Raw genomic sequence first — 56366 nt, 5'->3', positions numbered from 1 at the left:
GCTACCGTTCATGATCCTGCCGGTGCAGGCGGCGCTGGAGCGACTTCCGCCGTCGCTTCTGCAGGCCTCGGCGGATCTCGGCGCGCGTCCGGCGCAGACCTTCCGCCACGTGGTGCTCCCCCTGGCGATCCCCGGCGTGGCGGCAGGGTCAATCTTCACCTTCTCCCTGACCCTTGGCGACTTTATTGTTCCGCAGCTGGTGGGTCCGCCCGGCTTCTTCATTGGCAACATGGTCTACTCCCAGCAGGGGGCGATTGGCAACATGCCGATGGCGGCGGCGTTTACGCTGGTTCCCATCGTTTTGATTGCCCTCTATCTGGCGCTCGTGAAGCGCCTGGGAGCGTTCGATGCACTCTGATCGCGCACCGCTGCTACTGAAAATAGCCGCCTGGGGCGGGGTGGTTTTTCTTCACTTCCCGCTGCTGATCATCGCTATCTATGCCTTTAATACCGAAGATGCCGCCTTCAGCTTTCCGCCCCAGGGCCTGACGCTGCACTGGTTCACTGTGGCAGCAGTGCGGAGCGATATTCTCGATGCGGTGACACTGTCACTGAAAGTGGCGGCGCTGGCGACCCTGGTGGCGCTGATACTTGGCACGCTTGCTGCTTGTGCTCTCTGGCGCAGCCAGTTTTTTGGCAAGAGTGCTATCTCACTGCTGCTGCTGTTGCCCATCGCGTTGCCGGGCATCGTGACCGGGTTGGCGCTGCTGACCGCATTTAAAACAGTAGGGCTGGAGCCAGGATTTCTGACCATCGTGATTGGCCATGCCACTTTCTGCGTGGTGGTGGTCTTTAATAACGTTATTGCCCGCTTCAGGCGTACCGCCTGGAGCATGGTGGAGGCATCAATGGATCTGGGAGCCAATGGCTGGCAGACCTTTCGCTACGTGGTGCTGCCGAATCTTGGCTCGGCGCTACTGGCGGGCGGGATGCTGGCCTTTGCCCTGTCGTTTGATGAGATCATCGTGACCACCTTTACTGCCGGACACGAGCGCACCCTGCCGCTGTGGCTGCTGAACCAGCTGGGCAGGCCGCGCGAAGTGCCCGTCACCAACGTGGTGGCTCTGCTGGTAATGCTAGTGACAACCCTCCCCATTTTGGGTGCCTGGTGGCTGACCCGCAGAGGCGAGAACGCCTTTGGCAATGAGAAATAATTGACCCTCAAACAGGATATGATTATGCAAGATCAACTGTTAATTAATGGCGAACTGGTAAGCGGCGAAGGTGAAAAGCAGGCGGTCTACAATCCCGCCACCGGTGAGGTGCTGCTGGAGATTGCCGAAGCGTCTGCCGCTCAGGTGGACGCCGCCGTGCAGGCTGCCGATCGTGCCTTTGCCGAGTGGGGCTATGCGACGCCGAAAGTCCGCGCCCAGGCGCTGCTCGATCTCGCCCAGGCAATTGAGGATAACGCCGAGGCGCTGGCCCAGCTGGAGTCCCTCAACTGCGGCAAGCCGCTGCACTGCGTGATTGGGGATGAGATCCCTGCCGTAGTTGACGTCTTCCGCTTCTTTGCCGGGGCGGCGCGCACCCTCAACGGCCTGGCGGCGGGTGAATATCTGGAGGGACACACCTCGATGATCCGCCGCGATCCGGTGGGCGTAGTGGCATCGATTGCGCCCTGGAACTATCCGTTGATGATGGCCGCCTGGAAGCTGGCTCCTGCGCTGGCCGCGGGCAACTGCGTGGTGATTAAGCCGTCGGAAATTACCCCGCTCACCGCCCTGAAGCTGGCGGAGCTGGCGAAGGATATCTTCCCGGCTGGTGTACTCAACGTGCTGTTTGGTCGGGGTAAGACCGTGGGCGATCCGCTCACCGGCCACGAGAAGGTACGGATGGTCTCCCTGACCGGCTCGATTGCCACCGGAGAGCATATCATCGGCCATACCGCATCGTCGGTGAAGCGCACCCATATGGAGCTAGGCGGCAAAGCACCGGTCATTGTCTTTGACGATGCCGACCTCGATGCGGTGGTGGAAGGGGTGCGTACCTTTGGCTACTACAACGCGGGCCAGGACTGTACCGCCGCCTGCCGCATCTATGCTCAGAAGGGTATCTACGATGCGCTGGTAGAGAAGCTGGGCGCGGCGGTGGCAAGCCTGAAGATGGGCGCGCCGGATGATGAGAGCACCGAGCTGGGACCGCTCAGCTCTGCAGCGCATCTGGAGCGGGTCACGCAGGCAGTGGAGGCGGCGAAAGCGCTGGGGCATATCAGCGTCGTGACCGGGGGCGCGAAACGCGACGGCGCGGGCTACTATTTCCAGCCGACGCTGCTGGCAGGGGCCAGGCAGGAGGATGATATCGTCCAGCATGAAGTGTTTGGTCCGGTGGTGAGCGTGACCGCGTTTGATGATGAAGAGCAGGTGCTGGGGTGGGCTAACGACTCCCGGTACGGGCTGGCCTCATCGGTCTGGACCCGCGACGTGGGCCGGGCGCACCGGCTAAGCGCCCGTCTGCAGTACGGCTGCACCTGGGTCAACACCCACTTTATGCTGGTGAGTGAGATGCCGCACGGCGGGCAGAAGATGTCCGGCTACGGCAAGGATATGTCGGTCTACGGCATCGAGGACTACACCGTGATTCGGCATGTGATGATTAAGCACTAGGGTAGGTTTAGGTGGCTGAAACAGCAAGGGATGCCGTTCCAGCCACAGTTTATCTTTTATTCTGGCCGCTAACGGACGACACTGGGCCATAGGCAAGATTAAACTTCGGAGGGTTCAATAAGTTCATACTTTTTAGGTCATTAATCATGAATTTTTGCCGTGGCGAGCAAACCATAGCCGACAACGATATAACCTGTTCAATCAATCTTGAATTGGGCATGTTGTTATTCCCCCTGTGAGAGTAGCTCCACGCTATCACTCTTGTGCGGCAATGTCATCAGCCAAAGATGACATTACGATTATCTCTTTTTGCACCTTGAATCTAAATTCCGTCAACATCTTATCTATTTCTCTAAGATCTTCTGTTAGTTGTACGTTATCCGTAAAGTCCTCTATTTGAAGATTGAGATCGTTTCTAAGCGTATTAATACCTATAAATCGCCCATGTGAATGCCCGCGCCTGTTATCGCTAAGAGCCACTGCGATATCTTCGGCCCTGGCGATTTTATCTTCCTGGGTTACAGGTGCTTGAGTGGTTTCTCGTACGTTCCAGTTACGAAATTTGTATTCAACAAGCCATTTCTTTAACAGATCTTTAGACAGCTCCCTGGCTTGCTCGTAGCGTCTGAGCTGGGCTAAATCTAAGTTATTAAGCATCATTAATTCAGCCTGCGTAACCTGTCCGGTATGCGATTTGTTAATAACTTCCTCGACTTTATCCAGGTATCCAAGAGCAGGTACCCACTTACCGTCAGGTGACTGGACCTGTGGATCAATCGGACCCAGCGAAGAAGCATAATCCATATAAATTTTATCACCAGACATGCACCAAATCGTACCAGCAGACATGGCATAGTTAGGGACAATAAAATAGACCTCCTGATAAAAATGCCTGGTTATTTCAACCATTTTTTCTACAGACTCGACAGAGCCACCGCCAGTAGAAAGTATTATGACAAGAGAGCTTCTCTGTTTCCTTTTTGCTGCCCGGCCAATGCCTTCAAGTACCGGTTGATAGATCTGTTTAGCCCATTCTGTAATTCCTCCATAGTACACAATGACATCTGAGTCTGGAAAGTGAACGTTTTTTAATTCATCAATTTTAAAAGCGATAAAGCCTTCAATTGTGTCATCTATATTGCTCAAAATACTCTCCGCAAATATCATGATTATAAATATTATTTAAATGAATGTGATTGGCAGGCTGAGGTCGCTGGTATTCAGGAGGGTTATATATATTTAGGGCCTCACCCTAACTGCTATGCCGATAATAGGGTTTGTTTAAATTAGCGCAAGTTGATCTTTGTGAACCAGGCACTTGCTCGAGAGTTTCTTTAAAAAATACCCTTTTGCTCGTTAGTGGACCAAAACTGCACCGCCGCCTGCCTGCTTTGCTCTTCTTTTCGCCTTTCGCCCCCGACATAATCGACATGTCCGGTTTCCCTCACTTGCGCAGGGATAAAGCTTGATTTACATCAATAAAAAATGCATATTGCGCGCGTTTTATTCTATTTTGAGCAAATGTCGGCTATGACCCTATACCAAAAAATGCTGGTCTTCTACGCCGTGATGGCGACGATCTGTGCACTCATCACCTGGTTTCTGTCAAAGGATCGCAAGCGGATCCGCTTCCTGTGCGCGTTTCTGATCGGCTCAACCTGGCCGATGAGCTTCCCGGTGGCGCTGCTGATTTCACTGTTCTAAGCGAACAGGTGTAAAGAGATTTCCCCGGCGCGCGCTGCGCCACCGGGGGACAGCTGTCAGGGCAGAAGCGCCCGCAGCGTTTCGCGCTGGGCATCCGTCACGTCAGACGGGTGCTGATAACCAATGTTCTCGTTGCTGCGGGTATAGAGCGCCACCAGCCAGTCATAGACGTAGCGGGTAGCGGCATGAACCGGCTGCTCCCCCAGTCTGGTCAGTCTGCCTTCGGTGTGGGCAGGCGCGTCGGTGCTGAAGATCGCGCTGCCTTTCTGGATGCGGCTGGCCGGACGCTGGCTTACCGCGACGTCGGCATAGCCAAGCCAGGCGATCAGGTTGCCAATGGCCGCATGCAGCTGCGCTGCGCAGGCGTTATCCCGCTGCATCAGCGTTTGCAGCTGCCCGGCAAGATCGAGGCGGTAGCTGGTGGTAATGATGGTGTCTGCCACCTGGCGTAGCGCCGCAGGAGTCATGCCCAGCCGGTTGGCGCTCTCCGCGCTGCGGCTCCACTGGCGCAGGTGGTTTACCCACATGGCATGCGCCTGTTGACCCGCATCCCGCGCAGCGCTGGCGCGCTCCGGCGTCTCCTGCGCATCGGCAAAGAGATCGATCGCCTCGTTAAACAGGCCGCTCACCTTCTCCTCTCGCGGCAGCTGCACCTTCCACAGGGCGTCAAACTGCTTCATCTCCGGCAGCAGACCCTCTAATAGCTCACCGTGGCGTCCGGCCTGACCCTGTAACTCGCGGATGGTCGCCTCAGCGCGTGCGCGGCGGGCATCGGCATCTTCCGTCAGCGGCAAGAGCAGGGGCTGCATCAGATCGCGCAGCGTCTGGTGATGGCGCTCGCGGAGGGCGTTCAGTCGGCTAACGCGCAACGACGGCGCGGTGGCCTGGGAGAGCCACTCAATCAGCCGTTGCAGGCTGCTGGCGTCCAGCGCCTGCAGAGTTCCCCAGCGCTGGCCGGGCTTGCCCAGCAGCTGCTGGACGGTTTCGTCCAGGTTTAGCGAGGTGGTAAACCGCGCATCCTGTGGCGTAATCGCCCATACCAGCCCCGGCAGCGCCGTCTCCTGGCCCGACTGCGTCTCCTGCACCCAGTTCAGCAGAGCTTTGGCCGTCGCGGCGGTTTCACTGCGCTGCGGCGTGGCGTTGCAGATCATCAGTACGTCCGGCTGCAGCTGCTGACGATAGCGCTCCAGCAGCCAGCGGCATTTGCTGTGCCATAGCGGGCGCTCAGGCAGCGCCGCCGGGCAGGGAATATCCACAATATCGACCCCGTCCAGCACGCCTTTATCGATGCAAAGCACCAGCTCGCAGGCCAGCAGCGACAGGGTGGCGAGAGGAATGCTCACCGCGTTTTGCAGCGCGTCTTTTGACAGAGGATGAACCACCACTTCAGCCTGCGCTTCAATGCTCCCTGCCGCCAGCGGGTTTAAAAAGCCCTCGGTCGGCAAGGCAAAGTTATCTACCAGCAGGCTTAGCGGTGCGGCCAGCTCGGCGGCGTTGCCGGTCTGGTGCAGAACGTGCGCCAGAGCCAACCACTGCTGGGTCAGCTCCTGCTGCTCACCCCACAGCAGCGACCAGGCGCTGGCCCGGGCGCGCAGGTCCAGGGAGGGGATCAGAGTGGCGAACTGGTGCCACAGGCCATCATCGATCTGCTGCTTTGCGGCAGGCACGGTGGTACGCCAGAACGCGGCGACAGAGGCCACCTCTTCAGCGGTGATGCCTGCCACCGGGTGCGGCTGACGCAGCCCGCGCCAGCGGTTAAGGCGATCTTCAATCACCGCCCGGTCGACGAGATGACGTTCCTGCTGTCCGGCGGCATGGGCAATAAATACCTGTACCAGCTCGGCCTCGCTAATCAGACGCAGACGCAGGGGAAATGCATCGTCAACGCGCTGATCTTGGGTCGTGAAGCGCAGCGCCATTCCGGTAAGGGCATGGCCAGGATTGATATGGCTCAGGTAGTCGAAGCTCTTCTCTCCGGCCTTAACGTTCACCCGGCCGCTGCCGCTGCTGCACAGGGCGGTAAGCAGGTGGGCCTTTGCCGCCTGGGCGTGGCCGTAGAGGCCTACGGTGCGGGGCTGGTTAGCCGCGCGCGCCAGCACGCTCTCATGAGCGGCCGCCGCGGTCAGGCGCAGCAGCAGGGCGTCGGCATCATCGTTAAGCAGCGGAGCGTGCTGGCGGGTCTCATCTATCCATGCCATTAATGCCTGGGAGGTTTTGCTCAGATCTCTCATTTCAGGTACACGCTCCCGCTGTCAATCCAGTAGTGGCTGCCGCTGTGGCGGCGATCGGCCAGGGTATTCAGTTTAAATGTTAATGCATCGGCAGCTACCGGCGTACCGTCCTGCAGCCAGGCCTCACTCAAGGTGAAGGCTTCCGGCCCAAGCGCTTTGCTGCCGCCGGTCAGGGCCAGCCGCACGTTGAGCACCCCGTCTCCGGCGATGGCTTTCGCCAGCTCCGGCGAGTTGATGCTCAGGGTATAGAGCGGCGTGGCGGGCCAGCGGGCGTTGGCCAGCTGACGGAAGCCCAGCGTGACGTTGCCACGCAGCGGGAAGTGCAGGCGGGCATCCAGCTTCGCCCCTGACCTGTCCAGGTCGATATCCTCGTACCAGACGTTCTCTTCGCGCAGGGTATTGACCACGTTATCGAGCACGCCAAGATAGCGCACGGTGGAGTAGGCCCCGATATCCGCCGCTTTAAAGTTGAAGCGCGGCAGGCGCAGATCCAGCGCCAGGCTGCACAGCATCGCCCCGACGGCGGCGGTAGATTTCGGGTTGCCGATCCGCCCCTGCTGGTTAAAGGGATACCACTCATGCACCCGGTACTTGTCGAGCCACACCATGCGGTTGACCGGCACCGGCTGTAGATGACGGATCAGCGCCTGTACGCCCGGCAGACAGCCCGGACGCCCGGTAACCAGCAGTACGTCACAGGCGTAGTGGGAGATGGCTTCACACACCGCATGGATCGGCGCGGTGAGGGTAAACTGCCCGCCGAGCATCGCCGCCTGCAGATCGCTGAAGTTTACCTGCAACGGCACGGCGAAGAGGTCGAACTCAGCAGAGCCGGCAGGCAGGGCGTGATCGATCGCCTGCTTCAGGTAGCTCATGACGTTGCGCGTCGGCTGCTGGGTAAGCAGTTCGCCAAAGGTGGCGTGCAGCCCCGCCAGCGGATCGTTGATGTCGCTGCGCTCCCAGGCCGACAGGATCGCATGCCCAATTGGCATAAAGAGCTGGAGCGTCGTCTGCTGGCGCAGTACTGCCTGGGTGTCGATGCGGCCGGAATCGCCGAACAGCGTCGCCATCAGCGCGGCGGCGTCGGCAATGCCCGATTTTTGCAGCTGGGTTTGCAGAGCGGGCAGCACGCAGCGCTGGATAACATCCAGAAGAATGTCGTCGCCTGCCACCTTAAACCCTTCCCGGAACAGCAGGTGTGGGGTGATCTTGACGTTGCTGCCGGTGCCGTCATCCAGCTGGTAGTGGACAATGGCCATGTCGGTGGTGCCGCCGCCGATATCAATCGACGCGACCCGCAGGGCGCGACCTGGTTTTTCATCCGGTGCGCCGGTGCGGTCCGGGCGGGCGAGGGAGGCAAAAAAGGTCTCCGTCTGCCCGGCGTAGTGGGAGATCGCTTCGTTATAGAGCCAGACCAGCTGGCCGCAGCTGGCCTCGTCCCACTCCATCTGGATCTGCGGGACGGGCACCACGCTCTTATCGCGCTGTTTGCTGCTGGAGAAATCCTCATCCTGCGGGTGCCAGCCCATCGCTTTCCAGACCAGGGCGATGGCTTCAAACATGCGGCGGCGGAAGATCTCCCGCTCCTGCTTCGGCATCGCCGAGGGCAGGGTCAGGATAATGGTACGCAGCTGGCGCGGCGAGGCCGGGAAGCCGAGACGCAGACGCGTCGCCACGCTGTTGATCTGTCCCAGGGCCTGGGCCAGCAGCTCGCACAGCATGTGAGTCATCAGGGTGCTGCGGCTGTACTGAGGAGAGAAGACCGGCAGACGCTCATCCAGCGGCAGGGTGTAGAGCGGCTGGCCGTCATCGTTCATCAGGTTCATCAGCGGGAAAGCGGTCGCTAACGGCTCGCGCTGGGACTTGCTGTTCATCTGGCTAAAGCGCCAGTCCTGTAGTACCGGGGTCTCATCCCACAGGTAGCGGCGCGGGCTGGAGATGCCGCTGTTGCCTTCGGTGCCCAGACGCTGCATCGCCAGCTTGCGGGCCTCGTCGCCGACGCGGACGATTGAGGGCCAGACGAAGGCGTCTTCGCGCCCGCTCTCCACCGAGAAGTGCTGTTTGCCGAAGCGCGCCTCGGAGAACTCCAGCCGGCTGGTGAACATCGGCTCGTTCAAAAACTGCGGCTCGCTCAGGGAGCGCACCTGCAACTCCGCCGTCTGGCGCAGGCCATCGTTAGCATCGCCCTGATCTTCAATAATGACGCCGCAGGTGTGGGTGTTGCCGACGTCGAGGATCAGATCCACCGGAATGGCCGGGGTGCTCAGGGTATGGGTAACGATTTTAACTTCTGGAACGGTCAACTGCTCGCCCAACAGCGTGAGCAGGTTGAGCCAGTGGGCCTGGTACTCAAAGCCGCGCAGGGCCTGAGCAATATCCCGCTCGCTGCGGTTTTCGACGCTGGTGGCGTAGTGCAGGAACGCCTCGCGCAGCCAGCCGTCAATCCAGGTCTGGTCGAGAAAATCAAACACCTCATCGTCGCGCCACGCCAGCGCAAAACGGGTGCCGTTAAGGATGTCATTGGTGGCCGGAGCCAGCGCCGCAGGAGAGAGATCGTTGATTTGGCTGTCCAGCGCCAGGGTAACGCGGTGGGTGTTGCCTGCGCTGTCCGGCTCGGCCAGCTTGCGGATCTGTACCCTGGCCCAGTTATCCGGACCTTCCACGAAGGTACGCGGTGGGTTAAAGCGCAAGAAAGGTATCGGTAGCCAGACGCCGTCCAGTACCGCCAGCGACTCCAGCAGCGGCAGGGTGCTCTCCGGCTTAACCACCTCGGGCTGGCCGCCGTCGCGCCCAGGCAGCGTATAGCGGTTGTTAATCAGATCGTAATCGAGGCGCAGCAGCGGACCGTTAGCCGTTTTGCGGACAAAGCGTCCGCTCTGTAACGAGGCCTGCGGCGTCAGGCCAAAGTCGAGGAACTGCACGCCGCTGTTGGCAATCAGCGTGACGCTCTGTTTGTAATCGCAAAGATTAACCAGCATAAGATCAGGAACCTGTTTTTCTGAACGTCAACGGGACAATGGTTTTGGCATCATACCGGGCTGTGCACTGAGCAACGTCGCTGGTGCCTGCGGTGCAGGCGATCTCCGGCATTGGGTAGCGGGAGCCATCGCTGCAGCGCGCGTGACCGCGGCTTTTAATCATCAATACGCCGGTGTCGTGCAGGCCGGAGAAGAGCTCGGCCCGGCAGACAATATTTTTCCCCTGCACCAAGCGGGCGGTGCCTTTGTTATTCTGGATCTGGAAGCGCAGCGTAGGCGGCTTACCGGTGACTTCATCTTTAATATCCAGCATCACGCGCCAGCTGCCGTTGAGAAAACGGGTGCTGCCCGCTTTGACCTGGTTGGCATCCATCACCAGCGCGTCTTTGGGAATAGCGGTAATAGTCGGCTCGCTGGATTTCTCCACCACCGGCGCGGGCGGTGCTTTGGCCGCAACTACCTCAGCCTGATGCAGCGGCAGCGACGCGGTCAGCACCGGCGCAGGCTCTACGCTGAGAGGGGCGGGCGCGATGGCCTGCGGAGCAGCGGGTTTCGCGGCGGCTGTGTTTGCGACTGGAGTAGGTTCACTCCCCGCAGGCTTCTGCGGCCAGAGCAGCGGGGCGGCAACGGCGGCGACCACCACGGCGGCTACCGGCAGCGCCCACAGGCCATAGCGGCGCTTGTTAGTTGCTGGGGTAGCCTCAACGGCAGCAGCGGGAGCAACCGATACAGGCTGGGGTTCAGGCTGCGGCGGTCCGGGAGGCTGTTGGGTGGTTATCTCCGGCACGGCGACCAGCAGCGGCTCATCGGCTCTGCTGAAGGTTGCCACGGCCGGCGCGTCCTCTTCCTCGTCGCGCTCTTCCGGCATAACGATAGCCGGGGCGGGCGGCTCCTCTTCCCGCAGGCAGGCAAGAACGTCCTCGCGTGCGCTCTCATTGAGATCAACAAAGCCCCAGAAGGTAATCACCGGCTTGCCATCCACCAGGAAGACGTGGTTCACGCCGGGAAACTGCAGCGCTTTCGCCAGCAGGGAGCCAAACAGCTGCTGGGCCGTTTTCGGCGACTGCAGGCTTTTCCGGCTTAGGGCCGCGGCGCTGTCGAGTGTGCTCTCCAGAAAGCGCAGGGCACGGAAGCGAGACTCGTCGTCTGCCGCTTTCCAGCTTACCGCCCGGCCCTCAACGGGGGAGTACCAGTCCACCCGATCGCCGTCGTCGTTGATCTGCGGTATGGCGAGGCAGTCCACCATCGCCTGCTGTTTACGCAGACGCAACGCTTCACGAATTTGCAATGCCGAATCAAAGACGGCCTGGCCGCCGCCGCCAACGGCCTGAAAATCATCCAGATCGCCGCTGCGCAAGAGAGTTTTTGCCACGTTTTCATCCCATAGACTTCTTCACGCCTCTACTTTACGAAATGTAATAGCAAGCAAACGGTGGAAGAGAGGCTAAAAGCGGTGAATTCTCGTGGCATTGCACAGACGCTTTTCGCTTGACGTTTCAGGAATGACTTAAGGCAAACTAAACGGTGGGGAAAGGCGAAGAAATCAGCAAATTCAGCTGCTTTGGCATAACCTGATAGTGATTCGTTATTTGCCTCTCTTTGGCTGCTATGCTGAGATCACGTTTCAATAAAATAATAAGGTTTTAATTATGTTTTCAGGAAATCTGTCTACCGGCAAAACGCTGCTCGCGCTGGCGCTCAGCACGCTTATACCCACCAGCGCGGCCTGGGCGGCGGCAAAAGATACCATCATTTACTGCTCCGAAGCCTCTCCGGAATCCTTTAACCCGCAGATCGCCAGCTCTGGCCCCAGCTTTGTCGCCAGCTCGCAGACGCTCTACAACCGTCTGATCAACTTCGACCCGGTAAAGAATACGCCGGTGCCGTCGCTGGCCACCAGCTGGACGATCTCCCCGGACGGTAAAACCTATACCTTCACTCTGCGCCAGGGCGTTAAATTTAACAGCAATAAATTTTTCAAGCCGACCCGCGACTTTAACGCCGATGACGTGATCTTCTCGGTGCTGCGTCAGAAAGATGCTAACCATCCCTATCACAACGTCTCTCAGGGTAACTACGAATACTTCAACGATGTCGGCCTCGACAAGCTGATCAAAGAGGTGAAGAAGGTCGATGACTACCACGTCCAGTTTGTGCTGAACGAACCGAACGCTGCATTCCTTGCCGACTGGGGCATGGACTTCGCCTCGATCCTCTCTGCGGAATACGCTGACGCAATGCTGAAAAAGGGCACGCCGGAGAATGTCGATACCTGGCCAATCGGTACCGGTCCGTATGCGCTCCAGCAGTATAATCGTGACGCGCTGATCCGCTATATCGCGAACCCGAACTACTGGGACGGTGAGGTCCCGACGAAGCATCTGATCTTCTCTATCACGCCAAACGTTGAGACGCGGCTGGCGAAGCTGCAAACCAACGAGTGCCAGATCATTCCTGCGCCGTCTCCGGTTCAGTTCGACGTGATCAAAAAGAACAAGGATCTGGCTCTGCACTCGGTGGATGCGTTGAACGTCGGCTATCTGGCATTCAACACCGAGAAAAAACCGTTCGATAACGTGCTGGTGCGCCAGGCGCTGAACTATGCCACCGATAAAAACGCTATTGTTAACGCCGTCTTCTTAGGCTCCGGCACGGTAGCAAAATCGCCGCTGCCGCCGAACATGCTTGGCTTTAATAAAGACCTTAAGGATTACCCCTACGATCCAGAGAAGGCCAAAGCGCTGCTGAAACAGGCGGGTCTGGAGCAGGGCGCGGAGGTCACGCTGTGGTCAATGCCGGTCCAGCGTCCCTATAACCCGAACTCGAAGCGTATTGCCGAGATGATCCAGAGCGACTGGGCGAAGGTAGGCGTAAAGGCCAAAATCGTCTCCTACGAGTGGGGCGAATACCTCTCCGGGATGCGCAAAGGCGAGCATGACTCGGCGCTGTTTGGCTGGATGTCCGACAACGGCGATCCGGACAACTTTGCCGACGTGCTGCTGGGCTGCGACAGCATTGAAACCGGCTCCAACGCCGCACGCTGGTGTGATAAAACCTATGATGGGCTAGTGAAAAAAGCGAAGCTGACCTCCGTGCCGGAGGATCGCGCTAAGCTCTACTCTCAGGCGCAAGAGGTGTTCTATCAGCAGGCGCCGTGGATCGCCCTGGCAAACGGTAAAACCTTCTATGCCACCCGCAGCAACGTATCCGGGTATAGTGTTAGCCTGATGGGCAGTGATTTCTCAAAAGCCAAAATCAACTAACAGACACAGGAGAGGATATGTCGCATTTGGAAGAGGTTGTCGCACGCGTAGATGCCGTTATCAAGGAGAGCGTGATTGCGCATATGAACGAGCTGCTGGTCGCGCTCAGCGATGACGCAGCGCTGAGCCGGGACGATCGCTACGCCCAGCAACAGCGCCTGCGCAACGCCATCGCCCACCACGGACGGCACCACAAGGAAGAGCTGGAGGCGCGCCGGGAGCAGCTCACCAAAGATGGCGTTATTCTCTAACCGTAAACGCCGGGCGGCGCAGACGCTTGCCCGGCCTACGCCACTACGCAATTACCACTGGCGTCTGGCCACTAACCACGCGCCAATCACCAGCAATACCGCTCCGCATACCGGGCCGATCAGCGCCCTAAGCGGTACGCCGTGGCTTTTCACCAGATCCATCACCAGACCGCCAATCAGCTGGCTAGCGACCAGCACCGCAATAGTCGTGGCCGCCCCCACATACTGATAGCCGCTAATGCTGGCAAAAACAAAAAATGAACCGAGCAGGCCGGGGATCAGCGTCCACCAGCGCACCGTTGCCGCCAGCTCGCTAAACCCGGCCAGGCCATATTTCATCAGCAGAATTGAGACAAAGAGGACAATACCCACCAGCGAGTTGAGCAGCATCGCAATCAACACGGTGGAGGAGGACTGGGTGATGCGCACCATCAGCGTGTTTTGTACTACCAGCCCGATACCCGCTGCGGCCAGGAACAGCAGGGTCAACGACGAGTTCATGCGATAGCGTCCGGTTCGCTGCGATCGTCCAGCTGCAGCTGCATAAAGGTGAGATCAAGCCAGCGACCAAACTTGGTGCCGACCTGCGGCATCTGGGCGGTGGTCACAAAGCCCAGCTTCTCATGCAGATGAATAGAGGCCGCGTTCTGCGATTCGATCCCGGCAACCATCACGTGCTTACCGATGCGTTTTGCCTCCTCAATCAGGCGGACCATCAGCGCCTGGCCCAGACCTTTCCCCTGATGATCCGGGTGAACATAGACCGAGTGCTCTACCGTGTGGCGGAAGCCGTCGAAGGCGCGCCAGTCGCCGAAGGCCGCGTAACCAGTGATCTCACCGTTCTCTTCGCTGACCAGTACCGGGTAGCCCATGAGGGTACGGGCCTCAAACCAGGCGATACGGTTGTCAGCGTCAACGGTCTGGTCGTTCCAGATAGCGGCAGTGTGGAGAACGGCGTGATTGTAGATAGCAGCGATAGCGGCGCAGTCGTCTTTGTCCGCGTAGCGAATGGTCATGCTTAAAACCTCAGAGAATATGCACGGAATAGTCTGTTATGAATACTATTACATGACGCAGAATGTCAAAGCAAAGAGAGACGTAAGACGCTACGCTGAAAGGATGTTTAACCGTCGAAGGAGACTACCGTGAGTCAAGAACAACAGCGTAACCGCCAGTGGCTACTGGCTTCCCGCCCGCATGGCGCGCCGGTTGCTGAAAACTTTCGCCTCGAAGAGAGCGATATTCCCACGCCAAAATCCGGCCAGCTGCTGCTGCGCACCGTCTATCTCTCCCTCGATCCCTACATGCGCGGACGCATGAGCGATGAGCCCTCCTACGCCGATCCGGTTAACATTGGCGACGTGATGTGCGGCGGGACGGTGAGCCAGGTGGTCACTTCTGAGCATCCGGATTATGCCGAAGGGGAGTGGGTTTTAGGCTACGACGGCTGGCAGGCGTATGCCATATCGAACGGCGAGGGGCTGGTCAAGCTGGACAAGAGCCTTGAGCACCCCTCCTGGGCGTTGGGCGTGCTGGGGATGCCCGGCTTTACCGCCTACATGGGTCTGCTGGACATTGGTCAGCCTAAATCAGGTGAGACGCTGGTCGTTGCGGCGGCAACCGGTCCGGTCGGCGCGACGGTTGGGCAGATTGGCAAGATCAAAGGCCTGCGGGTGGTGGGCGTCGCGGGCGGCGAAGAGAAGTGCCGTCACGCCGTCGAGACGCTGGGCTTCGACGCCTGTATCGATCATCACGCCGATGACTTTGCCGAACAGCTAAAAAACGCCTGCCCGCAGGGAATCGATGTCTATTATGAAAACGTCGGGGGCAAGGTGTTTGATGCGGTGCTCCCGCTGCTGAATACCGCTGCCCGGGTGCCGGTCTGTGGTCTGGTTAGCGGCTATAACGCCACCGATCTGCCGCCGGGACCGGATCGCCTGCCGCTGCTGATGGGCACGATTTTGAAGAAGCGTATCCGGATGCAGGGATTTATCATTACCCAGGATTACGGCGACCGTATCGACGAGTTTCAGCAAGAGATGGGTAAATGGGTTCAGGAGGGCAAAATTCACTATCGTGAGCAGATCGTTGATGGTCTGGAAAATGCGCCGGAAGCATTTATCGGTCTGCTGGAGGGTAAGAACTTCGGCAAGGTGGTCATTCGTGTAGCCAGCGACAAATAAGGTTAAGCAGCACTAAAATGCTTAATAAAAAATCAGGCAATTTTATCAATTATTGTCTTTAATTAAGCATAGCTACATCAGCGAAGCGTAAGTTTCGCTGATGTATATTAATATGCATAATTAATAACTTTTAGTTCTAACGTTTTGCGTTAATCCAATACCAGGCATCTCTATACCTACTATATCTTATGGTTCGTGTGCGAATAATCACACGATTGGGTGAAAAGTAATAAGTATTCGACAGGACATGAATATGCTTGATTTGGAAAAAGCGCAGCGTCTGAGCCTCACTCAGCAGGTTGAAGTTAGTTTAAAAAATGCATTAATCGTCGGTGCGCTCAAGCCAGGCGCACGGCTGATTACAAAAGAAATTGCTGACCAGCTCGGAACCAGTATTACCCCCGTGCGCGAGGCGTTATTACGTTTAGTCTCCTCGGGCGCGCTGCATGCCACTCCAGCGCAGGCTTTTTTGGTTCCGGAAGTGAGCCAGCAGACCCACCGTGAGATAACCGAAATACGTAAGCAGCTTGAATCAATGGCCGTCAGTGCTGCCTGCAGTAAAATGACCGATGAGAAACTTGGACAGCTGCGGCTGCTGGCTAATACCTTTAACGAAGCCAGACTGGGTGGGAACGTGGAACAGGCGTTGCAGGCCAATCGAAGCTTTCGCTTTCGCCTTTACGAATATGCTGAGATGCCGACGCTGCTATCGCTGATCGAGCAACTGTGGGTGCGCATTGGGCCTTGCTTTAATCACCTCTATCCGGTCTCTGAAGAGTTGGCTCACGGTCATCATGATTATGTTGATCTGCTGGATGCCCTGGAGAGGGGCGATAGCGATGCCAGCCAGAAGTCTATTCTTTGCGTCATTGATATGGGCGTGAACATTGTGCAACCGCAATTTAAAGGGGCACCTTAGCTCCTTTGGTAAGATTGCTTGTAACGGCTTCCCTGAGTAGTTTGCATCAGGGAAGCATCACCGTCACATTTTCACTATTCTCTCTGCCGATCGCGTTAATTACCCTCCGCCATTGCCGATAACCCTTTTATGCGCAGTTGGGCGCTAACATTTGCTTGGGCAAGGAGAGGGTATGTTTTTAAACCGGCGATTACGCGATATTACCATCAGCAAAAAACTGTCGGTGGGGTTTGGTCTGGTCCTGCTGCTGGTGGCAATGGCCACGATCCTTAGCGTTATGCGTTTTAAAGAGATCCGCAGCGTTTATGATAAAACTAACCTTATATATAATATTAATATTGAAGTATTTCAGGCCAAGATAAATCGGCTGAAATATTTTTATAGCGGCGATGAAAAATCGGGTCAGGCGCTGGCAAGCTATGTTAACCACGCCGCTGAGCTTACCGCCTCCGCGAAAGATCTTGCCTGGACCGAGGCTGAAACAGCGCTGCTCCATAGCCTTGAGACGCATCTTGGCGACTTCCAGACCAGCGTAAGCGCTATGCAGAGCGCCACCAACGCGCTCAATCCGCTGCGTGCCGCTGGAACCCAGGCGGGCAGCGTAGAGATGCAGCAGCTACAGGCCGCTGAGGATCGAGTCAAAGTTGCCGGGGATAACAGCAGCGCCGATATCAAACTCATTATCGCCTCCGTTAAGGCCCATAACGATGAGCTGGCCTACAGCTCCAGCACCGTGACCGCCGTGATTGGCGGTGTAGCCATTCTGATCGGCATTATTGTCTCATGGTGGGTGATCCGTCAGATTACCCGGCCGGTGCAGCACAACCTGAGACTGGCGGAGCGCATTGCCAGCGGCGATCTCAGCTCGGTAATAGAGGTTCAGGGCGGCGACGAACTGGGTAAACTCACCGGGGCGATGGCGAAGATGAATCTCCGCCTGCGGGAGATGATCCACGAGGTGCGCAGCAGCGTCGCCCAGGTCTCCCACGCGGCCAGCGAGATAGCCGATGGCAATACCGATCTCTCCTCCCGTACCGAGCAGCAGGCGGCGGCGGTGGTGCAGACTGCCGCCAGCATGGAGGAGCTAACGGCGACGGTCAGGAACAATGCCGATAACGCCCGCCATGCCAGCAAACTGGCCGCCGAGGCCTCCAGCACCGCCAGCCAGGGCGGCAGCGTCATGCGCGACGTGGTCAATACCATGGGCGACATTCACGCCAGCTCGCAAAAAATTGCTGATATTACCGCGGTGATCAACAGCATTGCCTTCCAGACCAATATCCTGGCGCTGAACGCGGCGGTGGAAGCTGCGCGGGCGGGTGAACAAGGGCGGGGCTTTGCGGTGGTGGCCAGCGAGGTGCGCAGCCTCTCCCAGCGCAGCTCCCAGGCGGCAAAAGATATTGAACAGCTGATTGGCGAGTCGGTATCCCGCATCAGCACCGGCAGCGAGCTGGTGGCGAAGGCGGGGCAGACCATGGAGCAGGTGGTCGATGCGGTGACCCGGGTAAACGATATTATGGGTGAGATCTCCTCCGCGTCGGAAGAGCAGAGCCGGGGTATTGAGCAAATTGCCCGCGCGGTAGGCGAGCTGGACAGCACCACCCAGCAGAATGCCACCCTGGTCAGCGCCTCGTCGCTGGCGGCGGGATCGCTCGAAGAGCAGGCCCAGCTGCTGGCCCAGCTGGTGGCGGCGTTCCGTCTGGATCGGCCGGTAACAGCCTAAAAAAATGCCCGGCAGCGTTTAGGCTACCGGGCATCAGCAGAGACTAATAAGCGTTATTCGAAGCGGTACGCCACGGAGAGACCAACGCCGTAGTTACGACCCGGAGCCGGTTCGTAGTAGCGGCCGTTGGATTCGTTAACGATCACCGAACCGACATACTCTTTGTCGAACAGGTTATCAACGCGGCCAAACACGTCCAGCATCCAGTTGTTGTAGTTGAACTTATACCCGGTATTCAGACCCACGGTGGTGTAGGACGGCGCTTTCGCCGTGTTCTCATCGTTGGCTTCGATGTCGCTCATGTAGCGCATATCAGCCCCGGCGTACCAGCCGCTCTCCGGCACGTAGCCAAGGGAGGCAAAGCCCATGTTGCGGGCGATGCCCGGCATCCGGTTACCGTTGCAGTTGTCATCCCCGCAGACGTTGGTGCGGTAGGTGGCATCCAGATAGGTCCACGCCATCTTCACCCGCCAGTCGCCGGCAAACTGCTGGTCAAGGGAGAGCTCAGCACCCTGACGACGGGTTTTGCCGGCGTTTTTATAGGTGGTGCGTCCGCCGCTGCTGGTATCGGTCACGATCTCGTCATTGGTCATGGTCTGGAACAGCGCTGCGGTGAACAGGCCGTTGCCGACGCGAGTCTTACTGCCGATCTCATAGGTGTCGTTGGTCGACGGCTTGAGGTTGAAGTTCAGACCGCTCTGGTTGTTCGAGCGGTAGGAGAGCTCGTTGATGGTTGGCGTCTCGAAGCCACGGCCTGCGGCGGCGTAGACGTTCCAGGCATCGGTCACGGCATACTTCAGCGCACCGGCCGGGAGCCACTCATGGTAGCTCGCTTCGCCACTGTCGTCGCCGTTACCAGCGGTGATGTAGCGATCGTTGGAGTCAAACCACACCGAGCTGTAGCGTACCCCGGCATCCAGCGAGAGCTTATCAGTCAGCTGCCAGCGGGACTGCATATAGGGATCGGCGTTCCACATCAGGTTACGCTCGTTACGGCGCAGGTTACCCTTTTGACCATACGCCGGCGTGCTGCCATCCATCACGAAGTTTTCATAACCTTTACGATCTTCGCTCATGTTTTCGTAGTTCAGGCCGGTGGTAATGGTCACCGGCACCAGCAGCTCGCCACGGTGGGTCCAACGGGTATCGATCCCCTGATAGTGTCGACTTAGGTCGATAACCCCGCCCGCATGGGTCGGATTGAGCTGCGGCGCGCGCGGAATCGACTGGTACTGGGTGGTTTCGCGCTCGCCAGCGTACATCATCACGCTCAGGTCATCCTGCTCGCTCAGCTGACGCTCGTAGCGCAGGCCAGCCTGGGTCTGCTTGATGGTTTTACGGGTGTTGTACTGGTCGGCACGTGGAGCCTGGTGCGGATCCTGCTTCCACTCCTGCTCGGTCAGGCCGCCCGGATCGTCCGCTTTGATATCGACGCTGTTAAAGATCAGGCTCAGCTTGCTGACGTCATCGATACGCACGCCCAGTTTGGCGTTAGCGAGGTTCTTACGCGCGCCGCTGTGGTCGCGGTAGCCGCTGGTGATAAAACGGGTAGAGGAGACGGTGTAGTCCACGTCGCCTGCCTGGGTACCGTCTCCGGTCGCACCGGTGGCCTTCAGGCCGTAGCGCCAGCTGCCGTAGCTGCCGTAGTAGCTGCTGGCTTCAATAGTTGTGGGCTGCTGGCCGGTTTCGGTGGTGACGTTAACCACGCCGCCGGAGGCGTTACCGTACAGGGCGGAGAAGGGGCCGCGCAGAACTTCAACGCTCTCGACGCTATTGAGATCGATATTAGAGGTCTGACCCTGGCCGTCCGGCATGGTTGCCGGGATGCCATCGACATACATGCGAATGCCGCGCACGCCATAGGTGGAGCGGGAGCCAAAGCCACGCATAGAGAGCTGGAGATCCTGAGCGTAGTTCTGACGGTTCTGGATCTGCAACCCAGGCACGCCGGTAAGCGACTCGGAGAGGTTAACGCGTGGAGCAGCATGACGCATCTCTTCCCCGTTAACCACGCTGACGGCAGCGGGCGTATCCAGTTCGGATACGGTTTGCGGCGTGGCGCTGACGATCAGGGTCTGCTCTTCTGCGGCGAAAGCGTAGCCGCAGGCGGCTGGCAGCAGCAAAATGGGGAGTGTAGCGCGTGTAATAGCAGTGATTTTCATTAAAGGAACCGGTTAAATAAAACGAACCAAATGGAACATGTGTGCACATGTTACTGTTTTTGTAAAAATTATGAAAACGATAACGGCACGTAGTGTTAAGTGATGTATCAGGGTGTGTATGGAGAAATTATGGAGATTATGGCCAGGCTGGCAAGAAAGACTCTACATTTAATAAAATAATGATTATTATTCGCATTTGTAACATACGAATGGGTAAGTTAATCAAAGGGAGTCGTCATGTTTTTACGTCAATTAAGCTCGCCGCGCCTGCGTGGTTCACTGTTCCTCGGGTCACTGCTGCTGGCAGGGACGTTTAACGCCAGCGCGGCGGAGGAGATGCTGCGTAAGCCGGTGGGTAAGGGCGCATACGAAATGGCTTTCAGCCAGCAGGAGAATGCACTGTGGGTTGCGACCACCCAGAGTCGTAAGATGGATAAGGGCGGGGTTATCTACCGTCTCGATCCCGCTACGCTGAATATCACCCAGGCCATCCACAACGATCTGAAGCCGTTTGGCGCGACCATCAATAATCAAACCCAGACGCTGTGGTTCGGCAACACCACTAACAGCGCGGTGACGGCCGTCGACGCGAAAACTGGCGAGGTAAAAGGCCGTCTGGTGCTGGACGATCGCAAACGATCTGAGACGGTGCGCCCATTGCAGCCGCGTGAGCTGACGGTGGATGAGACCACCAATACCGTTTACATCACCGGCATTGGCAAGGAGAGCGTGATTTGGGCCGTGGATGGCGAAACGCTGAAGCTGAAAAACACGATCGCCGGTACGGGCACCTTTAGCACCGGGCTGGCGATTGATGCCGCGGCGAAACGCCTCTACACCACCAACGGCGACGGCGAGCTGATTACCATCGATACCGCCAGCAACAAGATCCTCTCCCGCCAGAAGGTGCTTGACGATGGCAAAGAGCACTTCTATCTCAACCTGAGCCTCGACACCGCCGGTCAGCGCGCGTTCATTACCGACTCGAAGCAGGCTGAGGTGCTGGTGGTCAATTTGCGCGATGGCAAAGTGCTGGCGAAGGTTGCCGCGCCGGAGTCTCTGGCCGTGCTGTTTAACCCGGCCCGCAACGAAGCTTACGTCACCCACCGTAAAGCGGGTAAGGTGAGCGTTATCGATGCGAAAAGCTATAAGGTAGTGAAGAGCTTTGATACGCCGACCTACCCGAACAGCTTGGCGCTCTCTGCCGATGGCAAAACGCTGTACGTGAGCGTGAAGCAGGCCTCAACCCGTGAGAAAGAGGCGACCGATCCAGATGATGTGATCCGTATAACGCTGTAAGTAAGAGGCAATATGTCACTTTAGGGCATGTGTTCCGTTCACCTTATGCCGGACAGAACATATAACTCGCGTCACACGTGAACGGGATAAGGGGGCCACCGCGGCCCCCTTATCAATCCCCGCGGCCCCGCAGGGAAACCGGTGCTTCGCACTGCGCTCACCTCCCGCCCGGCTGACCGACGGCCGGCTCGACTCGACGTCCTGTCTCGTTTCGCCTCTGGCCGCCCTCCCTGGCGTCCAGACCTTGTCACCCGGTCTCCGGTTCGCCGGTTTCAGCGGGGACTCAACACCCGCGCTGTTAGACAGGAACCCGTAGCGACAAAGACGTTGCTGTAACTGCGATATCAAAGCGAGGTGTTGGGTCCGGCTGAAAATCGCCGAGGCGTTCACTTCTGGCCGGGGCAGCCCGCATGGATGCGGGCTGAGGGCGTGACTTACAGGGACGTTGCATCTCGCCCGACCCGGAAGCCGGAAGGGATAAGCCGAGGACAAAATTGCCGGGAGCAATTTTGGACAGCGCTTGCGCTGGCCCCGAAGGGGTGAGCCCCGGGATGGGGCGAGCAATCCGCGCAGCGGCGATTTTCCCTGCCGGGAGCCCGGGTCGCCAGGGTGGTGGTGGCGAGCCACCCTGGCACGTTCACGTGTGCAGAGTTTTCAGATAGGCAGAATGTGTGGAGTGAACGGAAACAAAACCGGACTTGCATATTCTCCATGCCCTTCAAATAAAAAAGCCAGTCTAACCGACTGGCTTTGATTAATTAGCTGGACGTTTTCTCAACCAGCACGGCGCTCTCCGCCGTCTCTTCCACATGCACCGGCGCGGTGCTGTGGATCTCATGCACCCGCTTGCGCACGGCATACCAGCCCACGACCAGCAGCACCGCAATCACTGGAAGTGACGCAATGGTGTAGGTCCCGTTCGGATAGTCAAACGCCATCAGCACCAGCACGCTCAGCAAGAACAGCAGCGTCAGCCAGGAGGTCACCGGCGCACCCGGCAGCTTGAAGCTGACATCAGCGGCTTTGCCCTCTTTAATGGCTTTACGCAGGCGCATCTGGCACACCACGATGAAGGCCCACGAGGCGATAATGCCCAGCGCGGCGACGTTCAATACGATCTCGAATACGCTGGCCGGAACCAGATAGTTCAGCACTACGCCAAAGACGTAGATCGCCAGCGTTGCCAGGATGCCCGCGTAGGGCACATGCTGCTTGCTCATTTTGGACATGAACTTCGGCGCAGAGCCACCCATCGACATGGAGCGCAGAATACGGCCCGTGGAGTAGAGGCCCGAGTTCAGGCTGGAGAGCGCGGCGGTCAGCACCACCATGTTCATCACGTCACCAATATACGGCACACCCAGCTTGCTGAAGAAGGTCACAAACGGGCTTTGCCCAGCCTGATAGGCGTTCCACGGCAGCAGCAGCACCAGCAGGACCACAGAGCCAACGTAGAACAGGCCGATACGCCAGATCACGCTGTTGATCGCTTTTGGTACCATGGTCTGCGGATCTTTACACTCGCCCGCCGCCGTACCCACCAGTTCAATAGAGGCGAAGGCGAAGACTACGCCCTGCACCAGCACCAGCGCGGGCAGCAGGCCGTGCGGGAAGAAGCCGCCGTTATCGGTAATCAGGTGGAAACCGGTCGTGCCGCCGTCCAGCGGTTTGCCGGTGCCGAGGAAGATGGTGCCCACGACCAGGAAGACCACGATCGCCAGCACCTTAACCAGCGCAAACCAGAACTCCATCTCGGCGAACCACTTCACGCCAATCATGTTCATGGTGCCAACGATCGCCAGCGCACCGAGGGCAAATACCCACTGCGGCACGTCGCCAAACGCGCCCCAGTAGTGCATATAGAGCGCAACGGCGGTGATATCGACGATGCCGGTCATCGCCCAGTTGATAAAGTACATCCAGCCGGCGACGAACGCGGCTTTCTCACCGAGGAACTCACGGGCGTAAGAGACGAAGCTGCCGCTGGAGGGGCGATGCAGTACCAGCTCGCCCAGCGCGCGCAGAATAAAGAAAGAGAAGATGCCGCACACCAGATAGACGATAGCGAGGGAGGGACCTGCCATCTGCAGGCGTGCGCCCGCCCCGAGAAATAACCCGGTACCAATCGCGCCACCGATAGCGATCATCTGCACCTGGCGGTTACCCATCGCCTGCTTGTAACCCTCTTCATGAGAGTTAAGCCAGCGGCGTTTTGCAGCCTGATGCTCTGCTGCGCTGTTGTTGCTGTTTTTCATTGCGTTACCTGTTGACCTGTCTGAATCATCGAGGATGTTTTCATCCGGCCAGGGCGAAACAAACGTTTGCCCTGGCGAATAAATATGCTGTCTTTCCCGCTATTTTGCGCATAGATAAGACGAAACATGGCGCAGCATCCTACCTGCAATTGATTAGCGACGCAAAAGATACCCAGCGAAAAAATGAGAGCTGTCGCGTGAATTTGTGTGGTCAGAGGAGAGGCCGTGTCGATACGATTCAGCGTCGCAGGAATGACTCTTTCAGAGCGCGCGCAGGATGGCCGCGACTTAGCCACTTTTTAGCTAATTAAATGTAAATTAATTGTTTCACAGACGTTTCCTGACCTTTTACTAATAGGGACATGTTTCCTCATCTGAGTGTACGCATGTCATATCGAATTAGTCTGCTGGATAAAAGCCCCATCGCCGATGGCGAAACGGCAATGGAGGCGCTGGCTCGTACTCTGCAGCTGGCGCAACTGGCCGAGGAGTGGGGCTATCACCGCTTCTGGATCGCTGAACACCATAATACTTCTCAACTGGCCAGCCCGTCACCGGAGCTGGTTATCGCGTGGATTATCGGACAGACCCGACGTATCCGCGTCGGCTCCGGCGGCGTCATGCTGCAACACTACAGCCCCTACAAGGTGGCGGAAAACTTTAACCTTCTCGCCACGCTGGCACCGGGACGTATCGATCTCGGGGTAGGCAAAGCGCCTGGCGGCCTGCCGCTCTCAACTCGCGCGCTCCAGCAGGGGTTAGACCCGGAGCGTGCAGGCACCTTTGCCGACAAGCTGGCCCAGCTCGACAACTGGCTCTCCCTCTCGGTTAACGATCGGCAGCAGGAGAGCCTGCTGGCAACGCCGGTGCCGTCCCACCGCGCCGACGGTTTTCTGCTGGGGGCGAGCGTAGAGAGCGCCCGCCTGGCGGCCACCCTTGACTGGAACTTCGTCTTTGCTGCCCACCTGAATGGCGATAAGGCGCTGCTGCGCGACGTGCTCACGGTCTGGCAGGCCCATAGCCAGCGCAGCACAATAGTGGCGGTGCAGGCGATTGTGGCCGACAGCGATGCCGAGGCACAGGCGCTGGCGCAGGAGATTGAGCTGTGGGGCGTGGAGCTGGAGAACGGTCAGCGCGTCACGGTAGCCAGCCAGGAGCAGGCCCAGGCATTTGCCCGCCAGGCGGGCAGCCCAGCGAAGCAGATTGTCCGCCGGGACTCCTCGGCGCTGGTTGGCACGGCAGAGACGGTGCTGGCCGGGCTGAACGCGCTACACCATGCGTGGGGCATTGACGAATTTATTATCGATACGCCCGTTGCCGGGGGCGCGGCGCGGATCAACTCCCTGCGCCTGCTGGCAGAGGCGTGGTCGCAGGAGAAGCGCGTAACGGAGGAGGCAGAATGCATTTTGCACAACAGCTAATAGAGTGGCGGCGGGAGCTGCACCAGTACCCGGAGCTGTCGCTTCAGGAGTTTGAGACTACCCGGCGGATCCGTCAGTGGCTGGAAAACGCCGGGCTGCGGCTGCTGCCTTACGATCTGCCCACCGGAGTGGTGGTGGAGATTGGCTCTGGCGAGAAGGTCATCGCCCTGCGCGGCGACATCGATGCTCTGCCCATCGACGAGGCCAGCGGCGTACCGTTCAGCTCGAAAAACGCCGGGATTATGCACGCCTGCGGCCATGACGTGCACACCACCGTCATGCTTGGTGCGGCGCTGCTGCTCAAGGAGAACGAACACCGGCTGGCGGGCAGGGTACGCATTCTGTTCCAGCCAGCCGAAGAGAACTTTGGCGGTGCGAAACGGCTGATTAGCGCCGGCGTACTGGATGGCGTTAGCGCCATCTTCGGCATGCATAACGAACCCGGCCTGCCGGTGGGCGTCTTTGCCACTCGCGGCGGCCCGTTCTATGCCAACGTCGATCGCTTTGTTATTCGTGTTAAGGGCAAGGGGGCACACGCCGCCCGACCCCATGAAGGCAACGACGCGATCCTGCTGGCGAGCCAGCTGGTTAACGCCCTGCAGAGCGTCGCCAGCCGCAACGTTAATACCCTCGACTCGGTGGTGCTCAGCGTGACGCGGATTGCTGGCGGAAATACCTGGAACGTGCTGCCAGAGACGGTGGAGCTGGAAGGTACCCTGCGTACCCACGACGTAGAGGTTCAGCAGCAGGTGAAGAGGCGTGTTAACGAGATTGCCGCCGGGCTGGGACAGGCATTTGGCGCGGAGATCGCCGTCAGCTGGTACGACGGCCCCACCGCGCTGGTTAACGACGAGCGCTGGGCCGCCTTTGCGCACGACGTAGCCGACCGGTACGGCTATGAGACCCAACACGCCGGGCTGCATATGGGCGGGGAGGATTTTGCTGTCTACCTGCAACACATTCCCGGTGCCTTTGTCAGCATCGGCAGCGCCAGCGAGTTTGGTCTGCATCACCCGGCCTTTAACCCCGCCGAAGAGTCAATTGAAGGCGCGGCGCGCTACTTTGCGCTGCTGGCTGAAGAAGCGTTACTGCAACCCTAAAAGGATGAACTATGGCGACTGAAAAAGTGGCGACGACACGACAGCTACGGCTGGGTACGATTCTGCAGGGCGCATCGGGAAATATGTCTGCCTGGCGTCATCCGGCAGCGGTGGCCGATGCCAGCATCAACTTTGAGTTTGTGAAGGAGACTGCGCGGAAAGCCGAGCAGGGGAAGCTGGACTTCCTGTTCGTGGCCGACGGCCTGTACATCAATGAGAAATCAATTCCGCACTTCTTAAACCGATTCGAGCCGCTGACGGTGCTCTCCGCGTTGGCCAGCCTGACTACCCATCTTGGGCTGGTGGGCACGCTCTCTACCTCCTACAGCGAACCGTTTACCGTCGCACGCCAGTTTGCCAGCCTCGATCATCTCAGCAAGGGTCGGGCGGGGTGGAACGTTGTAACCTCGCCGCTGGAAGGCTCGGCGAAGAACTTTTCCCGGGATAAACATCCCGAGCACGCGCTGCGCTACCGCATCGCCGACGAGTATCTGGAGGTGGTTAAAGGGCTGTGGGACTCCTGGGAAGAGGATGCCTTTGTGCGTAACAAAGAGAGCGGACAGTTTTTTCATCCGCAAAAGCTGCACACCCTCAACCACCGCGGGGAGTTTTTCCAGGTGGCCGGGCCGCTCAATATTGGCCGCACGCCGCAGCATCGTCCCATTATTTTCCAGGCCGGGGCCTCAGACGATGGCAAAAAGCTCGCCGCTCGCCACGCCGACGCCATTTTTACCCACCATGACACCCTGGAGGAGGCCAAAGCCTTCTATCGCGACGTGAAGCATCAGCTGGAGGCTAACCATCGTCATCCTGAGGATCTGAAGATATTCCAGGGGGTCAGCATTATCGTGGGTGACAACGACGCCGACGTTGAAGCCCAGTACCAGACCACTGCCGCGTTGGTCTCGATTAACGACGCCCTGAACTACCTCGGCCGCTACTTTGAGCACCATGACTTTAGTCAGTATCCCCTCGACGAGCCTTTCCCGGACATCGGCGATTTAGGGCAGAACAGTTTTCGCAGCACCACCGATGAGATTAAGCGTAACGCCCGTGAGCGGAATCTGACCCTGCGCCAGGTGGCGCTGGAGAGCGCCTCGCCGCGCCCACGCTTTGCCGGCACCCCGGAGCAGGTGGCCGACGGTCTCCAGCGCTGGTTTGAGGAGCGGGCTGCCGACGGATTTATCATCCAGGGCGGTACGCCGGAGAGCTTTGCCCACGTTGTCGACCGGGTGGTGCCGATCCTCCAGGCGCGAGGCCTGTTCCGCACCGACTATCCCGGCACCACGCTGCGCGAAACGCTGGGTTTATCCGTACCTGACAATCAATTTATAAAATAATAATTTAATAAGGGAATACGCTATGCAGAGATCAACGCTACTCCTGGCCATTTCGCTCGCCTTTGCCCCGCTGGCGTGGGCTGACAGCGTCAACATCAACGGCACTGGCGTTAGCCTTGACGCTAACAAAGTGCCCATCAATACCGCCAAAAATGCCCAGGCGGTGGCGGAGCTGCCTCAGGGCTACCGCTTCGCCCAGCCGGGCAAATTTACCGTGGCGGTGGCCGCGTTAAATTCACCCCCGCTGACGGTCTTCTCCGATGACAACAAGACGTTGATGGGTAGCGAGGTGGATATTGCCCGGCTGGTCGCTGACAGCCTTGGCCTGGAGCTGAACGTGGTGCCAACCTCGTGGGAGGACTGGCCGCTAGGGGTCTCGTCCGGCAAGTATGACGCCGCTATCAGCAATATTACGGTTACCAAAGAGCGCAAAGAGAAGTTCGACTTCGCCACCTACCGCAAAGATTCGTTGGGCTTCTACGTAAAGTCGACCAGCCCGATCAAATCCATTGAGAAAGCCGAAGATATCGCCGGGCTGCGGATCATTGTGGGATCGGGAACCAACCAGGAGGCGATTCTGCTGGCGTGGGACAAGGCTAACCAGCAGAAGGGACTGAAGCCGTTTACCCCGGTATACACCAAGGATGATGCCGCCCAGACGCTGGCGATCCAGTCCGGCCGCGCCGATGCCTTTTTCGGGCCGAACGTGATTGGCGCATGGAAGGCAGCGCTAACGAATAAAACGAAGCTGGTAGGAAGCGTTGACGGCGGCTGGCCGAAGGCGGCACACATTGCGGTAACGCTGAAAAAGGGCAGCGGGCTGGTGGAGCCGGTGCAGACTGCGCTTAACGGCGCGATCAAAAGCGGCGACTACGACAAGGTGCTGGCCCGCTGGGGTGAGGGGGTGGAGCGTATATCCACCTCGGAGATCAACCCGGCTGGCCTGGGCGACTAAGGAGAGAACCATGCGCGAACGTTTTCGTGATCTCCCGATGGATGCCCCCGAGCTGCAACCCATCATTGAGGGACTGTTTGGCGAATACGCCGCCCGCTACGGGGACTACTTCTCCAAAGATGCGGAGGTGGAGCTGAACGAGTGGTATCTGCCGCCGCAGGGGCTGTTTCTGGTACTCGAACGCGATGGGGAGATTATCGCCACCGGGGCCTACAAGCCGTTCGATGAGCAGACGGCGGAGATCAAACGTATCTGGACCCAGCGCACCCTGCGTCAGCAGGGGCTGGCCGGGCGCATGATGCACGCCCTGGAGCAGCGGGCGTCTCTCGCTGGCTATCGGCGGATCTTTCTGACCACCGGCTTTCGCCAGCCGGAGGCGGTAAAGCTCTACCTGAGCCTGGGGTATGAGGCCCACTTCGATCTCCACCGCAACCCCGAGGAGTATAGCCTGCCGCCCTATGACGGACGGTTGCGCTTTACCAAAACGCTGGACGTTGCCCTGCGGCACTCTGCCTGAGGATAAAAGATGACCACACCAGGAACCATTAAAGTGATCCCCGCCCGCTATCCGTTGCGCACCGTGGGCGCGTTCGTGGCGCTGTTCGTGCTGGCGATAGTGGTCCAGTCCGTTGCCTTTAATCCACGCTGGGAGTGGCACGTGTTTGCCCGCTGGTTTTTCGATCCGGCGATCCTCTATGGCGTCGGCCAGACGCTGCTGCTGACCCTGCTGGGAACGGTACTCAGCGTGATTATCGGTGGCCTGCTGGCACTGGCGCGTCTCTCGTCCTCCTGGCTGCTGAGCAGCCTCGCCTGGGGCTACATCTGGCTGTTTCGCTCCCTGCCGCTGATTGTGGTGCTGATCATTCTCTACAACTTCTCCTACCTCTACGACACGCTGACCATTGGCATTCCCTTTACCGCGATTAGCTGGGGCCAGTTCGAGACCATTAACGTGCTGGGGCAGTTCTCAACGGCGGTGGTGGGGCTGACGCTGGTGCAGAGCGCCTATACCGCCGAGATTATCCGCGGCGGATTTTTAGGCGTCGATCACGGCCAGTACGAGGCCGCTGCCGCCCTTGGCTTACCGGCGTGGCGGCGTACCCTGCGCATTATTTTGCCCCAGGCGCTGCGTACCATTCTGCCGTCGGGCTTTAACGAGATCATCAGCCTCGCCAAGGGAACGGCAATGGTTTACGTGCTGGCGATGCCGGAGCTATTCTACACCATCCAGATGATCTACAACCGTACCCAGGAGGTGATCCCCCTGCTGATGGTCGGCGCGGTATGGTATCTGGCGATCACCAGCGTGCTGTCGATTATTCAACACCTTGTAGAGCGCGCTCTGGCCCGCAGCGAGCGCCGTTCGGCTATCAACGCCGCGCCGCGTGCCTCCCGTGTGGCCTCTCCGGCAACCCACGTTAACGCTCAGGAGCCAGTTCATGCCCACCTCTCATAATGGCCATATCTCAATTACCGGCGTCAGCAAATACTTTGGTCGGCATAAGGCGCTGGACGGCGTCTCGCTGGAGCTGCCACCCGGATCGGTAACGGTGATCCTTGGCCCCTCGGGTTCAGGAAAGTCGACGCTGCTGCGCGCCATCAACCATCTGGAGCGGGTGGATGAGGGCTTTATCCAGATCGACGGGGATTACATCGGCTACCGTCGGGAGGGTGACAGGCTCTACGAGCTGAAAGAGAAGGAGATCCTCCGTCAGCGCATCAACGTTGGCTACGTCTTCCAGAACTTCAATCTCTTTCCGCACCTGACGGTGCTGGAAAATTTGATTGAAGCACCCATCGCCCATAAGCAGCTCAGCCGCAAGGCCGCCGTCGAGCGGGCCTACGAACTGCTGGATGTGGTGGGCCTGCGCAACAAGGCCGACGCCTGGTCGCGCCATCTCTCCGGGGGCCAGCAACAGCGAATCGCCATCGCCCGGGCGCTGGCGCTGCGTCCACGCGTCATGCTGTTTGATGAGCCGACCTCGGCCCTCGATCCGGAGCTGGTGGGCGAGGTGCTGGACGTTATCAAAACCCTGGCCCGCTCCGGCACCACTCTGGTGGTGGTCACCCATGAGATTGGCTTTGCCCGGGAAGTGGCGGACAAGGTGGTCTTTATGGTGGATGGCAAGATCGTCGAGCAGGGGAGCAGTGAGGCGATATTGAACCGCCCGCAGCACCCCCGGACGCAGCAGTTTTTGTCGAAGGTGCTGTAAAGAACGTTATGGCCGTTTGCCAAACTCAGCGCTCTGCTGGGTCCAGCGGCGCGCCTGTTCGCTGAGGGTAAAGCCGAGGCCGTGGCGGTCGGAGACGTACATCCGGCCGTCGCGCAGCTCCAGCTGCTCGTTAAACAGCGGGTTTAGCCACTCAAAGTGCTCCAGCCACGGCTCCAGCGGGTAGGCCGCCGCCAGATGCAGGTGCACCTCCATCGCAAAATGCGGGGCCAGCTTGCGCCCGTGCTTCGCCGCCAGATCCATAATCTTCAGAAACGGCGAGATGCCGCCAACCCGTGGCGCATCCGGCTGAACAAAGTCGCTGGCGTTACCGAGGATCAGCTGCTCATGCTCGCGGAAGCTGGTCAGCATTTCGCCGGTAGCGATCGGCGTATCCAGCGCGGCGGCGAGCTGGGCGTGGCCCTCAACGTCATAGGCGTCGAGCGGCTCCTCGATCCAGATCAGGTTGAAGTGCTCCATTTTGCGTCCCATGCGGATTGCAGTTTCGCGATCCCACTGCTGGTTAGCGTCCACCATCAGCGGAAAATCGTCTCCCAGCGCCTCGCGTACGGCGGTCAGGCGGCGAATATCCTCGGCGGTATTGGGCTGACCGACCTTCAGCTTGATGCCGCCAATGCCGTTCTCCCGAGAGATAGTGACGTTTTTTAGCACCTGATCCAGCGGCGTATGCAGGAAGCCGCCGGAGGTGTTGTAGCACTGGACCGAGTCACGATGGGAGCCGAGCAGCTTCGCCAGCGGCAGGCCCGCGCGTTTGGCTTTCATATCCCACAGGGCGATATCGAAAGGGGAGATGGCCTGTACCGCCATGCCGCTGCGGCCCACGGAGGCACCGGCCCACAGCAGCTTGCTGTAGATCTTATCGATATCGTTGGGATCTTCCCCCAGCAGGTTATCGGCGATCTCTTTGGCATGGGCATAAATACCCTGGCCGCCGGCGCGCTTGGAGTAGCTAAAACCCACGCCCTCGAAGCCGTCACGGGAGCGGATCTCCGCCACGATAATCGCCACTTCGGTCAGCGGTTTTTGTCGACCGGTCAGCACTTTGGCATCGCTGACCGGCGTAGCCAGCGGCAGGAAGGCGAGGGAGAGCTTCACCCATTCAATACGATCCCCGCTCTCTGCCGCCGTTTTCACACCCTGCGCGTTGGCATAGGTGACTGAATCAGAATTTGCGCTAAAGGTCATCTTACTCTCCGTAGGTTATAAAATGTTTGCGCTAACATTTATAGTGTAACGGGCAGGCCGTTGCTACAGGGGAGAAGATAATTTGTACAGTCGATCACAGTTTCTTCCCACTCGGGTCACATTGCCCTGTGGATTAAGCGAGCAGCATGATGAATAATGGGTGAAATGCTTTTGAGAACAGGTTGATACTGTGTGACCACGCCTAAAATCCCCCGCCCGCAGCCGCCCAGAGCGCCCACCCTTGATGACGTTGCCCGCGTCGCCGGATTGTCGTCGATGACCGTCAGCCGGGCGATCAATACGCCAGAGCGGGTGCGACCTGAGACGGTGGAGCGGGTAATAAATGCCGTTAAGGCTACCGGCTATATTCCTAACGCGCTGGCGGGCGGGTTGGCTACCCGACGCAGCAAATTGGTTGCCGTTGTAGTGCCGCAGATCAATAACAGCATGTTCGTGGATACTATCCAGTCGCTTAACGATGCGCTGGCGGCGCGGGGCTACCATATGCTGCTCTGTATGTCAGGCTACACGCCGCAGACCGAAGCCGAACTGGTGGCGGCGCTGCTTTCGCGCCGTCCAGATGGCATTGTGTTAACCGGTATTCACCACTCGACGGAGCTGAAAAAGATTGTGCTAAACGCCAGCGTACCGGTGGTGGAGATTTGGGATTCAACCCCAACGCCGCTTGATATGCTCGTTGGATTCTCCCATGAGAAGGTGGGCCAGGCGCTGGGGCATTTTTTACAGCGTAAAGGCTATCGGCGACCGGGGCTGATCTGGGCAGAGGACCGTCGCGCCCAGCAGAGAAAGGCGGGGCTATGTGAAGCGCTAACATTGCACGGTTTTCCCGCGCCTTTACAGGTAGACGTCCCGCTACCCGCCAGGCTGGCGCTGGGTCGGGAAGGGCTGGGAACCCTGCTGGCTCAGGGAGAGTGTGACGTGGTGGTGTGCAGCTCCGATACCCTGGCTCAGGGGGCGATTATGGAGGCCGAAAGCCGCGAGCTGCGCGTGCCGCAGGATCTGGCCGTCATCGGCTTCGGCGATCTCGACTTCGCTGCCTCTAATCGGCCCGCTATTACCACCGTTAGCGTCGATCGCCATGCGATAGGGCTGCGCGCCGCGACGCTGCTTGCCGACCGCATTGAGGGAATCGAACCTGACAATGCTATTCAGGACGTTGGCTTTACGCTTATTGAGCGCGAGTCGGCTTAAACATAAAACCAATACAGACGAGGAGTTTGCTATGCCGCATATCGATATTAAATGTTTCCCCCGCGACCTGACCGACGAGCAGAAAACCGCGCTGGCGGATGATATTACCGCCGCGATTGTTCGCCACCTCAATAGCAAAGAGAGCTCGGTGAGCGTGGCGCTGAGTCAGGTCCAGCCGGAAGACTGGAAGGCGCAGGTGTGGGATACGGAGATCGCCCCGCAGATGGCAGAGCTGATCAAAAAGCCAGGCTACGACATGTAGTTTGCTCTCCCTGCCGTTAGCGGCAGGGAACACTACTACTTATCGTTAACGCTCATCTGCTTACCGCTGGTGACAAAGGTGCCGCCGCCCAGGTGGTGCAGGGTATTGAGCTTGTCATCATCAAACTGCCAGCGGCCGTTGATAAACGCCCGATCGTCGGCCGCAGCGGCAACCACCTCGCCAAACAGGGTATCGTACTTCTCCTGCGCGGCGGTGGCCGGCAGCAGGCGGCACTCCATCCACGCCAGGCAGCGCTCCTCGACCACCGGCAGGCCTAACACCGGGCCGGAGATGACCGGAATACCGTAGCAGTTAAATTTATCCTCATCGCGCCCGGTGATGCTCCCCACCGCGTAGGTCCAGTTTTTGGCAGCGACGCCGGGAACCACGATGCCGAACATGCCGCTGCGCTCAATCAGCTCCCGCGACCAGGCACTTTTGTCGATCACGATGGCAATGCGCGGCGGGGAGAACTCCACCGGCATCGACCAGGCTGCCGCCATGATATTGCGGCGATCGATCTGCTCGTCCCGGCTGGTGATCAAAACGGTGGGGCCGTGGTTAAGCAGGCGGCTGGCGTGCTCCAGCGCAACGGGGCGGAAATGGCTCATTGTGACTCCTTTTAGTGACCTTGCTGCATTAAAGGCTGCATAGCCAATTAAATCAAGCCGTAACGTTTGCGTCATCGCGCCGTAACAAAGCCTGCCTATAGTCGCCAGCAACCAAGTCCCAAAGAGGATAACAATATGTTTGCTCCCCTGTCTTTTGTACAGGTGAGTGCGGCCCGTCATTATCTGACGACGGGGCGTTGTCGGCTTCCTGTAGCAGGAGGGCGATGATGCACGCACTCACGCGTATCCGTCTTGAAGGTGTCTCCTACGCCTTTGCCACCCATACCGTTCTTCATCAGATCGATCTGCATATCGAACCCGGCAGCATTGTGGCTCTGCTCGGGCCGTCCGGCTGCGGTAAAAGTACGCTGCTGCGCCTGCTCGCCGGACTAACGCAGCCTGGGGAAGGGGAGATCTGGTTTGGCGAACGTTTGGTGGCGAAGGCTGGCTGGGCGCTGCCGCCCGAAGCGCGCGATATTGGTATGGTCTTCCAGGACTATGCGCTCTGGCCGCATATGTCCGTGGCGCAAAACGTGGCTTTTCCCCTCAAAATGCGCAACCTGCCGCGCAGCGAACGCGAGGTTCGCGTCGCCGAGGCGCTGGCGCGGGTAGGGCTGACTGACTTTGCCGAGCGCAAACCCTCCGGTCTCTCCGGCGGACAGCAGCAGAGGGTGGCTCTGGCACGGGCCATCGTTGCCCAACCTCGGGTGCTGCTGTTTGATGAGCCGCTCTCCAATCTCGACAGCGAGCTGCGTGAGTCGCTGTGCCTGGAGATGTCGCGCATCCTGCGCCAGTCCGGCACGACGGCAGTCTACGTGACTCACGATCGCCGGGAGGCCGAACTGATTGCCGACCGTATCGTGCACCTGTCTGCGGGGCGCGTGGCGGCATCCGATTTGGATACACCTAAAATAGTTACAACATACAATGGAGCTTTATTATGAAATCAGTGACGTCTGTAATAAAAGGAGTTGCATTAACTATGACATTGTCTGCCATAGGCGTATCCAGCGCACAGGCGCTGACCGTCTACACCGCCGGGCCGGGATCGCTGGCAAAAGGGTTGGCTGCGGGCTATGAGAAGAAAACCGGCGTCAAGGTTGATATTTTCCAGGCGACGACAGGAAAGGTGATGGCGCGTCTGGAGGCCGAGCAGGCCAATCCACAGGCGGATATCCTCATCTCCGCCTCCTGGGATACGGCGGAAGACCTGCATAATCGCGGCTGGCTGCTGCCTTACCAAAGCGCGAACGCTGAAAAGGTGCCTGCTAATCTGAAAACCGATGACTATGTCGCCCAAGGTATCTCGGCGCTGGGTATCGTCTGGAACAGCAAGAGCGGCACGCCTGAGCCAAAAGAGTGGCGTGATCTCACCGCTGCCGACTTCAAAGATAAAGTCACCACGCCCGATCCGGCGCTCTCTGGTGCTTCGCTCGATCTGCTGATCGGCCTGCAAAACGGGATGAGCGATGAGGCCTGGAAATTATTTGAGCAGTTGAAGCAGAACGGCATGGTGGTGAGCGGGCCAAATGCCCAGGCGGTAACGCCGGTGATGCAAGGGGCAAAAGCCGCGGTGTTCGGCGCAGTTGACTATGTCTCTTACGGCAATATCGCTCAAGGCGAATCCCTGAAGGTGATCTTCCCGGCCAGCGGGACGGTGATTGCTCCGCGTCCGATGATGATCCTGAAAACGACCCAGCACGCTGATGACGCAAAAGCCTTTGTGGACTACGTGCTCTCTCCGGAAGGGCAAGCGATGGTCGCCGAGGCCTGGCTGATGCCGGCCCGCACCGACGTTGCCGCTAAGCGCCCGCTGCTTAATGAGCTGAAAATTCTGCCGACCACCAATGACGGCAACAGCGAGCGCAGCGACGTGCTGAAACGCTTTAATACGCTTTTCGCACAGTAATCACCCGGCGGGGGCAACCCCGCTTTCAGGATAGCCGTTGTGAAACAGAAATTTATTACGCTCACTACCGTGGCGCTGCTTGCGATCCTCGTCGCGCTGCCGTTACTGTTTATTACTCTTCAGGCCATCTTCCCGCAGTTTAGCGCTGGCTCTCTGAGCGGGGCGTTTAGCGGCATCGCGCCACAGTTTCAGGACCCGCAGCTGCCCGCCATGCTGGGCGGTACGCTGTGGAACGCCGCTGGCGTCGCGCTGCTCAGCGCCCTGATCGGCCTGCCGCTCGGCGTGATGCGCGGGCTGTTTAATCTTCCCGCCCCCAGGTTGTGGGATCTCATCTTCCTGATCCCGTTTCTGACGCCGCCCTATATTGCCGCGCTCTCGTGGATGCTGGTTTTACAGACCAATGGCTACCTGGATCAGCTGACGGGTATCGACCTTAACGATCTGCTTTTTAGCCGCAGCGGCATTGTGCTGGTCATGACCCTGAATATCTTCCCGGTGGTCTATTTTGCCGTCTCGCGCAGCCTGCTGGCCAGCGGGCTGCGGTTGGCACTCGTTGCCCGAGTGCACGGCGCCACGGCCTGGCGGGCATTCTGGCATATCACGCTGCCGATGCTCGCACCCGCGCTGGCGGCAGGCATGCTGTTGGCATTTACTCTGGCTATCGAGGAGTATGGCGTACCGGCGGCACTGGGTTCTCGCTCTGGAGTAGTGATGATGACGGTGGGCATTGAGAAGAAGCTCGCCGACTGGCCAATCGATCTGCCCGGCGCATCTCTGCTCTCGATGGTGCTGATTACTATTGCCTTAGCGGGGTGGTGGCTCCAGCGTCGCCTGGTAGGGGATAAAGAGGTGACCAGCGTAACTGGGAAGCCTACGGAGAATCAGGGAGCCACGCTTGGCATCGCCGCCGTTCCGGTGGTCGTGGTAATGGCTCTTACCGGTTTGCTGGCGGTAGGGCTGCCGGGTTTATCTATGGCGGTTACCGGCGTGATGTCAACGCTGTCAGGGGGACTGGTATGGAGCAACGTAACGCTTCAGCACTACCAGGCTCTCTTCTCTCAGCAGGGGGATGCGTTGTCAGCGCTGGGCACCAGTCTGTCGCTGGCGCTGGGCGCGGCGCTCATTACCGGGCTGCTTGGCCTACTGATCTCGTGGCTGGTTGTGGTCAGGCAGATTAAAGGCCGCAGCGTGCTGGACGCGCTGTCGTTACTGCCCGCGGCGCTACCGGGTATTGTCGTTGGCGTAGGGCTGATTCTGCTGTGGAACCGCACCTTCTGGCCCGTCTCGCCCTACAATACCTGGGCGATACTGCTGCTCTCGTACTGTTGCCTGCTGATGCCCTGGCCGGTACGCTATATCACCAGCGCGCTGCGCCAGCTCGGCGGGAATCTTGAGCCAGCAGCCCGCGTCCACGGCGCAAGTGCGCTACAGGCGCTGCGGTTTATCGTCATGCCGCTGGTCTTTCCGGCCATGCTGGCCGCGATGCTGATGGTGTTTGCTATCGCCTCACGTGAGCTGGTCACGTCGCTGCTGCTCTCTCCGGCAGGGACCCAGACCGTGGCGGTATTTATCTGGCGGCAGTTTGAGCAGGGATCGGTCGGGCAGGGGATGGCAATGGCCACGTTAACGCTGCTAACCGGTCTGCTGTTGATGCTCACTGCGCTGACGATAATGCAGCGCAAAGGTCGTGGCTGATAACTATTTGTGCATGAGGCGTTTGAATTTTAGCCAATCGAAATGAGAGATATTGCGCAGGCGTAAAATGCTGTCTACGTTTATTCCTGCAATAATTTTCTCTCGATATGTAGAGAGGCCAGTAACTTATAATTGAAGGCATATCGATGCACAGCGCAACAACGGAAGACCACCTAAACACCTACTTCGATCAGGGCATTCAGGCTTTTGAAGCTGAACGCGTGCTTATCAAAGAGCTCGCGCAAAATCTCAAAAGCAACCGAGTCGAGGTGAATAATAAAAATCTGATTCTGGCCCTTATCAGGATGCTCGAAACAGAAGATGATGTTGTCAAACTCGATGTTTATCGCAGCGCTCTTGAGCTGATCGTGCAGAAAACACCGGACGATCTGTAATCATATTAACCACGCCCTGTCTCGGGTTATTTACCGGCAGGGCGTTAGCTTACGCTGGTTTCATTATACGCGTCCGTAGATAAGCCACACAGGCATCCAAAGTGCGTTTTTGCTGCGTATCTTTCACCATGATGCGCCGGGCGCGCAGCACCATCATCAGGTTGTCGGCATTTACAGGCAGATGTGAGTTCATCAGCCATGTCGCGGCCTCGCCAACTACCTCTTGAATATTCTCAAGTCGAACCTGTTCATCGTCGTTCAATTGCACTCTCAATGCTGAAGGGGTTTATCTTCCAGGCTTGTCAGCCAAGATCAAATTCACAGAGAGCATTTAAGGGAACATGCTGAAGGCAAGTCTGATTAGAAGGGCGAATCTAAATGTGGAAAAGAACCTGCTAATCGTATCGATTAAACAGGCATTAATGATCAGTGCTTATACTCAGACTTAGTGTGATACAGGACAGAATCGCGCCTGTTTAACTTAAGCGAGCGGGAAGGGCCTTCCGCTTCATCAGGGAGCGTCCTGAAGTGGTGTACCCCATTGATTGCGGTACGAAATGCTTCGCGTCGACCATAGTCGGTTTCATCATGCAGATTATCCTGCAGTTGACCGATAAGCGCATCAAAAGAGACATTGTCATCGGCTTCAAGAAGCGTCATTACCGCTTCGCCCATAACCTTATCAACCAGCCTGTCTTTATCATTTTTGCTCATTGAGCCTCTCAATAGGTATACGGCGCTGGACTGCTTATCATATTGTCAGTATGCCCACTTACGCCCGGGATTGACAGGTAAATTATGCTTGTCATAACGAATGGTTTCGCAAAATCAGACGCATTACATCGCTAAGATGGGCATGCATAGTCTGATCGGTTGCGGCTTCAATCCTGCCAATCAGCTTAAGGCAGATAGTGCGTCTGCTGATAATTTGGCCGGACCGCAAAAGTGCCATAACGATATCGCCCAGCGTCTCCTCTCGTGAAGGGACACCCTGAATGATGCCGTACGCGCTCTTTTTTAAGTTGCAATCAGGTGTATGTTTCACATCTTTATCGCACATATCTGCCGTTTCCGATCCGGTTAAATAATTTTGATGTTGTTAAGCGCGGGTCAGACACGCCAGCCAACTTATTTTGTTGCCTAATAATATCGATAAGAAATGGTAAATGAAAAGAAAAGAGATATTTTTTTACCTTGCTTAGATCCGGTGTTACTGGTAACCCCTTTATTTGAAAGCGATATATCGCGTCTATCATTGTACATAAACCTTCCTTAAGTAGAACTGCACATCACAATCTGCACCATAGACTATGATTTTATTTACATACGGTCAGGAGAGGTAACACCCCGAACACCGTTTTACACCCTTTCGTCACGTCTGCGTTTATTGAGGTATCTGCATGGAGTCCAGATCTTTTCTTAAAAGCTGGGGGGCCGAGTTCGTGGCCGCCGACACAGTGCGTTTTCGTGTTTGGGCGAGCGGCCAGGAAAGTATCACGCTCAGGCTCTCAGGCAAGGAATTTAAGATGAACCCCGCTGGAGATGGCTGGTTCGAATTTTCCGCAACCGGGATCGCGCCCGGTACGGAATATAACTACATTCTGGCTGATGGTACCGCTCTGCCGGATCCGGCATCCCGTGGGCAAAAGGGGGACGTCAACGGTCCCTCCCTGGTCATAAATCCGGATAGCTATTGCTGGCAAAACACGCAGTGGCAGGGACGTCCCTGGGAAGAGACGGTTTTTTATGAGCTACACGTGGGCACCTTTACTCCCGAGGGGACGTTTAGAGCTGCCATTGAAAAACTGCCTTACCTGGCGGACATCGGTATCACCGCCATTGAGATCCTGCCGGTGTCTCAGTTTGGCGGCAATCGCGGCTGGGGATACGACGGCGTGCTGCTCTATGCGCCGCACTCTGCCTATGGTACGCCAAATGATTTTAAAGCCTTTGTCGATGCCGCTCACGGCTACGGTATGTCGGTTGTGCTCGACATTGTGCTGAATCATTTCGGCCCGGAAGGTAACTATCTGCCGCTGATCTCGCCAGACTTCTTCCACAAAGAGCGCATGACCCCCTGGGGACCCGGCATCGCCTATGATGTTGACGCCGTGCGCCGCTATATTGCCGAAGCACCGCTCTACTGGCTGAAAGAGTACAGCCTCGATGGCCTGCGCTTTGATGCCATTGATCAGATTGAGGATAGCGCTGACAAGCACGTCCTGATTGAGATTGCTGAGCGCATTCGCGCTGAGATTACTGACCGTCCCGTCCACCTGACTACGGAGGACTGCCGGAACGTCATTTTCCTGCATCCGCGTGATGAAGAGGGCGCGGCCCCGCTGTTCAGCGGCGAATGGAACGACGACTTCCACAACGCCGTACACGTTTTCGCTACCGGTGAAACCCACGCCTACTACCAGGATTTTGCGGAAGAGCCGGAAAAACACGTGGCGCGGGCGCTGGCCGAAGGGTTTGCCTATCAGGGAGAAGTCTCTCCCCAGTCTGGCGAGGCACGCGGCGTGAGCAGTACCGGGCAACCACCGGTGGCCTTCGTCGACTTTATCCAGAACCACGACCAGACGGGCAACCGTGCCCAGGGCGAGCGATTGGTCTCCCTGGCGGGCGTCGAGCGTACTAAAGTGCTGCTGGCTGCGCTGCTTCTGTCCCCGCACATCCCGCTGCTGTTTATGGGGGAAGAGTACGGCGAAAGTAATCCTTTCCTGTTCTTTACCGATTTTCATGGCGATCTCGCCAAAGCCGTGCGCGAAGGGCGGGCCAAAGAGTTCGAAGGGCATGATGGCTACGAAGGTGACAGCGTGCCCGATCCCAACGCCGAAAGCACCTTTATGCAGTCTAAGCTGGACTGGAAAAAGCTGGAAGGTCACGAAGGGCGCGCCTGGCTGGAGCTGACCCGGGCGCTGCTGCAGCTGCGCCAGCAGCATATCGTACCGCTGCTGGCTACCGCCGGGGGCAATTCGGGGCGGGTAGTCAACACCGCCGACGGTTTCCTCGCCGTGACCTGGACCTTCCCAAAAGGCACGCTCTCGCTGGCGCTGAATATTGGCGAGCGTAATCAGACCCTGCCGGACCTGCCCGGCGAAACCGTTTTTGCCTGGCCGAATGCGACAGATGAACTGTCGCAGAACTCAATTGTTGTTCGCCTTGCATCAGGAGAAGCAAAGTGAAGATCCCAACCGCGACTTATCGGATTCAATTTCGTAACGGCATGACCTTTGACCGTGCCGCTGGCCTCGTGCCCTACCTGCAGCAGCTTGGCATTAGCCACCTCTACGCCTCGCCAATCTTTACCGCTACGTCTGGCTCCACGCATGGCTACGACGTGACGGATGCCAATGAGATCGAGCCTGCCATCGGCGGCCGTGAGGGCTTTGACCGGATGGTGAAGGCATTGAAAGAGGCGGGTCTCGGTCTGATTCTGGATATTGTGCCGAACCATATGGCCGCTTCGCTGGAGAATCCCTGGTGGCGCGACGTGGTCGAGAACGGTGAAAAGAGCCGCTACGCCCGCTATTTTGATATCGACTGGTCGCGACGCCTGACCCTGCCGTTCCTCGGAGATACCTTTGAGGCCGAGCTGGAGAAGGGTGATATCAGCGTGCAGGCCGATCCGCAGACCGGTAAACCTGCTTTCGTCTATTTTGAAAGCGTTTACCCGCTTTGTCCGGAGAGCTATCAGGGCCGCGAAGAGGAGGTGCTGAAGCTTACCGATAAAGCCGAGCTTATCGCGCTTCACGAGCGCCAGCCCTACCGGCTGATGACGTGGCGGGATGCGCCGCGCGATCTCTCCTACCGCCGCTTCTTTGAAATTACCGGCCTTGCGGGCGTTCGCGTTGAGGACGATGCCGTCTTTGACGATAGCCACCGGCTGATCCTCGATCTGGTGCGCAGCGGGGCGGTAGACGGTTTGCGTGTAGACCACGTAGACGGCCTCGCCGATCCCAAAGGGTATCTTCAGCGTCTGCGCAAAGAGGCGGGATCCGACTGCTACATCACCGTTGAGAAGATCCTTGGTAAGGGCGAGCATCTGCCGGACGACTGGCCCGTGTCCGGCACTACCGGATACGAATTTATTGCTGCGATTTCGGACGCCCTGGTAGACGACGACAGGCTTGCCGCGCTGCGCAAGGCCTATGATAAGACCCTGAGCAAACCGGCTGATATGAAGGCCGAGCTGCGTGCGGCGAAGCTGCTGATGGCCGACAGAAATTTCGAAGGTGAATTTACTACCTTGCTGAAGCTGGCGCTCGGTATTGCTGAATCCGAGGGGATCGCCGCTCAGGAAACCACCGTGCGTGCAGCTTTACGAGAACTTCTGGTCGCCTTCCCGGTCTATCGTACCTACGGTACAGAGGCAGGGCTGCCACCAACCGATGCCGAACTGCTGCAAAAAGTGGTAGCGAAGGTCAAAGCCAGCGCGAACGCGCCGGATCCGGAGGCGCTCGATTTTATCACCGATATTCTCGCTGGCTCCCTCTCTGATGCTGTCTCTGCGAAAGCAGCGCTTTTCCGCACCCGTTTCCAGCAGCTCACCGGGCCGCTGATGGCTAAGTCGGTAGAGGATACGCTCTTCTTCCGTCAAAACATGGGTCTGGCGCTCAATGAAGTGGGGGCCGAGCCGCTGCGGCGCGCGTTCTCTCTCGATCGTTTCCACGCTGAGATGAAAACCCGGCTGGAGAAGCAGCCCGACGCGCTGTCTGGTACCTCGACCCACGATACCAAACGCGGCGAGGATACGCGGGCGCGGCTCTACACCCTGACGGAAGCCCCGGCGCGCTGGGCGGTATGCGTTGCCCGCTGGCAGGAGATCAACCAGCATAAGGTGGTCGAGCTTGAGGATGGCCCGGCACCAAAACCTGCCGGGGCGTGGATGCTCTATCAGGCGCTGGCGGGCGTATGGCCCGTGACGCTTCAGCCAGACGACGCGGAAGGCCTGAAGGCTTTAGAGGCGCGTTTCCTGGACTTCGTTGAAAAAGCGCTGCGGGAAGCGAAGCTGCGGACCGACTGGGTCGACAGCAACGATCCTTTTGAAAAAGCGATGCTCGACTATGCCCGGCACCTGCTTTCGCCGGATAACCAGGCCTTCCTGCAGGATTTCGTTAGCGCGCTGCAGCCATTTATTCGGGCGGGGCTGGTTAACAGCCTTACCCAGACGGCGATCAAGCTCACCGCGCCGGGCGTGCCGGATATCTATCAGGGCAGCGAGGCACTTAACTTCAGCCTTGTCGATCCTGACAACCGTCGGGAGCCGGATTTTGCCACGCTGACCCAGCAGCTCGGCGGGGACGATCGGCCTGTTCCGACAAGCGAAGAGAGTTGGCAGAGTGGCCTGCTGAAGCAGCAGGTCATCGCGAAGAGCCTGCGCCTGCGTCAGCAGAAGCCCGCGCTGTTCCGTCATGGCGACTATCTGCCGCTGGCGGTAACGGGGGAGCGGGCGGATCACGTTATCGCCTATGCCCGGGTGACCCCTCGGATTCGAGGCGGTGACGCGCTGATCGTCATTGCGCCGCGTCTCGCGCTGCGCCTGCCTGACGATGCTGAAGCGGCATGGTTTACCGATACCACGATTGCGTTGCCTGAAGAACTCGCAGGCCGCCGCTACCGCAATATTCTCAGCGGAGAAGTTATCTCCCTGAACGATCGCCTTGATTTAACCCATACCACTGGAGATGTCCCGCAAATATTGATAGCTGATTGATTTGAATCTTGAAAATTTGCAGCGCTTAAACGCGCCTGGTTGCTTATTGCCTGAAGGAATGTGCCCTCTGAAGTCCACATTCTATGGAGAAGAATGAATGAAACACAGTAACGCGTATAAAATCCTGCCGGGGGATTATCATCTTCTCGGCGCAAACTACGATGGTGAGGGTGTCAATTTTGCCCTTTTCTCGGCGCATGCAGAGCGCGTTGAGCTTTGCCTCTATGATCCAAGCGGCAAGAATGAAATTGCCCGCCTTGAGCTGCCGGAAAATACCCATGAAGTCTGGCATGGCTACGTGCCCGGTCTTAAGCCGGGTGCGCTCTATGGTTTCCGCGTTCACGGACCGTTTGATCCGGAGAACGGTCACCGTTTCAACCCCAATAAGCTGGTTATTGATCCCTATGCCCGCGACCTGGTTGGCGACGTAGAGTGGAACGAAGCACATTTTGCCTACGACATGCTGCATGAAGATAAGGATCTGACCTTCGATAAGCGGGACAGCGCACCGTTTATGCCGAAGTGCCGGGTGATCGACCCGCATGAGTTCGACTGGCAGGACAATAACCGTCCGAACATTCCATGGTCGCAGGCGATTATCTATGAAACCCATGTGAAGGGCTTCACCCAGCTCAACTCTGCGCTGCCGCAAGCGCTGCGCGGTAACTTTGAAGGGATGGGCCACAAGGCTACCGTGGACTACATCAAAAACCTGGGCATTACCTCGGTCGAGCTGCTGCCGGTTCACTGGTTCCCGGACGACCAGCATCTGCTGGACAGAGGTTTGAAAAACTTTTGGGGCTACAATACGCTGGGCTTCTTTGCGCCAGCGTCGCGCTACTTCGGGCCGAAAGGTATTCAGGGCTTCCGCGATATGGTGCGCGCATTCCACGATGCGGGTATCGAGGTTATCCTCGACGTGGTCTATAACCACACGGCGGAAGGTAACGAACTGGGCCCAACGCTGTCGTTTAAGGGGATCGATAACTTCTCCTACTACCGCACGCTGCCTGACCAGCACCGCTACTACATCAACGATACCGGCACGGGCAACACCGTTAACACCTCCCATCCGCGCGTGCTGCAGATGGTGATGGACTCCCTGCGCTACTGGGCAGAGTCGATGCATATCGACGGCTTCCGCTTCGACCTCGGTACAATCCTTGGCCGTGAGCCGGAAGGTTTTGACCAGCGCGGCGGCTTCTTTGATGCCATGACGCAGGATCCGGTGCTGTCGAAGCTGAAGCTGATTGGTGAGCCCTGGGATATCGGCCCGGGTGGCTACCAGGTGGGTGGTTTCCCACCGGGCTGGGCGGAGTGGAACGATAAGTATCGTGACACGGTGCGTGAGTACTGGAAGGGCGATAACGTGGCATCCGATTTTGCCTCCCGCCTGCTTGGCTCTGGCGATCTCTACGACATCCGCGGTCGTCGCCCGTGGGCCAGCGTTAACTTTATCACCGCTCACGACGGCTTCACGCTGAACGACCTGGTGTCGTACAACGATAAGCACAACGAAGAGAATGGCGAAGACAACAACGACGGTCATAACGACAACCGCTCGTACAACTACGGCGCGGAAGGCCCGACCGACGACGAAAATATCAATACCATCCGCGAGCGGCAAAAACGTAACTTCCTCGCTACGCTGCTCTTCTCCCACGGTACGCCGATGCTGCTGGCGGGGGACGAGTTTGGCCGTAGCCAGATGGGTAACAATAACGGCTACTGCCAGGACAGCGAGATCTCCTGGATTCACTGGGATGACCTGCCGGCCTCCAGCGAGGCGCTACGCGAGTTCACCCGCCAGATTATCAAGCTGCGTAAAGAGCAGCCGCTGCTGCGCCGCGAAAGCTGGCGCGATGGCCTGCTTATCGAGTGGTTCAACGCCGAGGGTGGCGTTCAGCAGCCAGAGCACTGGCATGAAGGTTCGGCCCTGGTGGTTTATATCAGCCGGCCGGATTTAAAACCTGAGGAGGGGATCTGGCACGACGTGCTGATGCTGCTCAATCCGTTTGAAGAGAGCATGGAGTTCCGCATTCCACAGCCTGGCGAGAGCGGCTGGGTGCTGGAGCTGACCACCTTTGATACGGAACCGCGCGGTATTGTTATTGATAGCGAAACGGATTTCACCCTGGAAGGGCGCAGTATTGCGCTGTTCAGAAGACCATAATCAGAAGGTAATAGTTAAAACGGCTCTGCTTTGACACTCAGCAGAGCCGCTTTTGCATCGACACCCCTAGCGCTGACGCGTGGCGTACCAGCAGAGCAGGGAGCCGCCGCAGACCATCAGTGCGCCCTGCCAAAATGCCAGGCCCAGCGGGGCGCTGAGCAGCGTAGCCGCCAGCGCCGACGACAGCACAGGGGTAAAGTAGGAGGCCGCCGCCAGCACGTTGACATAGCCGTGCAGGATGCCCGTATTCCAGGCGGCATAGCCAAACCCAAGGGCAAAAGCCACCATCAGAAGCTGGATAATAACCGGCCAGCTGAAGTCCATCGGCGGCTGATCGCTCAGAGCAAACTTGATCCACAGGCTGAGCGCAGTGAGCAAGATAAACAGGGTAATACCGTTGTGGCCATCGGCATATTTACTGGTGACGGTGCAGTAGGTAGCCCAGATGATGGCTCCGCTAAAGGCGAGAAGGTAGCTGAGCGGGCTGGAGATGATATTGTCGCGAATGTCAGCGACGTTCAGTCCGCTATCGCCCCCCAGCACCCAGCAGACACCAAGAACCGAGAGCAGCAGGCCAGGCACAATCCACAGGTTGCTTTTTTGTTTGTTAAACAGGATGGCGAACAGAATAGTCAGGCTCGGCCAGAGATAGTTGACCATCCCGACCTCAATGGCCTGATGGCGCGTGGCGGCGTAGCCAAGGGAGAGGGCGAGGCACATCTCATAACTAACAAACAGTACGCTGCCGGCCAGCAGATACCGGAGCGGAAAGCGCCGAACGGCGGGGAAGCCAACCGTAGCCCAAAGCAGTACGCCGCTTAGGGTGTAGATCATTGCCGCCCCGCCCACGGGGCCGAGTCCTTCACTGACGCCGCGAATGAGTCCCACCATGGTGCTCCACAGCACAATGGCAATTAAGCCGATAAGCGTTGCCCTTTTCTTTGTCATCCTACGTCCGTTATAACGTCTATGTCTTTGAAAAGGGCATACTACCTTAATGCCGGAAATCGATCACCATACGACCACGGATCTGGCCTTGCTCCATCTCTTTGAAAATAATATTAATATCTTCCAGAGGTCGGGAGGCGACTTTCGGCACCACTTTACCCTCGGCGGCAAACTGGAAGGCTTCGGTCAGATCCTGACGGGTGCCCACCAGCGAACCGACGACCTGAATACCGTCCAGCACCAGACGCGGGATATCGAGGCTCATCGACTCCGGCGGCAGGCCAACGGCCACCACGCGGCCACCGGCACGCACCGCATCCACGGCGGAGTTAAACGCCGCTTTGGCGACGGCAGTCACGACCGCAGCATGCGCACCACCGGTTTTCTGCTGGATGATCTGCGCTGCGTCCTCGTTACGGGAGTTGATAGTCAGATCGGCTCCCATCTCTGACGCCAGGCTGAGCTGCTCGTCGTTGACGTCGATAGCGATCACCTTGGCGTTGAATACGTTTTTCGCATACTGCATCGCGAGGTTGCCAAGGCCGCCAAGACCGTAGATGGCAATCCACTGCCCGGGCTTGATGTGGGAGATCTTAATCGATTTGTAGGTCGTCACGCCTGCGCAGGTAATGCTGCTGGCGGCGGCGGGATCCAGCCCATCCGGGACTTTAACCGCGTAGTCCGCGACCACAATGCACCCTTCGGCCATGCCGCCATCGACGCTATAACCTGCGTTTTTGACTTCGCGGCAGAGGGTTTCGTTCCCGCTGTTACAGTATTCGCAGTGCCCGCAACCCTCATAGAACCAGGCCACGCTGGCGCGATCCCCTGGCTTCAGCGAGGTGACGCCAGGCCCCACTTCCTCTACCACGCCAATGCCTTCGTGGCCCAGAATAACCCCGGTCTTGTCACCGAAATCGCCGTTTTTAACGTGAAGATCGGTATGGCAAACCCCACAGCACTCCATCTTTAACCGCGCCTCGCCATGACGAAGAGCGCGTAAGGTTTTTTCTTTGATTTCTACTTGATGATCGTGAGTGACAACAGCAGCTTTCATTTTTATCTCCTTATGGGTATGCAGTTGGATGATGCATAACGCAACGCGTATGAAGGGAACGCAATTACTCCTTAAGGATTAATAACTTCTGTTCAGTATGCAACCACAACGAAACATTCTGCAATAATTTATGAGAATCATTCGCATTTTTGCTGGTCAGGTAGCAATTCAGCTAACACGAAGGTAACTTTTTTAAAACATTGTCATCCAGAGGTCATAAACACAGCGTAAGTTACTGGCTTCTCTCAACAATATGAGTCTTAGCAATGCTTCTGGTGAAAAAACTTCTTGCGGTAAGTCTGCTTCTGTCGGCGTCAGTTCAGGCGCAAAACATTCTGGAATTTCCACAGCCGGAGAACAACCCGGAGGAGTTCTATGCGGTAACGGAGATCCCCGCTGGCGGTATTATCAAGTATGAGACCGATGCAAAAACCGGCTTTATTATTGCCGACCGTTTCCAGTCGATGCCGGTAGCCTATCCGGCAAACTATGGCTCGCTAACGCAGTCGCTGGCAGGCGATGGCGATCCGCTGGATGTGATTTTTTATACCCGTGCGCCGATGGCTCCCGGCACGCTGATCAAGCTCCGCGCAATTGGCGTCCTGAAGATGATCGACGGCGGCGAGAAGGATGACAAAATCGTCGCTGTACCTGCGAGCAAAATCGACCCCACCTATGATGAGATTCAAAGCCTGAGCGATTTGCCAAAAATCGAGCAGGAGCGTTTAGAGGCTTTCTTCCGCGTCTATAAACAGCTTCCGGCGGGGCGTAAATCCGTTGAGCTGAACGGCTTCAATGATGCAGCCACCGCGAAGCAAGAGATCAAAGCGGCATGGGATGCCTGGAAAGCGAAGCACCCGCAGCAGAATTAAAAAAACGGGCATCAGAAGATGCCCGTTAGTTTATCTGCCTTAGATTGAGGTTCGGCGATAGCTGCGGTACTCAGGCCGCCAGAAGTTATCGTCGATTGCCTGCGACAGCGCCTCGGCGGAGGTTTTCACCGCCACGCCTTCCTCCTGGGCGACTTTACCTACCGCAAAGGCGATGGCACGGGAGACGTGCTGGATCTCATCAAGGCCCGGCAGCACCATGCCGTTGTCGTTGGTCCGCAGCGGGGAGTGCTCCGCCAGGGTTTCGCTTGCGGCCATCAGCATCTCATCGGTAATGCGTGACGCACCGGCGGCGATAACGCCCAGCCCGACGCCGGGGAAGATATAGGCGTTGTTGCACTGGGCAATCGGGTAGAGCTTATCTTTCCACTGCACCGGCGGGAAGGGGCTGCCGGTTGCCACCAGCGCGTTGCCGTCGGTCCAGGTGATGATATCCTGCGGCGTGGCCTCTACGCGGGAGGTCGGATTCGAGAGCGGCATGACGATCGGGCGCGGGCAGTACTTATGCATCTCACGGATAATCTCCTCCGTGAACAGCCCGGTCTGACCCGAAACGCCGATCAGGATGTCTGGCTTGACGTTGCGCACTACGTCCAGCAGAGAGATGGCGTCGCCGCTGGTCTCCCAGTTCTGGATATTCTCCTGCTTCTGCACCAGCTTGCTCTGGAACGGCAGCAGGTTAGGCATCTGATCCGTCAGCAGACCGAAGCGATCGACCATGTACACTTTTTGCCGCGCCGCCGCTTCGCTCAGCCCTTCGCGCTGGGTCTGGGCGACGATCTGCTCGGCGATACCGCACCCGGCAGAGCCTGCACCGAGGAAGACAATCTTCTGGTTGCTCAGCTGGCTGCCTGCGGCACGGCTGGCGGCGATAAGCGTACCCACGGTTACCGCCGCGGTACCCTGGATATCATCGTTAAAGGAGCAGATCTCGTTCCGATAACGGTTCAGCAGCGGCATAGCGTTTTTCTGGGCGAAGTCTTCAAACTGTAAAAGTACATCCGGCCAGCGCTGTTTCACCGCCTGGATAAACTCATCCACGAACTCATAGTATTCGTCGCCGCTGATACGCGGATGACGCCAGCCCATATAGAGCGGATCGTTAAGCAACTGCTGGTTGTTGGTGCCGACATCCAACACTACCGGCAGCGTATAGGCCGGACTGATGCCGCCGCAGGCGGTGTAGAGCGACAGCTTGCCGATAGGAATGCCCATGCCGCCAATGCCCTGATCGCCGAGCCCCAGAATACGTTCGCCGTCGGTGACCACGATCACTTTAATATTGTGCGCCGGGACGTTCTGTAAAATGTCATCCATCATGTGGCGGTTTTCGTAGGAGATAAACACCCCGCGCGCGCGGCGGTAGATCTCAGAGAAGCGTTCGCAGGCGGAGCCGACCGTCGGGGTATAGATAACCGGCATCATCTCATCAAGATGGTTTTCCACCAGACGGTAGAAGAGGGTTTCGTTAGTGTCCTGGATGTTACGCAGATAGATGTGCTTATCGATATCCGTTTTGAACCCCTGATACTGTAGCCAGGCGCGTTCGGCTTGCTCTTCTATGGTCTCCACCACTTCGGGGAGCAGGCCGAGCAGGTTAAAGTTGCGTCGCTCTTCCAGGCTAAAGGCGCTGCCTTTATTTAGCAGGGGAAACTCTAACAGCACGGGGCCAGCATAGGGGATGTACAGCGAACGGTTTTTCTTGTACTTCAGCAACATCTCAAAAACTCCTGGGTAGACGGATCCCGGCGATGGCACGGTTACCTGCGTGCAAACGGGGTGGGTGTACGGCGGGGGGAGTATAAAGCATGCGTAGTGCAATTTCTTGTTACTTCGATGAAACATATTCATAAAGATAAACGCCACCGGAGCGGTGGCGTAAGACTAGATTATCAGTGGCGGTTAATGCATCACTCGGCGCGACGATGGCGACCATGTCGATGGGTAACCACTTTTTCGCTGCCGTCTTCACTACGCACGACCTTTCTTTGATTCGACAGCTTATAGTCCAGCCCTAAAATATGACGTGCCTGACGATTCGATCTCATGCTAACTCCTTAATTCTGTGAATAGTTTCAAGGACCAGCCCGCAACTGCGAGCCGGGCAAAGCGTATCCCATAGCTTGAGCAACGTACCACTTTCCCTGAACGAAAAATGTGCTGCGAGCTTAGTATTCAATCATTGCTGCTCGGGAGGTAGCCATTTTTTAGAGCTTAAGCGTAATAGTCTTACAGATAGGGGAAGATTTTTAACAGCCTTCAGGCTGTAATGTTGCTTTAACAGCCTTCAGGGTGTATTTTTATAAAACAGCTTATAGGGTGTATAAAATCCAATTCTTGCGGCAAGCTTATTATGAAAAATGTCTATCCAGTTAAGACACTTACCCAGTTGCGTCCCTTGCTCCTTGGTTTTCGCAAAGCAAATGGACTGACGCAAAAAGAGGTGTCTGAAAGGTTAGGGGTAACCCAGCAGACTTATGCTCGCTTGGAGGCCAACCCTGCCAGTGCGAGCCTGGAACGCCTGTTCAAGGTGTTTACCGTGCTGGGCGTAGAGATCAACCTCACCTCGGGGCCCGTCTCATCAAACGTGAAGCAGACAGAAGAGGGCGATAAATTATCAAATTTACCTGCCAGACTGGAGAAATGGTGAGGATATGAGCCGGAGACAGCAGCGTTTAGCAATATGGATGAACGGCATCCGGGTCGGATTCTGGGAAAGGAACAAAGGGGTAGATTCGTTACGTTATCTCCCGAAATGGAGTGCTGACGAGCAGGGAAGGCCTTTATCGTTGTCTCTGCCTTTCACCCCCGGGGATCAAATCTTACGTGGAAATGTGGTACGTGACTATTTTGATAATTTACTACCGGACAGCGAAGGGATACGCAGGCGTCTGGCTACGCGCTATCAGGCAGAAAGCCTCGAACCTTTTGATCTGCTGACAGAACTGGGAAAAGATTGCGTGGGTGCTATACAGCTACTGCATCCAGACGATGAGCCCACAGATCTATATTGCGTAAAATATCGCCAGCTCTCTGAATCAGAAATAGCGACGATATTGCGTAATACTACCGAGGCATTGTTACCCGGCAGGCAGGATAATTCTGACGACTTACGTTTGTCTATTGCCGGTGCACAGGAAAAAACAGCCTTGCTGTGGCATGAAGATCGGTGGTGTCTGCCTGAAGGCAATACGCCGACGACGCATATATTCAAGTTACCGCTCGGGCTGGTCGGAAATATGAAAGCAGACATGAGCTCGTCGGTGGAAAATGAATGGCTCTGTTCGCAACTTCTTGAACACTACGGGAGCCCCGTGGCAAAAACAGAGATGGCACAATTTGAAGACCAGAAGGTGCTGGTAGTTGAGCGTTTTGACCGGAAATGGTCAGGTGACCGACAGTGGATAATACGCTTACCCCAGGAGGATATGTGTCAGGCTCTGGGGGTTTCACCATTACGAAAGTATCAGGTTGATGGTGGCCCGGGTATCACGGATGTAATGGAAATTCTGAGTCATTCAGACCAGGCTGAACATGACAGAATGCAGTTCTTCAAGTCGCAGATTATTTTCTGGCTAATGGCTGCCACAGATGGCCATGCCAAAAATTTCAGTATCGCGATAGAGCCTCAGGGTCGTTATCACCTCACCCCGCTCTATGATGTATTATCAGCATGGCCGGTGCTCGGTCACGGAAACAACCAGATATCCTGGCAGAAGTGCAAGCTAGCAATGGCCGTCCGTGGCAATACCAACTATTACCTGATTAACAGGATACAAAGACGACACTGGCTCAAGCATGGCGAGTTGACCGGCCTCAGTAAGAGGCTGGTAGAGACGTTGATAGAGGAAATCATATCTGAAACACCGGACGTGATTGAGCGTGTTAGCGGGCTAATTCCAGACCAGTTCCCGCAAGAAGTGGCAGAAAAAGTTTTTGATGGAATAAGGCAGCAATGCAGGCGTCTGACTGAGAAATAGGTATCGATTTCATGTGACCATCCGCTCATTGTCAATTTCCTCCGCCAAAAACCTGCACGGCGCGTTGCAGACGTGCGGCACGGGAGGAGAGGTCGCAGGCGGCGTCGGTAACCCGCTCAACCATGCCGGTATTGTTGTGGGTCATCACGCCGATGCGCGATATGGACTCGTTGATTAACGCCAGCGCCTGGGTCTGCTCCTGGGTGGCGGTGCCAATCTCGTTGATCATGGTCGACATCTGAATAACGTTGTCGATCATCGCCGTCAGGTGCGTTTCGGTATTCTCAACCATCTTTACGCCGCTGCTGACGTTTGCGACATTTTGCTCTATCAGCGTTTTGATCTCCTTCGCGGCAGAAGCAGAGTGCTGGGCCAGATGACGCACCTCGGCCGCCACCACCGCAAAGCCACGGCCAGCCTCACCGGCGCGGGCAGCCTCTACGGCAGCGTTGAGTGCCAGAATGTTGGTTTGAAAGGCGATGCTGTCAATAACGCCAATAATGTCGACGATCTGCTTATTATCGCGGGAGATGGACTGCATCATGGTGATGGTCTGCTTCATGACGCTGCCGCTGTTGACTGCATTACTGCTGGTCTCGTCTGCACGGATCATCGCGTCAGCAGCGGTCTCTGCCGTCTGCTTCACCGCGCTGGCTATCTCCTCAACTGCCGCCGCCGTCTGGTGCAGATCCGTTGAGGTCTCTTCGGTACGCTGCTGTAGCGATTTCCCCTCTTCAGAGATGCGATGGCTGATTTTACGGATCCCATCCAGTTGGCTGGTGACATCCCCCACCAGAGAGTTAAGATTCAGCCCGGACTGATTCACAAGGCGCAGCAGCATGCCTATCTCATCGACGCGGTTAAACTGAAAATAGTCGGCTCGTCTTCCAGAGACCACCTTCTGCATTTGCGTTAAGACTAATTTTAACGGATGCGAAACCTGCGCCTGTAAAAAGATCGAGGCAAATATAAAGAGAATCAGCGTCGCGCCGGATAGCACCAGCGCCGGAAGATTAATAAAGGGCAAGACGGCAATCAGCAATGCGGTAATACCCAGCGCCAGATTAATACGCTGTGAAATAGTCAGCCACTTAAACAGAGATAATAAAGAGAGCGGCCCTCGTCGCACCAGTACGCCTTTATAGAAGCGATACCCTTTTAATTTATTGTTGTTTATTTGCGCATAGAGGTTTTCACTGTCGTCAATCTCTTCCCGTGGCGGAATATTCCTGACCGAGATATAGCCAGTCAGCTTTTCCTGCTGATAAACCGGGGTGACGTTAGCCCGCACCCAGTAGTGATCGCCATTTTGACGCCGGTTCTTGACTAGCCCCGTCCAGCTCTCTCCCTGCTGGATGGTAAACCACATATCGGCAAACGCGGCCGGAGGCATATCAGGGTGGCGAATAATATTATGCGGCTCGCCGACCAGTTCCCCCTCTACGAAGCCGCTGGCCTCAATAAAAGCAGAGTTGGCATAAGAAATATGGCTCTGCGTATTGGTTGTCGACATGAGCGTCGTGCCGTCGTTAAGCAAATACTCTTTCTGTGTAACAGGAGTGTTACGCTTCATCAATAACCCCATAATCAAGCGTCTTGCAATAAATAAAAAAGGAATTGTATTTTTCTTATAGCTCGCGCATTTTCCACTATGAATGCAATAACGAAAAGTAGCTGGAGAAAATATTTTTTTAGTCACGCTAAAATATGTCACCGGCGTAGGTTATAAAAATGAAAATAGATTAATTGGATGTTGTTAATACCTTAGCGCTCGGCAAAACCTTAACGCAAATAGAGAGGGCTTCGTGCTATATCGCAAAAATAATCTAACCTTTACAGGTACCTTTAATCGCTGGACAGGCTCAGGAGATGGACATGCACACCCCTCACGCTTCAGGACGTTCGAGCTTTGCCGTAGCGCTGTATGAGCTACTTAATCCCATTCCACTCGGCTTTTTTACCGCCGCCTGGATCTTTGACATTCTCTATATCAAAAGCATGCAGATTATGTGGACCGATGCCGCCAGCTGGCTAATTGTTATCGGTCTGGTGATTGCCATCATTCCCCGCATCATAAACCTGGTGCAGATCTGGGTAGGGCATCGGTACTCCTTTAGCTCCCCCGTTAAGCTGCACTTCTGGCTTAACCTGGTCGCCATCTTGCTGGCGATAGTGAATGCCTTTATCCATAGCCGCGATGCTTACGCCGTTGTCCCGCTGGGCGTAACGCTCTCTACCCTGGTGGTGATCCTGCTGCTGCTGGCAAATGTTCAACTCGCGCTGCGCCAGCGTAACGCTTATGGAGACACCGTATGAAAAGAGATAACCGAGCGTTACTCAGCGTGGTAATTGTCGCGCTACTCAGCGCCTGTGATAACGGCGCATCTGTCGATCCGCAGAAGCAGATGGGGCCGAACCCGGAGCTGCCGCAGGCGCAAAACTTCCTGCTGCCGCCGATGCAGGTGCCCGAAGGGGTGTCGTGGAAAGAGGGCGAGAAGCCCACCGTACCCGCCGGACTGCAGATTGAAAAAATTGCCGATGGCCTGAAACACCCGCGCCAAATCTACGTTTTACCCAATAACGACGTGCTGGTGGCGGAGTCAAATAGCACGCCGAAACCTACCACCCGACCCAAGCAGCTGATCATGGGCGTGGTACAGAGCGCCTCCGGCAAGGCCGGAAAAGGGGGCGATAGCATTACCCTGCTGCGCAACGTTAACGGCAAATGGGAGAAGCACACCTTCATTGAGAATCTGCACTCGCCGTTTGGTATCCAGCTGATTGGCAATACGCTGTGGGTTGCCAATGCTGATAGTCTGGTGAAGTTCCCCTATGAGACGGGGCAGACCTCTATCAGCGCGCCGGCTCAGGAGGTGACCGAACTGCCGGGTGGACCGATCAATCACCACTGGACCAAATCCCTGCTCGCCAGCCCCGACGGCAGCAAGCTGTATGTCGGCGTCGGATCAAACAGCAATATCACCGAGAATGGTATAGGGGCGGAGTACCGCCGGGCGGCCATCCTCGAGGTGGACGCCGCCAGCGGGGCGAGCCGCATCTACGCCAGCGGACTGCGTAACCCCACCGGAATGGGATGGGAGCCGCAGAGCGGCAAGCTGTGGGCTATCGTCAACGAACGGGATGAGATCGGCTCCGATCTGGTGCCGGACTATATGACGTCCGTGCAGGAGAATGGCTTCTACGGCTGGCCCTATAGCTATTTTGGCCAGCACGTTGACGAACGCGCCCAGCCGCAGCGTCCGGATCTGGTCGAGAAGGCCATCAAGCCCGACTACGCCATTAGCTCGCACGTGGCCCCGCTTGGTCTGCTGTTCTATACCGGGGACAATATGCCGCAGTATCGCGGCGGCGCGTTTGTGAGCGAGCACGGCAGTTGGAACCGCAAGCCGCTCAACGGCTACCAGGTGATGTGGGTCAAGTTTGAGAACGGCCAGCCGGTGGGGCTACCGCAGCCGGTGGTCACAGGCTTTTTAACCGACGACCAGAAGCAGGTCCGCGGTCTGCCGGTGGGTCTGGGGATGGATGCCCAGGGCGGGCTGATTATCGCCGACGATGCTGGTGACGCCGTCTGGCGGGTGAGTGCCGCGCAGTAGCTGACATGAAAAAGCTGCCGTTTGGCAGCTTTTTTTACGGCTTTGACCCGTCCTGAATAGCGTTGACACATTTTACTCATACACTGAGGAAAATGTGA

46 protein-coding genes and 1 pseudogene are annotated in these 56366 nt (G+C 57.4%); 30 read left to right on the top strand and 17 right to left on the bottom strand.

Features of this window, described 5'->3' with window-relative positions; translation table 11 throughout:
* The 3 genes from RTP97_RS13850 to patD form a co-directional block, all read left to right on the top strand.
* Positions 1 to 358, top strand: a 358-nt coding sequence (locus RTP97_RS13850) for an ABC transporter permease subunit (protein WP_312414587.1), incomplete at its 5' end; no start/stop codon positions are given.
* Positions 348 to 1154, top strand: a complete 807-nt coding sequence (locus RTP97_RS13845) for an ABC transporter permease (protein ID WP_312414584.1) — start codon at positions 348 to 350, stop codon at positions 1152 to 1154. The genes RTP97_RS13850 and RTP97_RS13845, both read left to right, overlap by 11 nt.
* A gap of 24 nt (positions 1155 to 1178) precedes the next feature.
* Positions 1179 to 2603, top strand: coding sequence for an aminobutyraldehyde dehydrogenase (gene patD / locus RTP97_RS13840; RefSeq protein WP_312414582.1), 1425 nt, complete (start codon positions 1179 to 1181; stop codon positions 2601 to 2603).
* Positions 2604 to 2858: 255 nt separating this feature from the next.
* Here the strand turns inward: patD and RTP97_RS13835 are convergent, their stop codons facing one another.
* A complete protein-coding gene (locus RTP97_RS13835; protein WP_312414580.1) occupies positions 2859 to 3749 on the bottom strand; it encodes an SDH family Clp fold serine proteinase in 891 nt (296 codons plus the stop codon).
* Between the two features lie 384 nt (positions 3750 to 4133).
* Here RTP97_RS13835 and RTP97_RS13830 point away from each other — a divergent pair, with 384 nt between their 5' ends.
* Positions 4134 to 4307, top strand: coding sequence for a GhoT/OrtT family toxin (locus RTP97_RS13830; RefSeq protein ID WP_072015224.1), 174 nt, complete (start codon positions 4134 to 4136; stop codon positions 4305 to 4307).
* A 56-nt stretch (positions 4308 to 4363) separates the two neighbouring features.
* On the opposite strand, the gene RTP97_RS13825 is transcribed toward RTP97_RS13830, so the two are convergent.
* The 3 genes from RTP97_RS13825 to RTP97_RS13815 are packed head-to-tail and all read right to left on the bottom strand — an operon-like array spanning position 4364 to position 10888.
* Positions 4364 to 6538 (bottom strand): virulence factor SrfC family protein, encoded by a 2175-nt coding sequence (locus tag RTP97_RS13825; protein WP_312414577.1) that lies wholly within the window; start codon positions 6536 to 6538, stop codon positions 4364 to 4366.
* A complete protein-coding gene (locus tag RTP97_RS13820; RefSeq protein ID WP_312414575.1) occupies positions 6535 to 9516 on the bottom strand; it encodes a virulence factor SrfB in 2982 nt (993 codons plus the stop codon). Before RTP97_RS13820 ends, RTP97_RS13825 begins: the two co-directional genes overlap by 4 nt.
* Positions 9517 to 9520: 4 nt before the next feature.
* Positions 9521 to 10888 carry an SrfA family protein gene (locus RTP97_RS13815; protein ID WP_312414573.1) on the bottom strand — a complete coding sequence of 456 codons (1368 nt, stop codon included), beginning with the start codon at positions 10886 to 10888 and terminating at the stop codon, positions 9521 to 9523.
* Positions 10889 to 11180: 292 nt separating this feature from the next.
* Between RTP97_RS13815 and RTP97_RS13810 the strand changes: the two genes are divergently transcribed.
* Complete coding sequence (locus RTP97_RS13810; protein ID WP_312414591.1) at positions 11181 to 12779, top strand: ABC transporter substrate-binding protein; 1599 nt, start codon at positions 11181 to 11183, stop codon at positions 12777 to 12779.
* A 17-nt stretch (positions 12780 to 12796) separates the two neighbouring features.
* Positions 12797 to 13030, top strand: a complete 234-nt coding sequence (locus tag RTP97_RS13805; protein ID WP_312414570.1) for a DUF2526 family protein — start codon at positions 12797 to 12799, stop codon at positions 13028 to 13030.
* Between the two features lie 51 nt (positions 13031 to 13081).
* Here the strand turns inward: RTP97_RS13805 and RTP97_RS13800 are convergent, their stop codons facing one another.
* Together RTP97_RS13800 and RTP97_RS13795 are read right to left on the bottom strand one after the other, a co-directional pair.
* Positions 13082 to 13531, bottom strand: coding sequence for a DMT family transporter (locus tag RTP97_RS13800; RefSeq protein WP_312414568.1), 450 nt, complete (start codon positions 13529 to 13531; stop codon positions 13082 to 13084).
* Positions 13528 to 14046, bottom strand: a complete 519-nt coding sequence (locus RTP97_RS13795; protein WP_312414566.1) for a GNAT family N-acetyltransferase — start codon at positions 14044 to 14046, stop codon at positions 13528 to 13530. The genes RTP97_RS13800 and RTP97_RS13795 overlap by 4 nt, the downstream gene beginning before the upstream one ends.
* A gap of 129 nt (positions 14047 to 14175) precedes the next feature.
* On the opposite strand from RTP97_RS13795, the gene RTP97_RS13790 reads away from it, so the two are divergent.
* From RTP97_RS13790 to RTP97_RS13780, 3 genes are all read left to right on the top strand, one after another.
* Positions 14176 to 15213, top strand: coding sequence for an NADP-dependent oxidoreductase (locus tag RTP97_RS13790; RefSeq protein WP_312414563.1), 1038 nt, complete (start codon positions 14176 to 14178; stop codon positions 15211 to 15213).
* Between the two features lie 253 nt (positions 15214 to 15466).
* A complete protein-coding gene (locus RTP97_RS13785; RefSeq protein WP_312414561.1) occupies positions 15467 to 16132 on the top strand; it encodes a GntR family transcriptional regulator in 666 nt (221 codons plus the stop codon).
* 172 nt (positions 16133 to 16304) lie between these two features.
* A complete protein-coding gene (locus RTP97_RS13780; protein ID WP_312414558.1) occupies positions 16305 to 17855 on the top strand; it encodes a methyl-accepting chemotaxis protein in 1551 nt (516 codons plus the stop codon).
* Positions 17856 to 17908: 53 nt separating this feature from the next.
* Here the strand turns inward: RTP97_RS13780 and pqqU are convergent, their stop codons facing one another.
* Positions 17909 to 20017: a TonB-dependent receptor PqqU gene (gene pqqU / locus RTP97_RS13775; protein ID WP_312414555.1), complete on the bottom strand. Its 2109-nt coding sequence runs from the start codon at positions 20015 to 20017 to the stop codon at positions 17909 to 17911.
* Positions 20018 to 20254: 237 nt separating this feature from the next.
* Between pqqU and RTP97_RS13770 the strand changes: the two genes are divergently transcribed.
* The gene (locus RTP97_RS13770; protein WP_312414553.1) at positions 20255 to 21316 is read left to right on the top strand and encodes a YncE family protein; all 1062 of its coding nucleotides are present in this window, start codon (positions 20255 to 20257) and stop codon (positions 21314 to 21316) included.
* 758 nt (positions 21317 to 22074) lie between these two features.
* On the opposite strand, the gene ansP is transcribed toward RTP97_RS13770, so the two are convergent.
* Positions 22075 to 23571, bottom strand: a complete 1497-nt coding sequence (gene ansP / locus RTP97_RS13765; RefSeq protein ID WP_103820216.1) for an L-asparagine permease — start codon at positions 23569 to 23571, stop codon at positions 22075 to 22077.
* A gap of 386 nt (positions 23572 to 23957) precedes the next feature.
* Between ansP and RTP97_RS13760 the strand changes: the two genes are divergently transcribed.
* The 6 genes and pseudogenes from RTP97_RS13760 to RTP97_RS13735 all read left to right on the top strand — a co-directional run bounded on the left by RTP97_RS13760 (position 23958) and on the right by RTP97_RS13735 (position 30600).
* On the top strand, positions 23958 to 24992 hold the full coding sequence (locus tag RTP97_RS13760) for an LLM class flavin-dependent oxidoreductase (RefSeq protein ID WP_312414550.1): 1035 nt from the start codon (positions 23958 to 23960) through the stop codon (positions 24990 to 24992).
* A complete protein-coding gene (locus RTP97_RS13755; RefSeq protein ID WP_312414548.1) occupies positions 24971 to 26092 on the top strand; it encodes an amidohydrolase in 1122 nt (373 codons plus the stop codon). Before RTP97_RS13760 ends, RTP97_RS13755 begins: the two co-directional genes overlap by 22 nt.
* Positions 26093 to 26118: 26 nt before the next feature.
* Positions 26119 to 28387 (top strand): annotated as a pseudogene (locus RTP97_RS13750) (NtaA/DmoA family FMN-dependent monooxygenase).
* A gap of 10 nt (positions 28388 to 28397) precedes the next feature.
* Positions 28398 to 28904 carry a GNAT family N-acetyltransferase gene (locus RTP97_RS13745; protein ID WP_312414546.1) on the top strand — a complete coding sequence of 169 codons (507 nt, stop codon included), beginning with the start codon at positions 28398 to 28400 and terminating at the stop codon, positions 28902 to 28904.
* A gap of 9 nt (positions 28905 to 28913) precedes the next feature.
* Positions 28914 to 29843 carry an amino acid ABC transporter permease gene (locus tag RTP97_RS13740; RefSeq protein WP_312414543.1) on the top strand — a complete coding sequence of 310 codons (930 nt, stop codon included), beginning with the start codon at positions 28914 to 28916 and terminating at the stop codon, positions 29841 to 29843.
* Positions 29827 to 30600 carry an amino acid ABC transporter ATP-binding protein gene (locus RTP97_RS13735; RefSeq protein WP_312414540.1) on the top strand — a complete coding sequence of 258 codons (774 nt, stop codon included), beginning with the start codon at positions 29827 to 29829 and terminating at the stop codon, positions 30598 to 30600. Before RTP97_RS13740 ends, RTP97_RS13735 begins: the two co-directional genes overlap by 17 nt.
* A gap of 6 nt (positions 30601 to 30606) precedes the next feature.
* Here RTP97_RS13735 and RTP97_RS13730 read toward each other — a convergent pair whose 3' ends face one another.
* A complete protein-coding gene (locus RTP97_RS13730; protein ID WP_312414538.1) occupies positions 30607 to 31803 on the bottom strand; it encodes an L-talarate/galactarate dehydratase in 1197 nt (398 codons plus the stop codon).
* Positions 31804 to 32010: 207 nt separating this feature from the next.
* Between RTP97_RS13730 and RTP97_RS13725 the strand changes: the two genes are divergently transcribed.
* Entirely contained in the window at positions 32011 to 33015 is a 1005-nt protein-coding gene (locus RTP97_RS13725; protein WP_312414589.1) for a LacI family DNA-binding transcriptional regulator, read from the top strand.
* 31 nt (positions 33016 to 33046) lie between these two features.
* Positions 33047 to 33277, top strand: a complete 231-nt coding sequence (gene pptA, locus RTP97_RS13720) for a tautomerase PptA (protein WP_312414536.1) — start codon at positions 33047 to 33049, stop codon at positions 33275 to 33277.
* Between the two features lie 35 nt (positions 33278 to 33312).
* Here pptA and RTP97_RS13715 read toward each other — a convergent pair whose 3' ends face one another.
* Positions 33313 to 33888 carry a flavin reductase family protein gene (locus tag RTP97_RS13715; RefSeq protein ID WP_312414535.1) on the bottom strand — a complete coding sequence of 192 codons (576 nt, stop codon included), beginning with the start codon at positions 33886 to 33888 and terminating at the stop codon, positions 33313 to 33315.
* A 224-nt stretch (positions 33889 to 34112) separates the two neighbouring features.
* On the opposite strand from RTP97_RS13715, the gene RTP97_RS13710 reads away from it, so the two are divergent.
* From RTP97_RS13710 to RTP97_RS13695, 4 genes are all read left to right on the top strand, one after another.
* Positions 34113 to 34832 (top strand): ABC transporter ATP-binding protein, encoded by a 720-nt coding sequence (locus RTP97_RS13710; protein ID WP_312414534.1) that lies wholly within the window; start codon positions 34113 to 34115, stop codon positions 34830 to 34832.
* Complete coding sequence (locus RTP97_RS13705) at positions 34829 to 35797, top strand: ABC transporter substrate-binding protein (RefSeq protein WP_312414532.1); 969 nt, start codon at positions 34829 to 34831, stop codon at positions 35795 to 35797. Before RTP97_RS13710 ends, RTP97_RS13705 begins: the two co-directional genes overlap by 4 nt.
* Before the next feature lie 39 nt (positions 35798 to 35836).
* The gene (locus tag RTP97_RS13700; protein WP_312414530.1) at positions 35837 to 37492 is read left to right on the top strand and encodes an iron ABC transporter permease; all 1656 of its coding nucleotides are present in this window, start codon (positions 35837 to 35839) and stop codon (positions 37490 to 37492) included.
* Between the two features lie 146 nt (positions 37493 to 37638).
* On the top strand, positions 37639 to 37887 hold the full coding sequence (locus tag RTP97_RS13695; RefSeq protein WP_312414528.1) for a biofilm development regulator YmgB/AriR family protein: 249 nt from the start codon (positions 37639 to 37641) through the stop codon (positions 37885 to 37887).
* Positions 37888 to 37936: 49 nt separating this feature from the next.
* On the opposite strand, the gene RTP97_RS13690 is transcribed toward RTP97_RS13695, so the two are convergent.
* Together RTP97_RS13690 and RTP97_RS13685 are read right to left on the bottom strand one after the other, a co-directional pair.
* Positions 37937 to 38149, bottom strand: a complete 213-nt coding sequence (locus tag RTP97_RS13690) for a hypothetical protein (protein ID WP_312414526.1) — start codon at positions 38147 to 38149, stop codon at positions 37937 to 37939.
* Between the two features lie 164 nt (positions 38150 to 38313).
* On the bottom strand, positions 38314 to 38601 hold the full coding sequence (locus RTP97_RS13685; protein ID WP_312414523.1) for a hypothetical protein: 288 nt from the start codon (positions 38599 to 38601) through the stop codon (positions 38314 to 38316).
* 686 nt (positions 38602 to 39287) lie between these two features.
* Here RTP97_RS13685 and treZ point away from each other — a divergent pair.
* From treZ to glgX, 3 genes are all read left to right on the top strand, one after another.
* On the top strand, positions 39288 to 41075 hold the full coding sequence (gene treZ, locus RTP97_RS13680; protein ID WP_312414521.1) for a malto-oligosyltrehalose trehalohydrolase: 1788 nt from the start codon (positions 39288 to 39290) through the stop codon (positions 41073 to 41075).
* The gene (gene treY, locus RTP97_RS13675; protein ID WP_312414520.1) at positions 41072 to 43606 is read left to right on the top strand and encodes a malto-oligosyltrehalose synthase; all 2535 of its coding nucleotides are present in this window, start codon (positions 41072 to 41074) and stop codon (positions 43604 to 43606) included. The genes treZ and treY overlap by 4 nt, the downstream gene beginning before the upstream one ends.
* Before the next feature lie 97 nt (positions 43607 to 43703).
* Positions 43704 to 45779, top strand: coding sequence for a glycogen debranching protein GlgX (gene glgX / locus RTP97_RS13670; protein WP_312414518.1), 2076 nt, complete (start codon positions 43704 to 43706; stop codon positions 45777 to 45779).
* Positions 45780 to 45845: 66 nt separating this feature from the next.
* Here glgX and yddG read toward each other — a convergent pair whose 3' ends face one another.
* A complete protein-coding gene (gene yddG, locus RTP97_RS13665) occupies positions 45846 to 46727 on the bottom strand; it encodes an aromatic amino acid DMT transporter YddG (protein ID WP_312414515.1) in 882 nt (293 codons plus the stop codon).
* Between the two features lie 46 nt (positions 46728 to 46773).
* Positions 46774 to 47784, bottom strand: coding sequence for an alcohol dehydrogenase AdhP (gene adhP, locus RTP97_RS13660; RefSeq protein ID WP_312414512.1), 1011 nt, complete (start codon positions 47782 to 47784; stop codon positions 46774 to 46776).
* A gap of 266 nt (positions 47785 to 48050) precedes the next feature.
* Between adhP and RTP97_RS13655 the strand changes: the two genes are divergently transcribed.
* The gene (locus RTP97_RS13655) at positions 48051 to 48656 is read left to right on the top strand and encodes an inorganic diphosphatase (RefSeq protein ID WP_312414509.1); all 606 of its coding nucleotides are present in this window, start codon (positions 48051 to 48053) and stop codon (positions 48654 to 48656) included.
* A gap of 39 nt (positions 48657 to 48695) precedes the next feature.
* Here the strand turns inward: RTP97_RS13655 and RTP97_RS13650 are convergent, their stop codons facing one another.
* Entirely contained in the window at positions 48696 to 50393 is a 1698-nt protein-coding gene (locus RTP97_RS13650) for an NAD-dependent malic enzyme (RefSeq protein ID WP_312414505.1), read from the bottom strand.
* Between the two features lie 191 nt (positions 50394 to 50584).
* A complete protein-coding gene (sra, locus tag RTP97_RS13645) occupies positions 50585 to 50722 on the bottom strand; it encodes a stationary-phase-induced ribosome-associated protein (RefSeq protein WP_312414502.1) in 138 nt (45 codons plus the stop codon).
* A 305-nt stretch (positions 50723 to 51027) separates the two neighbouring features.
* Between sra and RTP97_RS13640 the strand changes: the two genes are divergently transcribed.
* Both RTP97_RS13640 and RTP97_RS13635 read left to right on the top strand, forming a co-directional pair.
* Complete coding sequence (locus RTP97_RS13640) at positions 51028 to 51324, top strand: helix-turn-helix transcriptional regulator (protein WP_312414500.1); 297 nt, start codon at positions 51028 to 51030, stop codon at positions 51322 to 51324.
* Between the two features lie 4 nt (positions 51325 to 51328).
* Positions 51329 to 52654, top strand: a complete 1326-nt coding sequence (locus RTP97_RS13635) for a type II toxin-antitoxin system HipA family toxin (protein WP_312414497.1) — start codon at positions 51329 to 51331, stop codon at positions 52652 to 52654.
* A 31-nt stretch (positions 52655 to 52685) separates the two neighbouring features.
* Here RTP97_RS13635 and RTP97_RS13630 read toward each other — a convergent pair whose 3' ends face one another.
* Positions 52686 to 54227, bottom strand: coding sequence for a PAS domain-containing methyl-accepting chemotaxis protein (locus RTP97_RS13630; RefSeq protein ID WP_312414493.1), 1542 nt, complete (start codon positions 54225 to 54227; stop codon positions 52686 to 52688).
* A gap of 302 nt (positions 54228 to 54529) precedes the next feature.
* Between RTP97_RS13630 and RTP97_RS13625 the strand changes: the two genes are divergently transcribed.
* Together RTP97_RS13625 and RTP97_RS13620 are read left to right on the top strand one after the other, a co-directional pair.
* On the top strand, positions 54530 to 54970 hold the full coding sequence (locus RTP97_RS13625; protein ID WP_312414491.1) for a DUF2231 domain-containing protein: 441 nt from the start codon (positions 54530 to 54532) through the stop codon (positions 54968 to 54970).
* A complete protein-coding gene (locus RTP97_RS13620; protein WP_312414489.1) occupies positions 54967 to 56268 on the top strand; it encodes a sorbosone dehydrogenase family protein in 1302 nt (433 codons plus the stop codon). The genes RTP97_RS13625 and RTP97_RS13620 overlap by 4 nt, the downstream gene beginning before the upstream one ends.
* Positions 56269 to 56366: the final 98 nt, after the last annotated feature.

This window comes from Pseudescherichia sp. (assembly GCF_031998825.1).
GTDB lineage: Bacteria > Pseudomonadota > Gammaproteobacteria > Enterobacterales > Enterobacteriaceae > Pseudescherichia.
The sequence above is the reverse complement of the archived record's forward strand: the minus strand, read 5'-3'. Positions and strand labels throughout refer to the sequence as shown.

Excerpts from the sequence above, each read along its gene's own strand:
- RTP97_RS13715 (WP_312414535.1), bottom strand. The coding sequence starts at position 33,888 with ATGAGCCATTTCCGCCCCGTTGCGCTGGAGCACGCCAGCCGCCTGCTT.
- RTP97_RS13640 (WP_312414500.1), top strand. The coding sequence starts at position 51,028 with ATGAAAAATGTCTATCCAGTTAAGACACTTACCCAGTTGCGTCCCTTG.
- RTP97_RS13650 (WP_312414505.1), bottom strand. The coding sequence starts at position 50,393 with ATGTTGCTGAAGTACAAGAAAAACCGTTCGCTGTACATCCCCTATGCT.
- RTP97_RS13735 (WP_312414540.1), top strand. The coding sequence starts at position 29,827 with ATGCCCACCTCTCATAATGGCCATATCTCAATTACCGGCGTCAGCAAA.
- yddG (WP_312414515.1), bottom strand. The coding sequence starts at position 46,727 with ATGACAAAGAAAAGGGCAACGCTTATCGGCTTAATTGCCATTGTGCTG.
- RTP97_RS13830 (WP_072015224.1), top strand. The coding sequence starts at position 4,134 with ATGACCCTATACCAAAAAATGCTGGTCTTCTACGCCGTGATGGCGACG.
- RTP97_RS13730 (WP_312414538.1), bottom strand. The coding sequence starts at position 31,803 with ATGACCTTTAGCGCAAATTCTGATTCAGTCACCTATGCCAACGCGCAG.
- RTP97_RS13630 (WP_312414493.1), bottom strand. The coding sequence starts at position 54,227 with ATGAAGCGTAACACTCCTGTTACACAGAAAGAGTATTTGCTTAACGAC.
- RTP97_RS13845 (WP_312414584.1), top strand. The coding sequence starts at position 348 with ATGCACTCTGATCGCGCACCGCTGCTACTGAAAATAGCCGCCTGGGGC.
- RTP97_RS13695 (WP_312414528.1), top strand. The coding sequence starts at position 37,639 with ATGCACAGCGCAACAACGGAAGACCACCTAAACACCTACTTCGATCAG.
- RTP97_RS13760 (WP_312414550.1), top strand. The coding sequence starts at position 23,958 with ATGTCATATCGAATTAGTCTGCTGGATAAAAGCCCCATCGCCGATGGC.
- sra (WP_312414502.1), bottom strand. The coding sequence starts at position 50,722 with ATGAGATCGAATCGTCAGGCACGTCATATTTTAGGGCTGGACTATAAG.
- RTP97_RS13785 (WP_312414561.1), top strand. The coding sequence starts at position 15,467 with ATGCTTGATTTGGAAAAAGCGCAGCGTCTGAGCCTCACTCAGCAGGTT.
- RTP97_RS13805 (WP_312414570.1), top strand. The coding sequence starts at position 12,797 with ATGTCGCATTTGGAAGAGGTTGTCGCACGCGTAGATGCCGTTATCAAG.
- RTP97_RS13795 (WP_312414566.1), bottom strand. The coding sequence starts at position 14,046 with ATGACCATTCGCTACGCGGACAAAGACGACTGCGCCGCTATCGCTGCT.
- RTP97_RS13655 (WP_312414509.1), top strand. The coding sequence starts at position 48,051 with ATGCTTCTGGTGAAAAAACTTCTTGCGGTAAGTCTGCTTCTGTCGGCG.
- adhP (WP_312414512.1), bottom strand. The coding sequence starts at position 47,784 with ATGAAAGCTGCTGTTGTCACTCACGATCATCAAGTAGAAATCAAAGAA.
- RTP97_RS13705 (WP_312414532.1), top strand. The coding sequence starts at position 34,829 with ATGAAATCAGTGACGTCTGTAATAAAAGGAGTTGCATTAACTATGACA.
- pptA (WP_312414536.1), top strand. The coding sequence starts at position 33,047 with ATGCCGCATATCGATATTAAATGTTTCCCCCGCGACCTGACCGACGAG.
- RTP97_RS13820 (WP_312414575.1), bottom strand. The coding sequence starts at position 9,516 with ATGCTGGTTAATCTTTGCGATTACAAACAGAGCGTCACGCTGATTGCC.
- RTP97_RS13745 (WP_312414546.1), top strand. The coding sequence starts at position 28,398 with ATGCGCGAACGTTTTCGTGATCTCCCGATGGATGCCCCCGAGCTGCAA.
- RTP97_RS13770 (WP_312414553.1), top strand. The coding sequence starts at position 20,255 with ATGTTTTTACGTCAATTAAGCTCGCCGCGCCTGCGTGGTTCACTGTTC.
- RTP97_RS13710 (WP_312414534.1), top strand. The coding sequence starts at position 34,113 with ATGATGCACGCACTCACGCGTATCCGTCTTGAAGGTGTCTCCTACGCC.
- glgX (WP_312414518.1), top strand. The coding sequence starts at position 43,704 with ATGAAACACAGTAACGCGTATAAAATCCTGCCGGGGGATTATCATCTT.
- RTP97_RS13685 (WP_312414523.1), bottom strand. The coding sequence starts at position 38,601 with ATGAGCAAAAATGATAAAGACAGGCTGGTTGATAAGGTTATGGGCGAA.
- RTP97_RS13635 (WP_312414497.1), top strand. The coding sequence starts at position 51,329 with ATGAGCCGGAGACAGCAGCGTTTAGCAATATGGATGAACGGCATCCGG.
- RTP97_RS13755 (WP_312414548.1), top strand. The coding sequence starts at position 24,971 with ATGCATTTTGCACAACAGCTAATAGAGTGGCGGCGGGAGCTGCACCAG.
- RTP97_RS13740 (WP_312414543.1), top strand. The coding sequence starts at position 28,914 with ATGACCACACCAGGAACCATTAAAGTGATCCCCGCCCGCTATCCGTTG.
- RTP97_RS13625 (WP_312414491.1), top strand. The coding sequence starts at position 54,530 with ATGCACACCCCTCACGCTTCAGGACGTTCGAGCTTTGCCGTAGCGCTG.
- RTP97_RS13800 (WP_312414568.1), bottom strand. The coding sequence starts at position 13,531 with ATGAACTCGTCGTTGACCCTGCTGTTCCTGGCCGCAGCGGGTATCGGG.
- RTP97_RS13825 (WP_312414577.1), bottom strand. The coding sequence starts at position 6,538 with ATGAGAGATCTGAGCAAAACCTCCCAGGCATTAATGGCATGGATAGAT.
- ansP (WP_103820216.1), bottom strand. The coding sequence starts at position 23,571 with ATGAAAAACAGCAACAACAGCGCAGCAGAGCATCAGGCTGCAAAACGC.
- RTP97_RS13620 (WP_312414489.1), top strand. The coding sequence starts at position 54,967 with ATGAAAAGAGATAACCGAGCGTTACTCAGCGTGGTAATTGTCGCGCTA.
- pqqU (WP_312414555.1), bottom strand. The coding sequence starts at position 20,017 with ATGAAAATCACTGCTATTACACGCGCTACACTCCCCATTTTGCTGCTG.
- patD (WP_312414582.1), top strand. The coding sequence starts at position 1,179 with ATGCAAGATCAACTGTTAATTAATGGCGAACTGGTAAGCGGCGAAGGT.
- RTP97_RS13780 (WP_312414558.1), top strand. The coding sequence starts at position 16,305 with ATGTTTTTAAACCGGCGATTACGCGATATTACCATCAGCAAAAAACTG.
- treZ (WP_312414521.1), top strand. The coding sequence starts at position 39,288 with ATGGAGTCCAGATCTTTTCTTAAAAGCTGGGGGGCCGAGTTCGTGGCC.